We start from the raw sequence: 57,671 nt of genomic DNA on the forward strand, positions 1-57,671 counted from the left end.
CAATTCCAATAATTACCGATTTTAAGGATGCGCCTACAACGCTGTTTTCAATTAAAATACCGCAGATTTTAGACGAACCTGACATTATGTCGTTCGGCCACTTAACAGTAAGCCTTGAAACTTCCAAGGCTCTTAGGGTTTTGAAAACAGCTAATGAAACGGCCATGTTGAGCATAAAATGCTTGTTTAACTTAAATCCGAGATACTTTTTTCAACACACTGAAAGTGAGATTCTTACCAGCTTCCGTTTGCCATTTACCATCCATCTGACCCCTGCCCTTTGTCTGATTTTTAGCCCAAACAACCGTATAATCTTCAACGCTTCCGCTTTTAGCCAATTCCTTTAAAAAAGTATTGGTAGACTCCGTGGCATCAAGTTTGATTATTTGCATGAGTGATTACTTTGAGGCGTTCTTTAATCAATTGTTAAAAACTAAGCCTAAAAGAGCAAAAAAACAATAACTTTGTAAAAACTAAAATTTTTGAATGCAGAAAAGGAAAGCTAGTGCAGATGAGTTAATTGCATTGATTTTACAGGGAATAGAAGAAGTAAAAGGACAAAACATTAATTTACTTGATCTTAGGGAGATTGAAAATACAGTTTGTGACTACTTTATAATATGTAATGGTACTTCTAATACGCATGTAAATGCAATCGTAGGTTCTATCCAAAAAACGGTCAGTAAGGCAAGTAAGGACAAACCTTGGCATGTTGAAGGCACCGATAATGCAGAGTGGGTTCTAATGGACTATGTAAATGTAGTGGTCCATGTTTTCCAAAAGCACATCAGGGAATTTTACGATATTGAGGGCCTATGGGGTGATGCCAAATTCACCACTATAGAAAGTAGCGTTAATAATTAATAAAAAATAATGGCAAAAGAGAATAGTACGAGTCCCAAAAAACCAAAATTCAGTTCTTGGTGGATATATGGATTAGTAGCGGTGTTGCTTATTGGATTTCAATTATTCAGTAGTGATGACTTGGCAAGTACCAAGAAAACAACGACCTCTGAATTACAAGAATATCTAAGAAATGGTGATGTTAAGAAAATATTGATCATTACCAACACCAATCAGGCAAAAGTATTTCTTACCGATGAGGCGATGACCAAGGAAGTCCACAAGGACGTTTCAGAAAAATCCTTTTTGCCAACTTCGGGCAATGTCCCCCAATACACTTTGGATTATGGTGATCTTCAGATTTTCCAAAATGAAATAACAGAAATTAAAAAGGATAATAACCTTGATACCATAATCGAATTTGGAAAGGAATCTACGGCTATATTGGACTTTTTACTTTCATTATTACCCTTTGTCCTAATCATCGGTATTTGGATATACTTGATGAGAAGAATGTCAGGCGGTGGAAGCGGAGGTGCCGGAGGACAAATTTTCAATATTGGAAAATCGAAGGCAAAATTATTTGACGAGAAAACGGACACAAGGACTTCATTTAAAGATGTGGCTGGGTTAGAAGGTGCAAAAGAAGAAGTTGAAGAAATTGTAGAGTTCCTAAGAAATCCGGACAAATACACTTCTCTAGGAGGAAAGATTCCAAAAGGAGCATTACTGGTAGGACCTCCGGGTACAGGTAAAACACTTTTGGCTAAGGCGGTTGCCGGCGAGGCTAAAGTTCCTTTTTTCTCTCTTTCAGGTTCCGATTTTGTGGAAATGTTTGTAGGAGTAGGTGCATCTAGGGTAAGGGATTTATTTAAACAGGCCAAGGACAAATCCCCAGCAATCATTTTTATTGATGAAATAGACGCTATTGGTAGGGCCAGGGGTAAAAATAATTTCACAGGCTCCAATGATGAAAGGGAGAATACCCTGAACCAACTTCTTACTGAGATGGATGGTTTTGGAACCAACACCAATGTAATAGTTTTGGCCGCAACCAACCGTGCAGATGTTCTAGATAAGGCTTTGATGCGTGCTGGTAGATTTGATAGGCAAATTTATGTGGATCTTCCGAGATATCAGGGAAAGAAAGGAAATTTTTGAGGTACACTTAAGACCTATAAAAACAGCCGAAACATTGGATTTAGACTTCCTTGCCGGACAAACCCCTGGGTTCTCTGGTGCCGATATTGCAAATGTTTGTAATGAAGCAGCATTGATTGCTGCAAGAAAAGAGCAAAAGGCAGTTAACAGACAAGACTTTTTGGATGCCGTAGATAGAATAGTAGGTGGTCTAGAAAAGAAAAACAAAATCATAACTCCGGGTGAGAAAGAAACCATTGCCTACCATGAGGCAGGTCACGCCACCGTAAGTTGGATGCTTGAACATGCTGCTCCTTTGGTAAAGGTGACCATCGTCCCAAGGGGACAATCTTTAGGTGCTGCGTGGTATCTACCCGAAGAAAGGCTTATTGTAAGGCCGGACCAAATGTTGGATGAGATGTGCGCCACCATGGGAGGTAGGGCCGCTGAGAAAGTAATATTCGACAAGATTTCAACCGGTGCCCTTAGCGACTTGGAAAAAGTGACAAAACAGGCCAAGGCGATGGTAACTATTTATGGTTTAAACGATACTATAGGAAATCTGACCTACTATGATTCTTCAGGTCAGGATTCTTACGGATTCTCCAAACCTTATAGTGAAGAAACAGCCAAGAAAATTGACGAAGAAATTTCAAAAATCATAGAAGAGCAATATCAAAGAGCAATAAAGGTTTTAACCGAAAATAAGGATAAGCTCACAACATTGGCCAAAAGGCTATTGGAAAAAGAAGTTATCTTTAAAGAGGATTTGGAAAAAATCTTTGGTAAAAGGACTTTTGACAAAGATGTGAAGGAAGAGGAAAAGCAAAAACTGGAAGCCACTGAGTCCAAAAAAGATGCTGAAGAAGACGAGAAAGTAGCTGAAAAAGGCTAAATATGTACTTTGTTCGGCTTTATCGTAAGCACATAAAGAGTATTTTTGGTAGATTAATTTATAAATGGGGCTATTAGACATATTATTTGGTGGAGGAAAAAAGAAAATTTCCAAGGAAACTGCGGAAACACGCGGTGAACACATGCCGGATTTATCGCTCCCAGTAGATGAAAAATTTACTATCCATTTTAAAAAGAATGGTGGAAAATTTATCTATTGCATATCGGATAAAGAAGTTTTAAAAGCCATTTATAATATTATTGAGGAAAATGGATGGGAAGACCACCCGTTCTTTGCCCTGAACCCACAATTGGTCAAGAAATTTTCCAAAGAAAATATCTCATTTACCGAAAAAATAAAGGGGAGCGAAGTCTTTTTAACAACCTGTGAACATTTAATTGCTCAAAATGGCAGTATCCTAGTCTGCTCGAACCAGTTAATGGAAAAGAAGATAAATGAACTCCCCAGTAACGTTATAGTTTATGCTACAACAAGTCAATTGGTAGAATCCATCGGTGAGGGATTAAAAGCAATAAAGAAGAAATATGGCCCCTCTATTCCTGCAAATATTACCACATTAAAACATTTTAAAGCCACAGAAGAAAATTCAGACGACTTTCTAACATATGGAAGTAGTACTAAAAATCTTTATCTTTTATTGCTGGAAGATTTATAGTATGAAAGAGGTTTTAAGAAGGTCACTTACTGGAGCAGTGTATATAATCCTATTATTATCGGCTGTCTTTCTAAGTTCGGATGCCTTCGATTTTCTTTTTATGATATTTGGACTAGCCTGTCTTTATGAATACAAAAGACTCGTTAATCTTAAAGGGTATTATATTTTTTTGGCATATCTAAGTCTTTGGTGGGCCTATATCTATCTCATACATGACCAAATTCTTATAAATATTTTAATGTTCGTAACGATTTTCGTTGATGCATACTTGTTATTTTATCTCTTTTCGAGGAAACAAAAATCCTTTTCTCCATTTTTTAAGTTTTTAATCGGATTATTTTATATAGGTGGTGGATGTATATTTCTTACCATGATACCCTATAAAAATGATGCATTTGCCAAACTTTTAATAATGGGTATTTTTATACTTATATGGGTGAACGATTCATTCGCTTATATTGTTGGGAAAACTATGGGAAGAACAAAATTATTCCCAATAGTTTCTCCAAAAAAAACTGTGGAAGGAACCGTAGGGGGTTATATCTTTGCCTTGGGTGCAGCCTATATTATGGGAACGCAGGAACAAATTATTGGATCCATCCAATGGATGCTCCTAGCAAGTGTCATAGTTGTAATGGGAAGTTTAGGGGATTTAATAGAATCTAAACTTAAAAGATCTGCTGGTGTTAAGGACAGTGGTGCCATACTGCCAGGTCACGGTGGTATGCTGGACAGATTGGACAGTTTGGTTTTTGCCGCTCCTTTTGCATATCTAACTTTAAATATTTTCACCTATGTTTCATAGAGAAGGTCAGAAAATAATTCTAATAACATTTTTCATTACCGCAGTAGCTGTTCTACTTGCCCATTTCTATATCAATACTCCATGGATAAAATTGATTATTCAAATTACGTCACTTGTCATCCTTATTCTAATTCTTCAATTTTTTAGGAATCCGAAAAGAAGGGCCAACAAGACATTTGATGAAATTTTGGCTCCGGTTGATGGCAAAGTTGTTGTTATAGAAGAGGTTGAGGAAACGGAATATTTTAATGGGAAACGAAAGCAGATTTCCATTTTTATGTCACCGGTAAATGTACATGTAACGAGGTATCCGGCCAGTGGAAGGGTAAAATATTCAAAATATCATCCCGGCAAATATTTGGTTGCATGGCATCCAAAATCCAGTGAGGAAAATGAAAGGACAACAGTGGTAATAGGAACCCCAAAATTTGGGGATATCCTGTTCAGGCAAATCGCCGGAGCTATGGCACGCAGAATCGTAAATTACGCCGAAGTGGGTGAAAGTGTACAACAGGGAGACGACTCTGGTTTCATAAAGTTTGGTTCCCGGGTAGACGTCTTTCTGCCATTAAATTGCCAAATAAATGTTACCCTAGGGCAAAAAGTGAAAGGAGCAATAACATGTATTGCCTCTTATGTTAATCCAAATGAACAAGAAGAAGCTACATACTGATTTTCAAGAGGCTGTTGAATTTGTAAATACTTATGAATTTCCAATTCCTGCGGATATTTTACTTAAGCTCTATGCCTATTACAAAGTGGCCAATAAGAATTATAATAACCCAGGAAGTAAAACGCCTTTAATAAATGCTTTTAAGGCAAATGCCCTGATACAAGCTCAAAACATAAGCATTGAAGATGCCATGAAGGCTTATGTAGGGTTGGTCGATAAAGAATTACGGTCCAATTCCTAAATTTAATAACCCTAGTTATTCATATAGGTCGTCCAAATCTGCTTGGCATAAATCGGTAAACAATTCGCTTACTTTTGAACAGACATCAGTAAAAAACTTTCGCCCTTTTTCACTAGTGGCAAATTCCGGGTTACCAGTTCCGGTATCCTCGGTTATTTTGGATCATTCCCTCTCTGCCCATACACCCCCTTCAGAAAATGCCTTAATCTTAAATTTTTTATGATCACCCCTACCCCAGTTTTCCTTTGGCAGCACTAAATCCTCCCTAATGTAAAGCATAAGGCTTGTCTCCATTTCATCGGCATGGTCTCCTTCCTTTTCAAAATACCGATACTTGTCCAACATTTGCGGAAAGAAGCAAAAGCTGATGAACATCTTGGGGAACATCAATCCCAACTCACGTATCATCGGTTTAAAATCGTTACCACCATGACCATTGAATATCAATAGTTTATAAATTCCTTGATTACTTAACACGGTGATTATATCCTTTAATATGGCAAATTGGGTAGTTGGATTTAGATTGATATCCAAATAAATATCCTTTTGACCCGTATTAACCCCAAAAGGAATCGTTGGAAGTACAATTAACTTGCTCCCTTGCTCCCATGCAATTCTCGCCGATTCTGCCACCATGGCCTCCGCTTGGTAGTTATCAGTTGCATATGGTAAATGATAATTGTGTGCCTCGGTAGCACCCCAAGGCAACACGGCCAATTGAAACTGTTCATTCTTTAGGTGATTCCAATTGGTTTCGGCTAAAATATAAGGTCTGATCATGCCAATATTCTTTTCTTTTTAAAAAAATTTGAAAAATAAATACTTCCTGCAATTGTGGATAAAAAGTAAAGGAGTATCACTAATCTACCCATTGGAAAATAAGCGTTTAATCCGAACCAATCATCTGTCCATAGAATTAATATACATCCTATAATTCCTCTAAAAATCTCTATCCACACAGCATACGGGTCACCATCCATTAAAGATGTATATCCATAAATACCCAAAAAGACCAAACCTCCATACCATAATAATTCAGTCCCCGAAAGATTTCCAAAATTACCGAACATGAACAACAATAAAATTAATGACATAACCAATTGAAAAATTATGTAGCCGTTGAAAGCCCTGTTCGTTGGTGTCCTGTAACGTTCAAAACCGTATACATCCATAATTACATCCATTGGATATTTCTCTTTGACATCACGAGGTCTCCATCCAGTAGGCATAAACCAAATCCTAATTTTGTCCCAAAAATTTTTTGTTCGCCAAGCATCTAAGAATAATCTCCAAAGGTGTTGAAAGTTAATACGGATAGGATTCCATGTCTTAGCTGGTTTTAATATACCATATTGCGGTGCAACATGGGCCAATTCTTCTTGAAACGTCCCAAACATACGATCCCAAATGCAAAAAATCTGCCCTAAATTCTTGTCTATATACTCAGGGTTTATGGCATGGTGAACCCTATGTTGAGAAGGGGTTACAATGATATATTCCAACCAACCCATTTTCCCAATATGCTGTGTATGGTACCGAATTGGGCAAATAATTGAATTGGAGCCAGTATTGCAATAACCATGTTTGGGACACCTAAGAGCGCCGCCGGAAGTAAAAGAAATGGGAAATACCCCAATACATTGGAAACGGATTGCCTTAAAGCACAGGCAAGATTGAAATTTTCGCTGCTATGATGAATAACATGTTGGTTCCGGAAAAAATTAACCTTGTGACTTAACCTATGGTTCCAATAGCCGGCGAAATCAATGGCTATAAAACCAATCACCCAGGTTAGCCAAGTAGGTTCAATGCTCGTTAGGGCCAAATGTTCCAACAAAAATGGGTAGGAAATTAGAACTAACACTATCCCAAGGGAGTCCTTAATAATATTCGTTAGCCCGTAACTTATACTGGAAACCGTATCCAAGACCGTATACTTTTGGTCCTTCACAAAATAACCGTAGGCCATTTCTATAACCAAGAGTAAAATAAAAAAAGGTATGGCGTACAGTAAAGCGTTAGCGTAGGTCTCCAAAACTATCTATTTGACATTTAAAAGATACAAACTCCTGTTTTAAATCCGATAGACAAACTATCTTTAAGGTTCATATCGAAGTATATATCCTTTACTGTGAACATTCTCAATCTTAATATTCGGATCTCTTTCCAAAAACTTTCTAAGACGAGTTATGAAAACGTTTAAACTTTTCTTGTTAAAGTAGTCATTTTTGCCCCAAATCTTAATTAAGATATCCTTATGAGGACACAATAGGTTCATTTTTTCTACCAAATATTTCAATAGTTCACTTTCCTTAACAGTAAGATTGATTTTTTGGTCATCGAAAATCAATTCTTGATTTAAGGAATTAAAACGGTACTTACCAATTATAAAGGCGTCCACTTCCTGCTTTTTATTGACAGGAATTTCCAATCTTGACAAAAGGTTTTCAATTCTTATGACCAATTCCTCTTCATCAATAGGTTTTTTTAGATAATCTACTGCACCCAGGTAAAAACCTTTGAGTACATCTACTTTTAAAGATTTTGCCGTTAAAAAAATAAAAGGTAGGTCGGGATAGTCCTTATTAATCTTTTCTGCCAAAGTAAATCCATCCATTTCGGGCATCATTACGTCCAAAACGGCCAAATCAAATTTAGATTGATCCAACTTCACTATTGCATCCTTTCCATGTTTTGCCCATGATACACTAAAACCTTTCATTTGTAAATATTCCGAAAGCAAATAACCAACGGCCTCATCATCCTCTACTAATAATATCTTTTTTCTATTTTCCATCATTTCAAAATTGGAATTGACAAAATCACTCTTGTTCCCTTCATCTCCTCACTCTCAATAAACACCTTACCCCCGTGCTTTTTGATAACTTTTTTTACATAACTAAGACCAAGACCGTATCCCTTTACATTATGCAAATCCCCATCTACCACTCTGTAAAACTTTCTAAACACTCTTTGAGTATCATCTTTAGAAATACCTATACCATTATCGATTACTTCAATATATAGAGAGGAACTATCCTTAAAGGCTTTTAAATGTATTTTAGGGTCATTAGAATATTTCTTGGCATTGTCTAATATATTATTTATTGCATTTTCTAAATGAAAGACTTCCGCCTTAACTAAATATTCATTCCCTTTTAATTCATATTGAAAATCGCCCTTTTCAATGGAAACCAAGGTATTAAATTCGGAACAAAGTGCCTCTAAATTGGGTTTGAAATCTACCTCTGTCAAGGTAATGACACTTTTACCGGATTCGAGACTTGCTAACTCAAGTACCTTTTCAATATGAGCGGATAAACGGTTCACTTGTTGCCTGATTATTCCCAAAACCGGTTTTTGCTTTTCATTCGCTGATTCATCTAAAATCTTGGTAGCCAATCCAATGGAAAATACAGGAGTCTTTAATTCATGTGTGAGATTATTAATGAATTCATTGGTGGTAGTGATAACATTGCTCTGCCAATAGTAGGTACGCAGTACCCAAAAAATTGTAACACAAATACCTATTAGAAATAAAATACTTGGAAATGTAAGCCCGTTTAACTTTGCCAAAAAATAATTGTGAAGGTTTTCAAATTGAAGATCCAAAACAACTGGGCTGTCCAATAAATCGGAAAATATCCGTCCAATTCTATGGGATAAGATTCAATATTGTCGCTATTTTCAAACCTCTTGGATGAATTTAAAACATAACTACTGTCTTTAGTAAATAATGTATAGGCAAAGTCTGATTCTATCCCCTGATTCATTAGTTGTTCGCCCACAAAATCCTCGAGAAACATATTCGCAACATTCTGCAAACTATCTACGCTTACCTTAAAGTAAGAGGTGTCTTTTCGAATGCCCTCACCTACAAGATAGCTCAATTTATTCTCATCCCTCAAGCCTTGCTGAACAATACTACCCACCCTTTCAATTCTTACACCAAATTGAACCTTCGCCAAGTTCAGGCCAATCCGCAAGTATTGATATTGAACAATTGTCAAACCAACTATAGATATTAGAAACAACCCTATGTAGATATATCTCCTATTCAAAACTTTTACGAATTAACCCAAATAAATATGTTTATTAATGAATTTTAATATTCTCTTAAGCCCATTTACCTTTTGTTAAACCTCTTTACCCTATGCTTAAATCAAATGGGTTACCAATTCCTCTAAGTTTGTAATGTTAATAAATTAATCTTGAGTTTAGTTAATGTTTCATAACATAATGTTGTAAAAGCCAACTCATTGTAGCGGGGGTTGGCTTTTTTTCCCACTACGCTTTCCTAACAACCAACTAAAATAATTTCAACCATGTTTAAAAACTTTCATGTACTACTCTTACTCTTTTTATTCTGTTCATTACCTCAACTAAATGCTCAAGGATGTGTGGCTATTCGACATTTTTCATCATGCGTTGGTAATAGTCTAGAGAATAATTTATTAGGCACAGGTGACTTACAAGTAGGAGTGAATTATCGTTATTTCAAATCGTTTAGACATTTTAGAGGTACGGAAGAAGAACCTGATAGATTGGCCAATAATACGGAAGTTATTAACCATTCGCATGCATGGGACTTCTTTGCCACTTATGGAATCAGTGAAAGGGTATACACAAGTATTACAATACCAACTGTAATCAACACAAGATCCTCCCTTTATGAACATGGTAGAAATGAAAGAAATGTTACTTTTTCCGGAGGACTTGCAGATATTAGGTTTGGATTTGGCTATTGGTTATTTGATATGGAAAAATCCCCCAATGGGAATCTTGCGTTAGGGCTTGGCGTAAAATTACCTACGGGAAACTATAATGCTTCGGATATTTTTTATAATGTGGGATCTAACGGAGAACCACAAACGAGACCCGTTGATCAATCCATTCAACCTGGAGATGGAGGATTTGGAGTTACGGTGGACTTCCAATTTTATCAAAAAATAGCCACTGATTTCTTTAGTTATGCCAGCGGATTTTACCTAATTAATCCTAGAGAAACCAATGGGGTTAGAACTTTCAGGGAAACCCTTAGTCCAATCTTGGAAAACGAAGCTATCATGGCGGTTCCAGATCAATATTCGTTTAGAGGTGGTGTAAGCTACAGCATATCCCCAACAATTTCCAGCTCACTTGGAGCAAGGTATGACTGCGTTCCAGTTAAGGATCTGATTGGCGGAAACGAAGGATTTAGAAGGCCAGGAAATGTATTGTCCATTGATCCTGGACTAAGTTATATGAAAAATAATTTTTCTATCAATCTGAATGTACCATTTGCTGTTCGAAGGGAACGTCCTCAAAGTATTACGGACCTTCAAACCGAAGAACTTACAGGAAACCCAAGAAATGGCGATGCGGCCTTCTCAGATTATGTTCTAAATCTTGGTGTATCCTATCGCTTTTCGAACGACAAAGTAAAACTTTCACCGGAGCTAGAAGACACCTTTAAATAATTTCATTAATTAAAAAAATAACCAAATGAATTTTGTAAACCTCAAAAAGCGCTATTTACAAATAGCCATCGGACTCGTATATCTATGGTTCGGGGCTCTTAAATTCTTTCCCAATACTAGTCCTGCAGAGGAACTTGCTACGAACACCATTGGCGAACTTACTTTATCATTGATACCTCCAAGTATTTCAATAATACTATTGGCCCTTTGGGAAGTTTTAGTCGGATTATTTTTTCTTTTTAACCTGCAAAAAAAGATGACCATAAGGGTAGCAGTTGTGCACATGCTCTTAACCTTTACACCACTTTACTTCTTTCCGAGCTTATTTTCAATGAAAATCTGTTGACACTTACATTGCTTGGTCAGTATATCATTAAAAACCTTATCATTCTTGGAGCATTGGGTGTTTTATGGCTGGAAGTTGCACAGGAAAACGCACCTGCCACGAAAATTAAGGAGGTTTTTACTGAACCTGATTTAAATCCTAGAAGAATTTTTAGATTTAGGTAATTAATTGGGTCCTACCATGATATGGGCCCTATGGGTGCCGGGTTCATTAGCCAGGGCATTCCCTTCGCATGTGGCTTATCGGGTAAGCCTGTGGACTCGGTTGTGGCATAAGGAATATAGATTACATATCTAAACTGTCCGTTAGCCAATTCCCCTGTTGAACTATCATAGTCGGCATCGGCACCATAATAAACATACATCATACTAGGTTCCCTTGGCATGTCCAATTTTCCTTCAGATACTTCCTTCCCCCTTATTTCACGAATCTCCATTACATCTTTGCCATCAGCCCTTAGCTCCCTACCCCTTTTCATAAAAGGTTCCAGCTTTTTTGAGTAACAGGAAACACTGATTCCATCCCTATTTGGATCATCGGCAAGACAAATCAAATTACTAGTGCCTTCCCTAAGCACAAGAAAGTCACCATCCTCGCTGTAACCGTACACCATAGTATCCGTGCTACTGCCTTCCGGAACCGGTAATAATGCGGTCTTTATCTGGATTTCTTTTGGTAGAATTCTACCCTTTTCACTTTGGGCAACCAACGCTAAGGTGAAAAAAAGTGCAAACAACAAAAATAAATTCTTCATAATCAACAGGTTTTGAATTAAATATATGAAATAATATATTCATATAATACGCATTCAAGCATACCATGAACAAAAAAGCCAACCCGAAATTAGGGTTGGCTCATTACTATTTTTAATATCAATTTATAGAGGCTTACGGCCGTGAAATAATATTGTAAAGAATTACGATTACGGCAATAACCAATAATATATGGATTAGACTACCCGTTGCCAAACCTGGAACAACGCCTAGCATACCTAACAACCATATAATTATACAAATGACCGCAACCAACCATAATAGACTTTTCATAATTTTTAGTGTTTTTGATTCGTACGAAAATTAATTGATATCAAATCAATTATAGTACTTTAACACTATGATTATTAACCCATTTAATGGTAATTGAACCTTTTACTTAACCCAGATTTGCAAGGCTCTTTTCCAAGGTTTCAATTTTTGCTTCGGCATCGGCCTGTTTTTTACGTTCCATTTCAATAACCTTCTCCGGGGCATTATTTACGAATCGTTCATTGGAAAGCTTTTTTTGGATCGAATTCAAAAATCCTTTGATATATTTTAATTCCTCTTCTATTTTAGATTTTTCTGCCTCAACATCAATAGCTCCACTGATTGGAATAAAATATTCATTGGATTTTACACGAAAAGACAAGGCTCCCTCAACGGTGCTTTCTACATACGATATCGTGGTTAGATTCGTCAATTTACTTACAACACAATCCCAACTAGCTACCATATTCTCCTCATTTAATATCAAGAGTTCCAAAGATTCCTTCATGGGAATATTTTTCTCCTTTCTTATGGTTCTAATTCCCGCTACTACCTCTGTTATAAATTCAAATTGATTTATAAGGGTAACATCTGCAACGAAAGGTTCCGGCCATTGAGATACAATCAAAGCTTCAGTAGGCTCGCGCTCTGAAATATGCTGCCATACCTCCTCCGTTAAAAAGGGCATGAATGGGTGGAGCAATTTTAAGTTCTGCTCAAAAATATTAATGACGTTTTCAAATGACTTCTTGTCAATAGGTTGTTGATAAGCTGGTTTAATGATTTCCAACAACCATGAACTGTAATCATCCCAAACCAATTTATAAATGGCCATGAGAGCATCTGAAATGCGATATTTACCAAAGTGATCTTCAATTTCATTTAGGGTTTGGTTGAACTTCGCTTTGTACCATTCTATACCAATTTTGGAAGCTTCAGGTTGGGGAATGTCAGCCACCTCCCAACTTTTTAATAGTCGAAAACCGTTCCAGATCTTGTTCGCAAAATTCTTTCCTTGCTGGCAAAGATCTTCATCGAACATTAGGTCATTACCTGCCGCGGAACTCAATAATAGGCCTACCCTTACACCATCCGCCCCATATTCATCTATGAGTTTAAGCGCATCCGGCGAGTTACCCAAGGATTTGGACATCTTTCTTCGTTGCTTATCCCTAACCAAACCAGTAAAATAAACATTCTCGAAAGGTCTCTCACCCCTATATTCGTATCCAGCAATGATCATTCTTGCTACCCAAAAGAAAATAATGTCAGGTCCCGTGACCAAATCGTTGGTAGGATAATAATAGTTGACCTCTTCATTATCGGGTTTTAGAATACCATTGAAGACGCTCATTGGCCATAACCATGAAGAAAACCAAGTATCTAAAACATCTTCATCCTGTTTGAGATCAGCAATGGTCAAATTTTGGTTTCCAGATTTTTCCTTTGCACTTGCAAGCGCTTTTTCCTCGTCCATGGCTACCACAAAATCGTCCTGGCCATCACCAAAATAGTAGGCCGGAATTCGTTGACCCCACCAAAGCTGTCTCGGAGATGTTCCAATCCCGAATGTTTTCCATCCAATGTCGATAGGTATTATCAAACCTTTTAGGAAAAAACTTTATATCATCTGATCCCAATACTGCCCTAATGGCAGGTTTTACCAATTCTTCCATCTTCAAAAACCACTGATCGGACAATCGAGGTTCAATTACAGCCTTTGTCCTTTCTGAAGTCCCAACCTTATTCAAATGTTGTTCGGTCTTTACCAAAAAACCTTTTTCCTCTAATTCCTTGGCTATCTCCTTTCTCACCACAAAACGGTCCTTGCCCTCATAATGGAGTCCATAAGAGTTTAAGGTAGCGTCCTCATTGAAAATATCTACAGTTTCCAACTGGTGCTTTTCCCCCAATGCCTTGTCATTAACATCATGGGCAGGCGTAACTTTTAAACAACCGGTTCCAAACTCAATGTCTACATATTCATCCTCGATAATAGGAATTACCCTATTGCAGAGCGGAACAATCGCTTTTTTACCTTTCAAATGGGCGTACCGATTATCATTTGGGTTAATACAAATAGCAGTATCTCCTAAAATGGTTTCAGGTCTCGTTGTTGCAATGGTGACTTTTTCAGTTGAATCTTCTATAGAATACTCCAAATAGTATAACAAGCCTTGCTTCTCTTCATAGATGACCTCTTCATCTGACAAGGTGGTTTTTGCCTCAGGATCCCAATTAACCATTCTGTAACCTCGATAAATAAGCCCCTTATCATATAGGTCAACAAATACCTTTATGACGCTTTCATATCGCTCTTTATCCATGGTAAAGGCCGTTCTGTCCCAATCACAGGAGCAACCAAGTTTTTTGAGCTGTTCTAAAATAACCCCACCATATTCATGTGTCCAATCCCAGGCGTGTGTAAGGAACTCCTCTCTAGAAATCTCACTTTTATGTATTCCTTGTTCCTTTAACTTGGCAACCACCTTTGCTTCGGTGGCAATGGATGCATGGTCCGTACCTGGTACCCAACAGGCATTTTTCCCCTTTAAACGGGCCTTTCTAATAAGTACATCCTGTATGGTATTATTGAGCATATGCCCCATATGCAACACACCAGTTACATTGGGAGGCGGAATAACAATGGTATAGGGTTCTCGTTCATCTCGGAGAGGAATGAAAATAGTTATGCTTCATCCAGTAATCGTACCAGCGATTTTCTACCTGATGTGGCTCATATTTTGACGGAATTTCCATTTTTGGAATAGTTTTTGATATAACAAGTTGGAAAATTGAGATAAAAAACAAAACGGACTAGATATTTCAAATACCCGTACCGTTTTTTTCTCTAATTAAATACGAAACAAAAATAAGTAACGTTAGAGTATAACAAAAGGATTTTGGAGTTGATCTGAAAAGAATTAATTTTGAAATTCATCCTAAACAAAAAATGATGAAAAAAATTGTACTTGTATTGTTTGTCGGATTACTTGGATTAAGCCTAAAAGCCCAAGATAATGCGGCAAAAATTGAGTTTAAGACAGAAACGGTAGATTACGGTGAAATAGAAAAAGGCTCAGACGGTATGCGCGTTTTTGAATTCACCAATACAGGAAGTGCCCCTTTAATAATTAGTGATGTGCGCTCCAGCTGTGGATGTACTATTCCTAAGAAACCGGAAGATCCAATCATGCCAGGGAAAACCGGTGAGATTCAGGTAAAATATGACACCAACCGTGTAGGATCCATAAGAAAAGCAATTACTGTTACTTCCAATGCGGATACACCTACAAAGATTTTAAAAATTAAAGGAGAAGTAAAAGCTCCTAGTGGAACCAAGTAAAGAACGGTTCAATATAATTTTAAAGCCCTCGATTTAGAGGGCTTTTTATTTGAACAAATCTTTCAGTACAAAGCTGAACAACAAACTATTGTTAGATCTTTCAACTAGAACTTTTACCCTTTTACCTTCCTTCTCATTAAGCATTTCCATTATTTCCTGTATTTTATATCGATGGATTCTTTTACCGTTTACTGCCAAAATTATATCCCCTTCCTTCAATCCCGCAGAATGCGCAGGACTACCTGCCCTAATACCGTAAACTACAATTTCAGGAACAAGACTTAATCGGGTAGCTCCTTCTAACAAAATCTGAACGTTACCGTAGGATCTATCACTTTTTTGAACCACTCCATTAAAATTAGCGATCCTTTCTGATACATAGCGTACACCGGCATGCTGTAGGTCGATTCCACTTACATTGTAGTGGAACGGTTGTTTGAATTTGGAATTTTTCCGAAGACTGATTTCTCCATTTGGATAATCAAAAACAATATTGAAACGCTTCAAGATTTCACCTCCTAAACTACCATTTCTGTTACCCAAATCCTTGATGGTATTAAAAGTCAGCATATCAGGAAATGCGGCTTTAGCCTCCGCAAGAATAAAATCCCCTATCTTAATTCCCTCTACCTTGGTCCTTTTCCCATATATATCTCCGGCCAAACCTTTTCCTAAATAATCCTCATAATATTCTTTAGGCAATTTTATGCGTTCATCCTCAAAGAGCCAAATTGCATCACTGCTACCAGTATCCAATAACATTTTCACGGGAATATCTCCCTCTTCTTTCAAGGAAACATGGGCATCCACATATGCCTTTCTATTGAGTACATCCACTTTAAGGGTTTCATAGCGATTTCCTAGGTTTGGTCCCCCTGTTTCCGGATTATAAAACTTTATGGTATTGGAAGCGTAGTTAATATCCACTATGAAATCCCTAAATAAATCATACCCAATAATTCCATGGATGGGGACACCCAAACTTGGGGAAAAATTAATCCCCGCATCCATTACCACATATAGCTTTTGTGAAAAATTTCGGATGTTGCCCAACTTAAAAAAGTTACCCTGAGAGCTAAGAGCACTAATAGGTTCACCTTCGCCTAGCCCATTAATTGTGATTTCAGAAACGTTCCTTAATTCCAAAGAGTCTTGATTGGCTAGGTTGAAAAGTATTGGAGTACTTACCCCGGAGTCCAATACAAATGACAATTTGGTTCCGTTGACATCTATAGGAATAACAATCAAGTTATTTATCAACTCAAACCTTATCTTTTCAAACTTTTGGGTTTCGGAAGGGAGTAGCCTTGCGCTAAACCAAAAATAGGTAGCACAAGAACGAGCATTAGAAAGAATTGCAAGAGTCTTTTAAACATGTTCGTTTCCAATTGATTGACCTTCATCAAGATACGATTTTTTTCTGTGGAATAATATAATTTTAACATTCCTGAAAAAACCCGAAATAAACTGCCCATATATTGTAGATTCCCCAATCATTTACCACTTTTGCGAAAAAGTAATTTTTATGCCTAAGATTTCCGATAAAGGGCGTTCAATGCCTCAATCCCCAATACGTAAATTGGTTCCCTATGCTGAAACTGCTAAGAAAAATGGTACAAAGGTAATCCATCTAAATATTGGGCAACCCGATATTAAAACGCCTCAAATTGCATTAGATGCTGTAAAAAATAATCAGCTTAATGTTTTGGAATATAGTAGAGATCGAAGGCTCGGAAAGTTACAGGGAGAAAATAGCCGCATACTATCATAAGAATCAAATCGAGGTATCGGCCAATGATATCATTGTCACTACTGGTGGTTCCGAAGCGCTTTCTTTTGCAATGGGAACTATTGCGGACACAGATGACGAAATTATTATTCCGGAGCCTTTCTATGCCAACTACAACGGTTTTGCCACAGCAAGTGGAATTAATGTTGTTCCAGTGGTATCAAAAATTGAAAATAACTTTGCATTGCCTCCAATTGAGGATTTTGAGAAATTGATTACATCAAGAACCAGAGCCATATTAATTTGTAATCCAGGGAATCCTACCGGTTATCTATATAGCGAGGAGGAAATAAAAAAACTGGCTAAAATTGTTCTTAAACATGATTTATTTCTTATAGCTGACGAGGTTTACAGGGAATTCGTATATGACGATAGGGAGCATTATTCCATTCTTCAAGAACCATCTCTTGCGAATCATGGGATTATTGTGGATTCTGTTTCCAAAAGATATAGCATGTGCGGAGCCCGTATTGGCTTTTTAGTATCAAAGAATAAGGATGTAATAGCTACTGCAGTCAAATTCGCCCAGGCAAGACTTTCCCCACCCACCTATGCCCAAATTGCAAGTGAAGCTGCATTGGAAACACCACAAAGTTATTTTGACGAAGTAAAGACGGAATATGTGGCCAGGAGGAACCTATTAATTTCTGAATTGGAAAAATTAGACGGAGTCGTAGTGGCTAAACCCCAGGGAGCCTTTTATTGTATTGCTGAGCTACCGATTGAGGATGCTGATGATTTTGCACAATGGTTATTAGAGGATTTTAGGGTAAACAATGAGACGGTAATGGTGGCACCAGCCGGCGGATTTTATGCAACGGAGGGATTGGGCAAGAATCAAATCAGGATTGCTTATGTCTTAGATCAATCAACGCTCAAAAGGGCTGTTCACATCTTAGGGGAAGCATTTAAAACCTATATCGGTTAATGGAAATTCTTAAGAATTATTCCTTAAAGCACCATAACACCTTTGGAATTGATGCAAAGGCTAAATACTTTGTCGAAATAACTTCGGTTCGAGACCTTCAAAGTATTTTGGCCGATAATGACTATCCTGATAAGTTCGTTTTGGGAGGTGGCAGCAATATGCTGATTACAAAGGATATCGATGCGTTGGTTCTACATATCAACATAAAAGGTATTCATATCGAAAAAGAAGATGACGATTCTGTCATATTAAAGGTGATGGCCGGGGAGAATTGGCACGAAATGGTACTCGGGCCCTTGAACATGACTTGGGAGGGCTAGAAAACATGTCTTTGATACCAGGAAATACGGGTACAGCACCTATTCAAAACATAGGTGCCTATGGAGTGGAATTAAAAGATGTCTTCGTGAGCTGTGAGGCCGTTAGCAGGGCTGACCGAGAAGCTAGTGCAGTTTACAAAAGAAGAGTGCCAATTTGGCTACAGGGAATCCATTTTTAAAAATAATGGAAAAGATAAATATGTCATTACTTCGGTAAAGCTAAGGCTCACTAAAAAAAATCACATACTAGATACAAGCTACGGTGCCATAAACGAGGAATTATTAAGGAATAATATCACTGAACCAAGTATAAAGGATGTTTCGAACGCCGTCATAAACATTAGAAACAGCAAATTGCCCAACCCAAAGGAATTGGGAAATAGTGGAAGTTTTTTTAAAAATCCGGTACTATCCAACAAAGTATTTACAAATTTCATTGAAAAAAACCCAGGAGCTCCTTTTTATAAAGTTTCGGAAGAAGAGTATAAAATTCCAGCCGGTTGGCTAATTGAACAAACTGGTTACAAAGGAAAACGTTTTGGCGATGCTGGTGTACATGCCAAACAGGCCTTGGTATTGGTAAATTATGGCAATGCCACTGGAACCGAAATTTTGGACTTGGCCCTCAAAATTATAAAGGAGGTGAAGTCTAAATTCGGAATTACCATCCAGCCTGAAGTCAATCTAATAAAATAACCCCTGAGAAAGACTCCCAGGGGTTATACCAAACCAAACTAACCAAAAACTAAGTAGCAGTTACCAGCTGCTCACTTATAACATAATTTTTTAGATAACGCCGCTTTAGCAATCAATTTTATAAATTAGCGTTTATGGATATACGGATCGACAACCTACTTTGGATCTTACACATCTTAAAAAATTAAAGATCCTCTTCTAGCTATGAGCTCACTACTTGAAAAACACATTGTTGAACTTTTGCAGGAGCGGAATGACAAGGCCATTTCACTTTTGTATGACAACTATGGGGATACACTATTAGGGGTTGCGAACAAGGTTCTAAGAAATGAGGAACTTGCCCAAGATGTACTACAGGAAAGTTTCGTCAAAATATGGAAAAAAGCGGACTCTTATGATCCCACCAAAGCTAAACTTTTTACATGGTTGTTTCGTATAACAAGGAACACCGCCATAGATAAATTGAGAAGTTTAAATACAAAAACGGATAAGGAAATCCAAATTGACGTTTCTGACGTATATAATTTAGGTATTGAAAGTATTAGACCTGAGTTCATGGATGTTCAAGAACATCTCGGATAAGATTGAGGAAAAATATCAAATCGTGTTAGACGCTTTGTTTTTTCAGGGAATGACACAGCAGGAGGCAAGTGAGGAGTTGGATATTCCTTTAGGAACAATCAAATCTAGATTAAAAATTGGACTACGCGAGTTAAGGAAGGTTTACGGATATGCGGTGCTTTTACTACTTCTAAATTTAATATAATGAAATACGCCATTCTAAAATCCGGGATTTTTCCAAATTGATGGTTGGCGAGTTACATCTCAACGCCGAACTATTTGGAAGCATGACAGATGTAAAACAAAAGATAATAAGATGAAAGAAAAAATTAAACAGTTCTTGGATACCGATTTATTGGAGAACTACCTTCTTGGTACCACGACCGAGTTGGAATCACTAAAAGTTGAACAATATATTGCTATGTATCCTGAAGTAAGGGAGGCATACAATGAATTACAGGAAAGCTTGGAAATCTTTGCTAAACTCCACGCCATTAAATCGCCTGAAGGACTAAAAGAGAAAATAACAGCACGCATAAAATCTGAACGGGCCGGAAGAAAAAAATTCTTCAGATTTGCTATCGCAGCAAGTATCGTAGCTATGATTTTCGCGGGTTCCTCCTACTTTTTCTCGTGACCAAAACCGAACTTACAGGAAGAAAATTCGATGGTCAGCAACAAGATAAAATTGTTGGAAGCGGATATGAAACAGCAATTGGAAGATGTTAGAAACCAATTCATAGTTCTAAATAATCCAAGCACTAGAAAATATAATGTAAACGGCAACAAAAAAGCCAAGGAATTAAAGGCCGTAGCCTATATTAATCCTGTTAAAAAGTTGTCCTACATCAATGTGAGCAATTTGCCCAATTTACCTGAAAATCAATGTTTCCGGATGTGGGCAGAGGTTAATGGTGAAATGTTGAACTTGGGCATTATTGAAGAGGCAGGTGACAGTCAAAAACTATTGGCACTTCCTTATGCTGAAAATGCAATGGGTTATATAACCATAGAACCTAAAGGTGGCAATCAAATCCCTACAGTTGACAATATTGTGGCTAATATTGCTTATTAGTCCATAAATTATAAAGTAGTCTTAAAGCCCCAAATTGGGGCTTTATTTTTTTACCTTTGTGTAGAATTTAAATCTAGCTCATAAAACAGTAAAAACCATATCAATGAAACTTATACTTCTTACCGTTGGACTGTTGGCATTGGCCTTTTACGGGATCGCCATAAAAATATGGGCGAAAAAAGATGGAAAATTCGCTGGGACATGTGCTAGTCAAAGTCCATTTCTAAATAAGGATGGACAGGCGTGTGGTATGTGCGGTAAATTACCCGAAGAACAGGACTGCAAAAAGGAAACCATCTCCTAAAAAGGAATAATTAAATTTTCCGAACACTATTGACAGACGAGATAAATGACATTATTATCAGGGCCAAAGAAGGTAATCAGATAGCATTTAGCAGATTACTGGATAGGTTTTGGAACGATGTTTATGGTTTTCAGTTAAAACGTACTGAAAACGAAAATGATGCAGAGGATATCACCATTCAAACCTTTTCTAAGGCTTTTGATAAAATTGAGACTTTCGATGATCGATTTTCATTTAAGACTTGGTTGATTACTATTTCAAAAAACATTCACATTGATTTGGTCAGGAAAAGAAAGAAAAGTCTTTTGGATTCTCAAAGAAACGATGATGCCATCAAAGGAGTTCATGATGATGCACTTTCAATGGAGGACCAACTCATCCAGGAACAGAATTTGGCCGATTTATTACGTGATATAAAAAGTCTGAAACCTCATTATCAAGAAGTAATAAATCTAAGATATTTCAACGAACTAAGCTATGCAGATATCGCTGAAAAACTTAATGAACCTATCAACAATATCAAAGTGAAAATTCTACGGGCAAAAAAGCTTCTCGCAGAAATCATCAGAAACAGAAGATAAACTTATATATAAGAGAAATCGATCCTATTTCATGTTTCTGCTCCCTATTCTACAGTAAGTATTACTCTTTTTACTTTGTATATTTGTAAAAAAATAAGGCATGTCCGTAGCAGTAAAAGAAAATGTAGCACCCCCAAAGGGAAAACCAAAATGGCTAAGGGTTAAACTTCCTACCGGAAAGAAATATACCCAACTACGAGGTTTGGTGGATAAGTATGATTTGCATACGATTTGCACATCCGGGAGCTGTCCAAATATGGGAGAATGTTGGGGTGAAGGAACAGCTACCTTTATGATACTTGGTAATATTTGTACAAGATCTTGTGGGTTCTGCGGAGTTAAAACGGGGCGCCCAAAAAATGTAGACTGGGAAGAGCCTGAAAAAGTAGCCCGTTCAATAAAAATAATGGGGATAAAACATGCCGTAATAACTTCAGTAGACCGTGACGATTTAAAAGATATGGGATCTATAATTTGGGCAGAGACGGTAAAGGCCATTCGGAGAATGAACCCTACTACTACTCTTGAAACCCTGATTCCTGATTTCCAGGGTATAGAAAAGCATTTGGACCGAATCATAGAAGTTTCCCCTGAAGTCGTTTCACACAATATGGAGACTGTTAAAAGGCTCACCAGGGAAGTACGTATTCAGGCAAAATACGAACGTAGCCTAGAAGTTTTAAGATATTTACGTGCCAATGGTGTCAACAGGACAAAGTCGGGTATTATGTTAGGCCTTGGGGAGTTGGAGGAAGAAGTTATTCAAACGATGCAAGATCTAAGGGGCGCCAACGTAGATGTTGTAACTATAGGACAATATTTGCAACCATCAAAAAAACATCTGCCCGTAAAGGAATTCATTACTCCGAACAGTTTAAAAAATATGAGGAGATAGGTCCGGAAATGGGATTTAGACACGTAGAAAGTGGTGCCTTGGTACGATCTTCATATAAGGCACACAAGCATATTGATTAAATCATAATTTCCTTGTATAGATTGAGACACATGAAGGTTTCGATTTAATTACCCCACCGATGGAAAAAATCAGAATTGGAATCAATGGTTTTGGAAGAATTGGTAGAACTTTTTTTAGGCTGGTTCAAAACCATCCCAATTTACAGGTAGTTGCCATAAACGATCTTGCAAATGCCGAAACACTATCACACCTACTTAAGTATGACAGTATTCACGGTATTTTTAATGGTACCGTCGATTATGGAGAAAACCATTTAATTGTAAATGGTAAAATGGTAAAGCTTACTAACCATTTGCAGCCACAAGATATTGATTGGAATGCCAATCAAGTCGATTTGGTTGTTGAAAGTACAGGTAAATTCAAGACAAAGAATATCTTGGAGCATCATATTAAAAATGGTGCCAAGAAGGTAATTCTTTCTGTACCGCCTGTAGACCCGGATATTAAGATGGTCGTTTATGGAATAAACGAGTCCATTTTAAACAATGAGGACTATATTATTTCCAATGCATCCTGCACTACGAACAATGCGGCTCCAATGATTAAGGTAATCAATGACCTTTGTGGTATTGAGCAAGCCTACATTACAACTATCCATTCCTACACTTCGGATCAAAGCTTGCATGACCAACCCCATAAAGACTTAAGGAGGGCCCGAGCTGCAGGGCAATCAATTGTACCAACAACTACGGGAGCGGCAAAAGCCCTAACAAGAATCTTTCCGGATTTAGAAGATGTAATTGGTGGTTGTGGCATTCGTGTACCAGTCCCCAATGGTTCTTTGACAGATATTACCTTCAATGTTGCGAGAAATACCACCATTAAAGAAATTAATGATACTTTTGAAAAGGCGTCCAAAAATGAACTAAAAAATATTCTGTGCTACACAGAAGACCCTATAGTATCCGTGGATATAAACAATAGTTCTTATTCTTGTACGTTTGATTCTCTAATGACCTCGGTCATTGGGAGAATGGTAAAAATAATTGGTTGGTATGATAATGAAACTGGCTATAGCAGTAGAATTATAGACCTTATAAATTTAATGGCAACGAAAAAGTACATTTGAGAAAGACTTACTTTCATAAAAACCTATTAAACTTACTTCCGCTTATTATTTTTCTGCTAGTGGGTATGTCCCTTTATTCCCAAGATTCTGTACCCGTTCGAGATATGCACCCCTATTTTGATGAGGCCCGAAAACTCAGAAACCAGAACAAGATTGACTTGGCCTTAGAAACCTTGGATAAGGCTGCCGAAGAAGCCGAAAAAGATGAAGATATAAAGGGATTAATTGACTGTTATCATGAGCTTGCCCTTCTTTATCTGAAGTTGGACAAAGAAAATGATACCCAATTCTATTGGGACCGTGCTAGTGTATTACTTTCAGATATTGCCTATCCTTATGGTGATGCAATCCATAAATACATTGAGGCCATTCTGCTATACAGGGCAGATCAAAGCTACCAGGCGCTGTTTATGCTCAACGAGGCGAAGCAACTGAACAATGACAGGAATTTTTTCAACAACATACTTCTTACCGAGGCTATGGTCTATTTGAAGCTGGAAAAATATGAAAGTGCTGCCAAGAACCTCAACTCCCTGGTTGTAAATACAGATATTTATGAAAAGGACTACTTAGCGACTCGAGCCTATTTAGGTTTAGCGGAATTAAATTTCAAAACCGAAAATTTTGAGGAAAGCGCCAAAAATGGCGAGGAGGCCTTGACACTTGCAAATAACAATGGGTTTTTTCTCGAAATTAGAAAAGCCAACGACTTTCTCTCAAAGGTCTATAGCCATTTAGGGGCTTATCAAAAAGCTTGGGCCAATAGTCAGAATTTATTGGAAATCCAAGATTCCTTATTTACAATCGATAAAGTAAAGGTAGAAGCCAAAACAGCAGACAAAATAAGGGATGATTACAAAACTGAGTTGATTGCAAGACAGGACGACACCATTCAAGAGTTAAGGGAATCCCAAAATAGATCAGAGTTGACCGCAATTTTGACGGCGGCTTTTTTAATTATTATATCCCTATTGGCAGTTTCTCTGTATAGGAATAATCAAATTAAATTAAAAACGAACGACCTTTTACAAACCAAAAACCGGGAACTTCAAGTTTCTAGGGATGCGGCCGTTCAGGCAATGGAAGCAAAAACCAACTTTCTATCTACGGTGAGTCATGAGCTAAGAACCCCTTTGTATGCAGTTACTGGGCTTACGCACCTCCTTCGGAAGAAAACCCTGCCGATCATCAAAAAGATCATTTAAAAGCCTTAAAATTTTCTCGGAGACTATTTGTTGAACTTTATAAACGATATTCTTCATATCAATAAAATTGATGCCAATAAGCTAGAACCCTTACATATGGAGTTCAACCTTAAAAAGGTCATCAATGAGGTAATGGACTCCTTACAGCAAAGTGCCAAGGAAAATAAGACCGAATTAACTTTGGATTATGATGTCAATATACCAAATCATTTAATGAGTGACCCATTAAAACTATCCCAAGTTTTTATGAACCTTATTGGCAATGCCATAAAGTTTACACGCGGAGGTCTTGTAGAGGTCATTTGCAAACTCAAGGAAAAAACCGGAGAGGATGTTACCATTTATTTTGAGGTAAAGGACAATGGAATTGGTATTTCAAAGGAAAAACAACAAAGTATTTTTGATGGCTTTGAACAGGGATCTATTCAAATCAATCGGGAATATGGAGGAACAGGACTAGGGCTTACCATTGTGAAAAGTCTTTTAGGGTTGTTCGACAGTAAGATTGAGCTTAATAGTACCCTAGGGAAGGGTAGTTCCTTTAGTTTCGAAATTGATATGAAGAGCAAGGACGAACTTATGGATGAGATACCGTTTGAAATAACCTCGGGCGAATACAATTTTAAAGGACTCCATATTTTGGTTGTTGAGGACAATAAGATCAATCAGGTGATTACCAAGAAAATGCTCAATAAAAAGGATATTTCCTGTGATATTGCAAGTAGTGGTGAAGAGGCTGTTACTTTGGCCCAGGAAAATGTATATGACGCCATCTTAATGGATATACATATGCCAGGTATTAGCGGAGAGGAGGCAACTATACAAATAAGGAAGTTTGACCAGACAACTCCTATTATTGCGCTAACCGCCATATCATTGGATGATAGTGTTGAAAGCTTCTATGCTGCCGGTTGTAATGATGTTGTTACAAAACCATTTAAGCCAGAGATTTTCTATCAAAAAATAGGGGAAAATATCTTTGACAAAAGGATTAGGACCTCTCTTTCATAAGCTCATTCAACCTATAAAAAATTACCTCTTTTCCTTTATTCATAAACTTATGCCTAATGGGCAAATAATAAAGGTTGGAAAGATGATGTCTCAATCTTACGAAGTCCTTTTCTGTGGTTAGTATTAATTCCTTTGTTCTGAGAGTATCTATTTCTTTATCAGTAAAAAAATGGTGGTCTTTAAATTCCTTATGGTCAAAAGACAGCCCAATGGATTTTAGATGGTTCACAAAAGGGGTTGCATTTGCAATTCCGGTAACCAATGTGATATTTTTTTCCAAAAGGATATCCAATTCTAATTTCTTTTCCTGGCCATAAACACTGCTCTCATACTCCAAAAAGCTAAAAAGTACTATTTGATGGGCCTTGGGCCTTAGTTTGTTAATTATTTTATTCTGTCCTTCGGGGTTCATGGTTGGTGGACATTTGGTTACTATTATTAGTTCCGCCCTATGGGCGGCTGATTTGCAATCCCTTAAATTACCAGTTGGTAAATACCAGTCATCTACATATAAATCTCCATAGGATGTCAATAAAATACATATATCAGGTTTCACCTTCCTATGTTGATAGGCATCATCCAGTAATATCAGTTCCGGTTGTAGCTTTGTGGTTAATATTTGAATACCTTCCCTCCTATCCACATCAACGGCAACTGTTACTTCGAAATTTATGATGAATCTGATAGGGTTCGTCGCCTAGTTCTTCCACTGAAGTATTTTCATCAGCCATTAAAAATCCGAGAAGATTTTCGCTTGTAGCCCCTACTCAGTACTGCTATTTTATAATGTGGTTTTAATAATTCAATCAGGAACTCCGTCATTGGTGTCTTTCCAGTACCACCAACACTCAAGTTACCAATGCAGACAATAGGCACATCAAACTTTTGAGAGGATAAAACACTTATATCAAAAAGGAAATTCCGCAGATAAACTACAAGCGCATAAATCAAAGAAAATGGAAACAGAAGTTTTCTCAAGAGTTGCATTAGAGCGAAATTATAATATTTTATCTTTGAAAACCTTAATAATTTATTGAAAATGACGGTTAAAACGGTTACCCAAATCCTAGAAGAACTTGCCCCTTTGGACCAAGCAGAAGATTTTGACAATGTAGGTCTTTTGGTTGGAGACAATTCTATGGAGGTAAATGGAGTTCGGTGACTTTGGATACCATCGAATGTGTTGTGGACGAAGCAATTGCAAACCAATGCAATCTCATCGTAAGTTTTCATCCCATTATATTTAGCGGTTTAAAAAAGATTACAGGAAGAAATTACGTTGAACGGATCGTTCTAAAGGCAATTCAAAACAACATTGCCATCTATGCCATTCACACGGCCCTTGATAATTCATCTAATGGTGTAAACGCCAAGATTTGCGAGGTATTGGGTCTTGGTAATACGCGCATTCTAATTCCTAAAAAAGATACTATAAGAAAGTTGACTACCTACGTTCCCGTGTCAGATGCCGATAGGCTAAAAGAAAAGCTTTTTGAAGCAGGAGCAGGAAATATAGGTAATTATAGTAATTGTAGCTTTACACTTGAAGGAACGGGGAGTTACAAAGCGGGCGACAACAGTGACCCTACCATTGGTGAAATAGGGAAAACACATTATGAAAAGGAAACAATGATTCATGTTACCTATCTTAAATCTTCCGAAAAAGAAGTCTTGGACGCGCTAATGAAAAACCATCCTTACGAAGAAGTTGCCTATGAAGTCTCTTCTCTAGAAAATTCGAACCAAAATATAGGTATGGGCATGATTGGGGAATTTGAAGAGACTATGCCGTAAAAAATTTTCCTAAAACACCTTAAAGAGGCAATGAATGCCCTAGTTGTTAGGCATTCCGAATTACGAAACAAACCTGTAAAAAAGGTTGCTGTTTTAGGAGGAAGCGGAGCATTTGCTATTGGAGCCGCAAAAGCCGCAGGTGCGGATGTTTTTGTGACGGCAGACGTTAAATACCATCAATTTTACGAGGCTGAAAACAAAATGGTCATTGCCGATATCGGACACTTTGAAACTGAGCAGTTTACAAAAAACTTATTAGTTGATTATCTTACAAAAAAAATTCCTAATTTTGCAATCCGTTTATCGGAAAGTATAACAAATCCTATCAAGTATTTTTAAATATGGCAAAAAAAGAAGAATCGTCTGTAGAAGCTAAATTAAGGGCATTGTATGACCTTCAATTAATCGATTCCGAGTAGATGAAATAAGAAATGTTAGAGGAGAACTACCTTTGGAAGTGGAAGATTTAGAGGATGATGTGCTTGGTCTAAAAACGAGATTGGATAAGCTTAAAACCGATTTGGAAACCATAAATTACGAAATCGGAGCCAAGAAAAACCTAATTGAGGAAGCAAAGGCATTAATAAAAAAATATACCGAACAACAAAAAAATGTTAGGAATAGCCGTGAATTTAATTCCATAAGCAAGGAATTGGAATTTCAGGAATTGGAGATTCAACTTGCCGAAAAAAATATAAAGGAGTTCAAGGCACAAATAGAGCAGAAGAAAGAAGTCATTGCCGAAACGAAGGAAAAACTAACAGAACGCGAAACACACCTTAAGCACAAAAAAGGTGAATTGGATGCAATTTTGGCCGAGACCGAAAAAGAAGAAAAAGCACTATTGGAGGAGTCCTTGAAATATCAGGATAAAATAGAAGAAAGGTTGGTAAAGGCCTATGCCCGTATAAGAAACAATGTTAAAAATGGACTTGCGGTAGTTCCTATTGAAAGGGGTGCTTCCGGTGGTTCCTTCTTCACTATACCACCCCAGGTACAGGTGGAAATTGCTTCCGAGAAAAAAGATTATTACCGACGAGCATAGCGGTAGGATTCCGGTTGACCCCCTACTTGCGGATGAGGAGCAAGAAAAAATGGATAAACTCTTCGCTAAATTATAAGAGAAAAGAACACTGAAACTTAAAAGGCCATCTTTTGAAGATGGCCTTTTTTTATTTACCTTATTGAAAGATGAACAAAATAGTTATAATAACAATAATCACAGTCATTATGACCTTTCAGATAGCATATTCCCAAAACCTATCCGACTATAAATGGAAGAACAGGATACTCATCCTTTCTGATATTAATATCAATAGCACCAATTCAAACTCCGCCTACAAACTTTTAGATAAAGAAATAGAGGCTTGGATAGAAAGAGAGGTCATCTTCTTGTTTCTTAACAACTGAAAGCTCATATCAACGGACGGTAAGAGAATAAAATACGACATAGAACTTCCAAAAAGACTTCACGGCTACTTGTTAATTGGCAAAGATGGAGGAATTAAAATGATAGAAAACTATCCTTTAGTTTCACAAAAGGTGTTTGACAGAATCGATAGTATGCCCATGAGAAGGGCTGAAATGAAGGACAATAATCAATGAATTGAATTATTCAGTGTATTCAATATCTTATCCTCAATTTCTTGACTTTCCCATATAGCCTCTATATTGGGTATGGCCATGACTTGTTTCATAATGTTCTCTTGAAAATCCCCTTCCGCCAGTGCCTCAGCATAAGGGCGGTCCGAAAAGGTAACTCTGCTATAAGCGGGAATCCATTTCTCAGGATACTTGGCAGCGAATCTTTTCTCAATCTTTTTCTGCAATAAAAACATCGGGTCGGCTGTTTTGCTGCTCATCTCCACAAAATTTCGATAGCTCAATTCCGCAATGGCATCGGCATTAGGTTTTCGCATTTCTTGATAGTTCTTGAATATGGTCTCCCAATCGTCTCCATACCTACCAATCAATTCATTTAAAACGTAAATATCCTCAAAACCAGCATTCATGCCCTGTCCATAAAATGGGACTATCGCATGTGCAGAATCACCCACAAGGGCTACTTTATCCCAATAGGTCCAGGGATAGCATTTCATAGTTACCATGGCGCTTGTAGGATTCTTGAAAAAATCCTGGGTCAAGTTTTCAATGTCGTTTTTAACGTTTGGAAAATAAGTATTGAAAAAGTGGATGGCATCTTCCTTGGTCTTAATACTTTCAAAGGAGACTTCACCCTCAAAAGGCATGAACAAGGTACAAGTAAAACTACCATCCAAATTGGGCATGGCTATGAACATAAATTGACCCCTGGGCCATATATGAAACGAATTCCGGTCTAATTTATGAGTACCATCCTCATTAGGAGGAATGGTAAGTTCCTTATAACCAACGTCGATAAAGTCTTGCGAATAATCGAATCGGCTCCTTCTTTGCATTTTGTGTCGAACCCTAGAAAATGCACCGTCACAACCAAATACTAGATCAAAGTCATAAGTTTTCCACTCCCCTTTTTCTGTTTCGCCAGTAAAAACTTGGGCCTTTGGCAAATCTACGTCCCAAACCTTTTCCTCAAACCTAAATTCAACACCGGCCCGTTCTGCCAAGTCTATCATCTTTTTATTGAGTACCCCTCTAGAAATTGACCAAATCGCCTCTCCGTCCTTTCCATATTTTTGATAATATTGAGGCTTCCCAATAACGTGCATCGCCCTTTTGTCCAAGGGAATACCGATTTCCCTTATTTCTTCATCAATCCCGACTTCCTTTAGTGCCTTCCATCCCCTATTGCTCATAGCGAGATTAATGGAACGACCGGAAAATTCCACCTCCCGGATATCAGGTCTCCGGTCAAAAACAGTAATCGAATGCCCGTACTTCTTTAGATAAATGGCCAGCAAAGAACCTACAAGTCCTGAGCCAATAATTGCGATATTCTTTTTTGTATAGGTCATTTACGGGATGCTTGGTTGAATTTTATTATTTATGAGAGGGCAAAATAGAAATTAAAAAAGGTTTAGTTTATAATTAACTCTTTTTGTTTAACAAATAATTAATTTTATTAAACATATAAAAACCGTTTAATGCATTTTAATCTTTCGGATCTAACAAACCTCCCCAATAGATATAGGGCAAATTTAATCAATAGTTCTACAGGGTACAGACCAAGTAATCTTTTAGGCACAAAATCCCCTCGGGGCGTTACAAATTTGGGCATTTTTAACTCCATAACGCATATTGGAAGCAACCCTGCTCTAGTTGGTTTTGTTCTTAGACCTTTGACGGTTCGTAGGGATACATATAACAATATAAAAGCTTCTCGCCACTTTACCATAAACCATGTAAACAGTTCGATGCTATCACAAAGTCATAAAACATCCGCCAAATATGACGAAGATGAATCGGAATTTGAAAAAACAGGGTTGACCGAAGAGTACCTTGACGGATTCCAAGCTCCATACGTGAAGGAAAGTCAAATAAAATTAGGCTGTTCCTACGTAAACGAATACCCTATAAAGGAAAATGGCTGCATCTTAATCATTGGTGCTATTGAACATTTGTACGTACCCGACACTGCCCTTTTTAAAGATGGAAGCATAGATTTGGAAAATGTTCAAAGTATTGCAAACATCGGCTTGGATGGATATGCCCTGCCCAAAATTTTAAAAAGGTTCGCCTACGCAAGACCAAACGAGACAACAGAAGAAAAATAAATGACCCATAAAAAGCAGCATTTACCTTCTAAGATTTGCCCCGTTTGCGGACTGACTTTTGTATGGAGAAAAAAATGGGAAAGAAATTGGGAAGTGGTAAAATATTGCAGTGAAAAGTGCAGAAGAAATAAAAAATGTTACGCATGAATAATCTAGTTTGGTTCAGGAATGATTTAAGAGTACAGGACAATATCTCATTGGCCAAAGCCAGTTTGGGTGAAAAAGTAATCGGCGTGTATTGTTTTGATCCTTTATACTTTAAACCAGGTGATTTTGGGTTTAAAAAAACTGAGCGATACAGGGCCAAGTTCCTCATAGAATCGGTTATGGAGTTAAGGGACAACCTTAGAAAGCATAATATTCCTTTATTCGTGTATGTAGGAAAATCATCTGTATGTATCGCAGAGTTAATAAAAGAGCAAAAAATTAATGATGTATATCTGCAAAAAGAATGGACACGAGATGAGACTTCCATCTTGGATTCCGTAAAAAAAAACGTAAGTGAAAATGTGAATTTTCATGAGTCCTATGACCAATTTCTATTTCATCCTGAGGATATACCCTATCGTTCTTACGATGACATTCCCAAAGTATTTACCGATTTCAGGAAAAAGTGTGAAAAATTTTGCAACGTGCGAACCGAAGAAAAATTTGAAAAGATTTTCCCTGAAACTAATTTTTTGGAAAACCAAACAATAATACCCACACTGACCAATCTAGGATTAGTGGAGCCTATGGAAGATTCCAGATCTGCATTTCCATTTAATGGAGGAGAAACAATGGCTTTACAAAGAATAAAGCATTATTTCGGGAAACTAAAAAACTCGCGTATTATAAAAAAACAAGAAATGGCCTAGTGGGTATGGATTACAGCTCCAAACTTTCGGCGTGGTTGGCCAATGGCAGTATATCTGCTCGCACCATTTATTGGGAGGTAAAAAAGTTTGAGAAGGAAATCACAGAGAACCAGGATACTTACTGGTTGATTTTTGAATTGATATGGCGTGATTTCTTCAAATATGTTTCCCTTAAGCATGGCTCAAAAATCTTCCAAATCAAGGGTATTTTAAACAATAAGTACGATTGGAAGTTTGACAAGCAGAAATTAAACCAATGGTGCTCAGGAACTACAGCAGATTCTTTTGTCAATGCCAATATGAAGGAGCTAGAAAAAACGGGTTGGATGAGCAATCGAGGGCGACAAAATGTAGCCAGCTATTGGGCCAAGGAACTGGAGCAGGATTGGCGTTACGGTGCCGCATATTTTGAAAGTATGTTGATCGATTATGATGTACATAGCAACTGGGGCAATTGGATGTACAATAGTGGGGTAGGAAACGACCCAAGAGACCGAAAGTTTAATACCAAACTGCAGGCCGAACGCTATGACCCCAATGGAAAGTTCCAAAAGTTATGGCTTCAGGAAGCCCTATTTTAAAACACGCTAAAAATGAAAATCTTACGATTGATATTAGGAGACCAGTTGAACCAAAAACATAGTTGGTTCGATTCAGTTGATGAAGATGTCACGTATCTCATGGCAGAAATGCGACAGGAAACGGACTATGTAAAGCACCATATACAAAAGGTAACCGCATTCTTTTTGGCCATGAGTGACTTTAAGGAGGAACTTTCGGGTAAAGGTCACCAATTCATCTACTTAAAAATTGGAGATACCCGTAATCCGCAGGACCTAGCAAATATTGTTGAAAAATATTGCCATGCTACCAATGCAAAAAGATTTGAATACCAATTCCCGGATGAATATCGATTGGATAAACAATTGAAACAAATTGCGAAATCCTTGGACATCGAAACCAAAGCCGTTGATACGGAACACTTTTACACGGATAGATATGAACTAAAGAACTTCTTTTCGGGTAAAAAACAGCTTTTGATGGAATCTTTCTACCGCATGATGCGCAAGAAACATGGTATAATGGTCGAAAACGGACAACCCGAAGGCGGAAAATGGAACTATGATCAAAGTAACCGTAAAAAGTGGAAGGGAGAACCCGAAATACCACACGAAAGAGGGTTTAGAAAGGATGTGACCCAGTTGGTCGAAGAAATCAAAAAAGCGGGAGTTGTAACTTTTGGCCAAGTTGACCCTGAGCATTTTAGCTGGCCCGTGAATAGGACAGATTGCCTATCCGTACTCAATTACTTTTGCAAAGAGCTCTTGACCCATTTTGGGGATTACCAGGATGCCATGCATACCAAAGAGAAATTCCTCTTCCATTCTCGCCTATCCTTTGCCATGAATTCTAAAATTTTGGGTCCAAAAGAGGTAATAGATAAAGTATTGGAGCATTATCATGAAAAAAAAGAAGAAATCCACATTTCGCAAGTGGAGGGTTTCATCCGTCAAATATTGGGTTGGCGAGAGTATATGAGAGGTATTTACTGGAAGGAAATGCCGAAATACGCCCAACTGAACAAGCTAGATAACAAGAACCCACTTCCGGACTTCTTCCGACTGGAGATACCAAAATGAACTGCCTAAAACATGCCATAGGGCAAAGCCTTTCGGATGCCTATACCCATCATATACAGCGTCTTATGATTATTGGCAATTTCGCACTTCTTACCCAATTAGACCCTAACGAGGTAGACCAATGGTATTTGGGCGTATATATTGATGCTATTGAATGGGTCGAAATTACCAATACTCGAGGAATGAGCCAATTCGCGGATGGCGGCATCGTGGCGACCAAGCCTTATGTCAGCAGTGCCAACTACATTAACAAAATGAGTAACTATTGTGGTTCATGCGCCTATAAGCATACTCTTAAAAAGGGGGACAAGGCATGCCCGTTCAACATTCTATATTGGAACTTTCTCGGATGCTAAACAAGAACATTTCAAGGATAACCAGCGCATGGGTATGATGATGAATCTGCTTAAAAAAAAGAATGCTGAAGAAATGGAATATATTAGAAAACGTTCCACAGAAATTATTGACAACCTAAATGAATTTTAACATAACATTTCAAGGATTATGGCAACCAAAATTGTAACTTCAAACGTATATAAATAGACTATTCCGCGAGAGCGTCTATATATATCCAAAAAGGTCCTTCACAATCATCTTGTGAAGGATCTTTTTTTTATTCGGTTTTGTCCTTTATTATTCGAAAATACCATCTACGATACCATATTCAATGGATTCCTCGGCGTTCATCCAATAATCCCTATCAAAATCCTTCAAAACCTTTTCAAAGGACTGTCCACAGTTGTCCGCCAATATTTTGGCACTCAACTCCTTTGTCTTGATAATTTCCTTGGCCTGTATTTCAATATTGGAAGCCTGCCCCCTTGCTCCTCCACTGGGCTGATGAATCATCACTTGTGCATGTGGCTGAATAAATCGTCTTCCTTTTTTTCCAACAGATAACAAGATTGAACCCATTGAGGCGGCCAAACCGGTACAAATGGTAGAAACCGGACTCTTTAAGGACTTTATGGTATCATACATAGCAAATCCTGAGGTTACATACCCTCCAGGACTGTTTATGAACAATTGAATTTCTTTATGGTTTTGCATGTCTAAATACAGAAGTCTATCAATGACATGCTTAGCAGAATCATCATCTACCTGTCCCCAGGAGAAAGACCTTTCTTTCGGACAACATTTTCTCATCAATAACTTCCTGTATTTTTCCTTTTTTTGAACTCATGTAATTTTGTTTTTTACAAAATCAAAAGTAAGGAAATTATCAATTATTTATGCCCTTCAACTTAAAAAGCGAAATGTGATTATTTCAATCGTACTTTAAAAAAATAAGGATTGGAAAATTTTAATGTACTTTCAAAATAGGGACATATCTGTGCTGCTACCTGAAGTCCATCAATATTTTCCTTTCTAATAAGAAAGTTATTGAATTCAAAGTTGACGACCATCCTTAAATTGTTGACTTTCAATGGCACGATCCCAAATGCCACCAAATTTTCATTGATGGTTTTTATTTGATCTATATTTTCAAAGGGCGTCAGACCCATCGAATCTGTGGTTTTTGAAATAGGTCTTATGTCTAGAAGAAATAAATAAATCTGTAACCTTGATGCCATATCTACTTCTTCATGCGTGAATCTTAAACCGATATTTGCAACTATATCCTTAAATAAGCTTAAATCACTGGTGTCTTCTGCTAAGGAAAGTTTGACCTCTTCAATCGTTGCCATGTAGATTTTTTTGGGTGATGAACAATTTTATCCAAAATCAGGTAGATTATTGAAAAAGAGCGGGATTTACTATCAACCCCACTCTTCTTGGTTACAACAACTAACTAATCTTTGATAATCACCCTATTTTCAACAATCTCGTGGATGGGAACAATAACCTTTCCCTGATTGGTCTTTACAGTTACACATATATTGTCTATAGATTCGATAACTCCCTCTATATCGTTCAATTTTATTTTATCGCCGGCAACATATTTCTTTCTTGCATAAAATGCTTTTAACAATGCCGATATTACCTCTTTGGATCCTAAACCAAAACCAATAGCCAAAGCCAAAAGAAAAGCTCCTACTATTAAAGTAATATTACTGGTTATAATGGTGGTATCAACTCCGGCCTGGTTTAATGCCGTTATTCCAATAAAAATGGTGATAAGATAAAAAACAATGGTGCTGATGATTTTGGAGCCACTCAATTCGAATGATTCGAAAAGTCCCTTTACCGCCTTTTTAATATATGTAGCCACATAAATCCCTATCATAAAAAGTGCAATCGCACTAAATAATTTTGGCAGGTACCTCAGTAAATTACCAATCTCGGTAGAGATAATGGTCCAATTCAAAATGTCCGCGGCTACGATAAGGAACACCAAGTACATAAGCCACTTTACAAACCCAAGAATGACTTTAGACACATCAACGGTAATGTCACTCTCACCAAAAAGATCTGCCTCGTTGATCTTTTCTGTAAGTCTATCCACTTTGGAAACTTTTAACAGTTTGCCCGGAACCACGAGGATAATCTTTGTAATGAGCCAACCGATAATAATAATCACTAAGGCACCTACAATCTTTGGAAGGGTGCCACCTATATTTTCGCCCATAGCAGAAAGGGACTGAACCGTTAAATTTTTCCACTCATTTAATGTCTCCATAGTATGTTGATTTTGGTTGTTTGCGAACGCTTTAATTTACTAATCTTTCTTATTTCCTTTTTTCCTTTTAAGGGTACGCGACAAAGCTGACGGATAATTGTCCGCTACCAATAAAGTAAGGTCCAAGGCCAATTTTGCCATGGCCACATCGTTCATGACTTTCTGTCTCATTTCCGGGGGAACAGTTCTCAGCGAGCTTTCCAGTTCCTTAAACGGATTGTTACTTTTTGCGGACATCTATCTTACTTTATGGTAGGCTTCAATTATTCTGTTCTTTGCTCTTTTTAACCGCATTTTTACGGCACTTTCCCCTATATCCAAAAGAACCATAAGCTCCTTAATAGGTATATCGTCCTGATATTTAAGCAATATCAGGGATTTATCTTCAGGGGGAATCATTTCCAAGGCCTGCTTTAATTTATCCAACCGAAGTTGAAAAAGGGTTTCGTCCGGTACATTGACCATTAGTCTATCCTCATCTTCACTCAAGCTTTTTGCCTTATCCGATATTTTTCTCTCTTTGTTTCTATTTACATGGTTTACGCAAAAATTGTAAGTAAAAGAATATAACCAAGTTCTGAACTTTGATTGCCCTTTAAAACTTCTCAACTTTATAAAGAGTTTTAAAAAAACATCTTGGGTAAGGTCTTTGGCCTCGTCTTCTGATTTTGCAAAACCATAACACTTGTTGTAAACAATCTGATCGTACCTATCATATAACCTACCGAATAAATCCGGGTCGTTGTTCTTTACAATCTTGGCCACCAATTCTTCATCAGAAAGGGCATCTAATACATCTTCGTCGCTCAAGGTTATTTAGATAATTGGTCTTTTAAAGGGTTAGACCCCCTAATTTTTAATAAGTCACTTTGTTTTTATTATTTATTTCAAAAACGTACCTTGGGAAGACACTAAAATAAAAGGCTATGAAAGTATATCAATTTTGTGCTGTTTTGGCAGTTTTCACCTCAATAATTGCATGCAAAGAACAACAAAAAGATACAAAAGGCACCATCCAAGAAACAGAGGTCGCAGAGAGTAACAATATATTGGATAGAATTGCCCATGCCAACGGTTATGAAAATTGGAAAAATATCAATAGTATCAAGTTTACCTTTAATGTAGACCGGGATTCTTCCCATTTTGAGCGTACCTGGCAATGGATGCCAAAAACAAACGACGTTGTCTTTATGACCCATGAAGATACGCTTAGTTACAACCGAAAGGAAATGGATAGCATCATTGCCAAAACGGATGCAGGTTTCATAAATGACAAATATTGGATGTTAGCCCCTTATCAACTTGTTTGGGACCAAAACAGCTTCATCTATACACACAAGGAAGCTGTTGAAGCCCCTATGAGTAAGGATACCCTGCAACAGGTTACCATTGTTTACGGGAACGAAGGAGGATATACCCCAGGTGATGCCTATGATTTTTATTTTGGTGACGATTACGTCATTAAAGAATGGGTGTTTAGGAGAGGAAATCAAGAGGAACCCAATATGATAACCAGTTGGGAAGACTACAAGAATTTTGATGGTCCGGATATCGCTACCATGCACAAAATGGGCGAGGGTAATTTTCAATTGTATTTTACTGGAATCGAGGTAGAATAGGAATTACTTCGTACTATCTAACTTCCCCTCTTCTTTAGAATTGCCGTGGCTCCCAAGATAAACAAGGCCACCCCCAACAGCACTATAAAACTTGTTTTGAGGGAATAATTATCGGCCGAGAAAACCCAAAATAGGTGGGGCACAAAGGAAACCGGAATACCCTGCCCCAGCAATAAAGGATACCCCTTTGGAGGATTCCACACCTTTTACATTACCGCCTATTCTAAAAAGTTCCGGTACCATGGCAGAAAAGCCCGGACCACAAATGGCAAACCCCGCAATGGCCAAATACGTGGAGGTAGTCAATACCATTACATACCCAATAATACTTAGCAAGGTACCCAAGGCCACCATTTTTACAGACCCTATACTCGCACTTACACCATCTCCCGTAAACCGACCTAAGGTCATGGTCACCTGAAAGCCCAAAAATCCGGCTCCCCACAAGGCTTCGGGAGCCAAACTTACTTCCTTAAGATATAAGCCGCTCCAATCTACAATGGCCCCTTCGCTTCCCATGGCAATAAAGGAAATAAGCCCCAACAATAATAATGGTTTAAAAAGTTTTAGGCTAAAGGTTTCCTTTTCAATGGTAGCCGCTATTTCGTTTACAAAATTTTTGTGGAAGATGAAATTAACGATGAAAACAAGTGCAATGGCCATTCCCATATGCAGCAAAGGATTGTCAAGGGGGCCTATCAAAAAACTTCCCAGGCCTGCTAAAATGCCCCCGAGACTAAAGAATCCATGGGAGGCCGACATAAATTTGGTACCATCCTTTTTTTCCAATTCAGTCACTAAGGTATTCATGGAAATATCCGTAAATCCATTGGAAGCCCCGAACAAAAATAGACTGCCCATCAAGATGTAATAACTAGGGCTCAAAATAGGTAGGATAGCGGTGCAACAACTAATCAGTACACCATACCAAGTCGCCTTGCCTACCCCAATCCGATTAATAATAGACGAGGCAAAAGGAAATACGACAAATACCCCTAAGGACAAGCAAAAGATTGCAATTCCCAACTGAGACTTATCTATGCCCAAATTCTCCTTAACGGTTGGAATATAAATGGCCCAAGTACCAAAAAGTATATTGATACTCGCAAAAACCCATGACGGTGCGAAATACCTAGCATTCGAAAAAATCAATCCGAGTGATTTCATCTAGTTTGTTATTCGTTATGTAATATACCCTCTCTTAATATCTGTCCGAAACGATACATATCTTCAAAAGAACAATAAAAAGGTGCTGGTGCCAAGCGAATCACATTAGGTTCGCGCCAATCTACAATCACTCCATGTTCCATTAGGTAATTGAACAACGCTCGTCCTTGACCATGTAAAAAAACAGAAAGTTGACAGCCTCGCTCCTTTGGAGTAATGATTTCGAAACTACTGTCCACTTCCTTATCAATTTCATTTAAAATAAATTCCAAATATGACGTTAGGGATTTTTGTTTTTTAAGAAGGGCAGGCATACCCACTTCTTCAAAAAGTTCTAAAGAAGCTAAATAAGGAGCCATGGACAAAACAGGTGGGTTGCTAATTTGCCATGCATCCGCATTTGGCATGGGTTCAAAATGTGGCTTCATTAAAAATCGTTCTTCCTTTTTGGTGCCCCACCAGCCCTCGAACCTAGGAACATCCTTTTTATCAAGATGTTTTTCATGAATAAAAACCCCCGACGCATTTCCGGGCCCACTATTCATGTATTTGTAACTACACCATGCAGCAAAATCGGCATTCCAATCATGCAATTTGAGTTCCACATTGCCAACGGCATGGGCCAAATCCCAACCGACATTCGCACCTACCGACTTAGCAGATTTGGTAATCGTTTCCATGTCCATCACCTGGCCATTGTAGTAGTTTACACCACCAATTAGAACGAGTGCAAGCTCATCCCCTACCTCGTTTATTTTAGAGAGAAAATCCTTTGTTCGCCAAAAATGCTCACCATCCCTTTTCTTTACTTCCACTATGGCCTCTTCAGGATTAAACCCATGAAAACGAACTTGGCTTTGCAACATATACTGGTCACTTGGAAAGGCCTTTTCTTCACATATAATTTTAAATCGATTTGATTTTGGCGTATAAAACGAGACCATTAACAAGTGTAGATTCACACTTAACGTATTCATCACGGTAACCTCTCCCGGTTTTGCACCTACTACTTTCGCCAATGGAGGTATCAATCGTTCATGATAATCCCACCAAGGCTTATCGGCATAAAAATGTCCCTCGACACCCAATTCCGCCCAATCGGTCATGATATCATCTACAAAGGCCTTGGCGCGTTTTGGCTGAAGTCCCAAGGAATTTCCCGTAAAGTAAATCACTTCTTTACCCTTGACTTTAGGAAACACAAACTCATCCCTGTAATTGACCAAAGGATCCTTCGTATCCATTTCTTGGGCAAACTCCAATGTATTCCTAAACTCCATGCACCTAACAATTTTTGGGTCTGCAAATTTTTACAAAACCGGTGACATTTGTATCATCTCCAAGAGAGGCAACAAATTGTTTCAAAATTCTAAATATCGGATAAAAATAGACATATGTGGGCAAATGAAAATCATGATTCCTAGAAGAATTACTTTTCATCATCAGGAGCAAACCGCATTTCGATTATATGTCTTTTAAACCCCACCTTTTCATAAGCTTTCAATGCCGATTCGTTATCGCTATACACCGTAAGTCGAATTTCATTAAGGTTTTTGGATCAGACCCATTTTTTAAGCCCCTCAATTATCTTACCGTTAATACCCAATCCCCTAAACTCCGGAAGAGTGTACATAAATCCTAAATATCCATACCGACTGTGGTCAAGATAATGACGAGCCTCCTTGATCAGGGCATATCCGCTAGCGATTACTTGTGGTCCCGAACAGGCAACGAGCACTTGTGCCTCGTCAGAGGTTATCAATTTCCCTAGATCGTAATAGTGGACTTTGTCCTTTCTAATTGTTGGATCCATGGGACGTTCCGCCGTAATAATTTCCTGTTCGAATTTTAATAGTGTTTGTAGGTCATTGATTTCCGCCTCCCGAATAGTGATCATGCAATCTCTTTTAGCTTTTCCAATTACCTAAAAATAATGCTTAAAAAGTTATTTTTGTAAAAAGAAATTCATGCATTTTCTATCTCAGGTACTTGAGGACTATTTAGTGAGTCATTCCCAAGAAGAGCCCAAAATTTTGGAAGAACTTACCAGGGAAACCCACCTCAAGGTCATTCAGCCAAGAATGCTTACGGGGCAATTTCAGGGACGAGTATTGAGTTTACTTTCCAAAATTATCAATCCTCGATATATTTTAGAAATTGGTACGTATACGGGCTATTCGGCCATTTGCCTCTCAGAGGGATTGCAAAGCAACGGCCAATTGCATACCATTGACATAAACCCTGAGCTCTTTGATATGCAGCGAGCTTATTTCGATAAAAGTGGTTTTGGGGAACAAATACATCAACATGTAGGAGATGCTTTGGACATCATCCCATCTTTGGATCATACGTTTGATCTAGTCTTTATAGATGCAGAAAAAAAGAAGTATGACAACTACTTGGAAGCCGTACTTCCAAAAACTAAATCTGGTAGCGTTATTTTATCGGATAATGTGCTGCAGTCGCGGTAAAGTAGTGGAACCATTGAAAAAGTGGGACAAAGCCACAAAAGTATTATTGGACTACAATAAGAAACTTAGCAATCACCCAAAATTGGATACTGTGCTACTGCCCATTAGGGATGGCTTAACGTTAAGTAGGGTAAAATAAGGTTGGTATATAGCTTATAGAAAATCCAAGCTGAAAGTACCCCAACAAGGGCTCCCACAATGACATCGGAAGGATAGTGTACCCCCGGATATATTCGGCTCATAATAAACAGAAAGGGCCAAATATAAAATAAATAGGTCCACCTGAAACGCTTTCTTACAAAAAAATAAACGAAAGTGGTAATTGAGAAGGACATGCAAGCATGACCGGAATAAAAGCTATAGCTCGAGGGGTTTCTAAGAACCCGAATGAACATTCTTATTTCATCATCATTATTGGGCCTCAGTCTTTCAACGACCAATTTGGTTAGATTGGTGAGTGTTTCCACGAACAAAATCATGGTACTAAGAACTACCAGGATTCCGAGTGCCTGTCTCCAATGGACTGCCCTAAAAATTAAAACAAAAAAAATAATGAAAAGTGGTATCCAGGGGGGATACTTTGTAATGGTTTCCCAAAAAGCATCGAACCGTTCAACGCCCAAATTGTTTAGAAAAATCAATGTTTCCCAGTCCCATTCCAAAAGCCGATCAAACATAACCGCTTTCTTTACTTTCTCTTAATTGAGCCGGAAACGTCCCCTATTTTTTTTCCAACTTCACCAAACTCCTTTTTAATATCCTTAGTGATGCCTGTATCTATACTTTTTTTAACATCATCGATATCTTTCTGAATATCTGTTATGACGCTGGTGTCTATACCTTGTTTATCGGCACTACGTTGAATTTCCCTTTTGATATCATCCGTGGCGTCCCTCAATTGCCTCATACCCTTTCCCAAGCCCTTTGCTATCCCAGGAATTTTATCCGCTCCAAAAACCATCACCACAATGAACATGATGAAAAATATTTCGGCACCACTAATGAATAAAAAATGTGTTGAAATCATGGTACAAATATAATCAAGTTTAGACGTGCAATAAAAAAGCCCTGTTAAAGAACAGGGCTTTTTTACAAAAATTTATTGATTATTTTCCTTTTATATTTTCCTTGAATTGATCAAATTCATTTTGCTCCTCCTCTTTGGGCCAAGCATTATTGGTGGTATCAATATCCGCCGTTTCCATTTTGGGATCTACAACAACACCGGTCAGTTCGCTTCGGAAGAAATTACAATGCTCACCTCATCATCGTTCTTCCTCCAAATTTCCGCGGGATAGGTAATATTTTTAGTAGTACCATCTGCATAGGTATATTCCACTATCAAAGGCATAGGAATTCCCCCTGGCTTGTCATAGGTAATCTCATAAAAATATTTTGGCTCTTTTACAGCTGCCCTTTCCTCTGCGGTCATATTGTCCATCATAAACTCCTTAAGGGTCTGTGAACTTTCAGAAGGAGATTTTCCTTTTAGATTAGGATCAAAATCTTCGCTATCCTCTTCGGCCAAATATACCAACGGAGGCAAGTCTGCTTCGGTCATATTTCTTGCTGCCATATATTCCTGCATCTTTTTGGTAGGTTTATCCGTTACGTAGTATTTCTTGATACCCTTTACTCCAATATCTACGTAATCCGTAGTATAGAACCAACCCCTCCAATAATAATCCAAATCAACGGCGGAGGCATCCTCCATGGTTCTAAAGAAATCCTCCGGAGTTGGATGTTTGAACATCCATCTCCGGGCATACGTCTTGAAAGCATGGTCAAAAAGCTCTCTACCCATAACGGTTTCTCGCAAAATATTCAATGCTGTAGCGGGTTTACCATAGGCATTATAGTCCTAATTGATACACGTTCTCTGGATTGGACATAATAGGAGAAATGGTACTTTGATCTCCGCTCATGTAAGGAACGATTTTCGCTGGGTCTCCCCTTCTAGAAGGATACTTATCATTTGGCGCGATAGCTTCGGGATATTTTTCCCCAAATTCCTGTTCCGCCATATATTGCATAAAGGTATCCAAGCCTTCGTCCATCCAACCCCACTGACGCTCATCGGAGTTTACGATCATAGGAAAGAAGTTATGGCCAACCTCGTGAATGATTACACTGATCATTCCATACTTTACCCTATCAGAATAGGTGCCATCCTCATTAGGCCTACCATAGTTCCAACAAATCATGGGATATTCCATACCCTGATTTTTGGCATGAACTGAAATCGCTTTTGGATACGGATAGTCGAATGTATGTGAAGAATAGGATCTTAACGTATGTGCTACTGCCTTGGTGGAATACTCCTCCCATAAAGGGTTTCCTTCTTTCGGATACATAGAAACGGCCATAATGTCCCTATCTCCCATTTTTACGGCTTGCATATCCCGGATAAATTTTCCGGAGGTAGCAAAACCAAAATCACGTACATTTTCTGCCTTTAACTTCCAAGTCTTCGTCTTATCAGAAAAACCTTTTTCTGCAGCTTCCGCTTCCTCCTGCGTTACGATAACTACCGGCTTGTCATACGATTTTTTGGCCTGCTCATAACGTCGCATCATTTCCTTGGAATACACTTCCTTTCTATTTTGAAGCACTCCGGTACCATCCGAACATGGTCTGCCGGTACGGTTATATTCACTTCATAATTCCCAAAGGTCAATGCAAATTCTCCACTCCCCCGGAACTGATGGTTTTGCCATCCCTCTACGTCACTGTAAACGGCCATTCTTGGAAAAAACTGGGCTATCACATAGGCACGGTTTCCATCTTTTGGAAAATACTCATAACCAGATCTTGCGCGGTTTACGGTATGATCGGGAATATTGTAGTTCCATTTAACCGAAAAAGTATATTGCTCGCCACTCTTTAAAGGAGTTGGGATGTCTACCCTCATCATAGTGAAGTTAATGGTATAGGGTAACGCTTTTCCGAGAGGCATCTTTTACAAAGTCAATATTAAAACCTCCATCAAAAGGTTCTCCCATATATTTTGCAGCGAAACCGTCCGGCTGTTCGGCCAAAGGAACCCCACCTCCGTTTCTTAAGGGAGCCTTGGAATCTTTGGCTCGTACATTTTGATCCAACTGTAACCAAAGGTATTCCAAATCATCGCGGGAGTTATTGGTATAGGTTATGGTCTCCTCACCATAGATTTTGGCATTCTTATCGTCCAAAGTAATATCCATCTTGTAATCCGCCTGTTGCTGATAATAGTCAGGAGCCGGTGCTCCCGATGCGGAACGATAGGTATTTGGGGTAGCAAATTCCTCATATAACTGTTTGAATTTGCTTTGGTTGTAGTGCCCCGGTTCCTTCTGCTTGGGCTCTTCATCCTGTGCAAAGGAAACAGCCGCAAATAGAAACAAAAGAGAGGCAAAAGTGTACTTAATTGTTCTCATTATTTGTGTTAATTTTTATCCGCGGGAAATTAAAGTTTTTTAAAGAATTTCTTAACATACGTTATAAATTTAACATTCCTTTAGTATCGCTCTTGACAAGGACGTAGCTCTTTTTTTGACCTTTCACTTTAAAATGGACTACATTCTGTTGATCATAGTACATATCCGTAAGCAACTCATTGGTGATGGCTATGGTTGAAACCCCTAAAAGGTTTATTTTAGGTACTTCCGGATAGCATATCACCATATCGGTGTCATACTTCTTCCCTAAAAATGTATAGGGTACTGTTTTTCCGTCTATTTCTACAGTAAATTTAGAGCGTAGGTACTTTTCAAAATACTCGCGATTCAATTCGGATTCTGCCTTGATTCCCAATTTTGGCTGAATACCGTAGCGTTCCTTCAAAACGGCATTCATATCGTCCAAAAAAAGTCTAGAAGTAATTTGCAGGGCGTCATCTTTTTCAGAATAATTGACATTGGTAACGCTAATGTAAAACTTATGGGCTGCAGTAAAAGCCAATAATGGTAATATAAAAAGGAACACTCCCTTTTTTAAATTTTTCATTTGTTCTTATTTAATCAGTTCTACGCAAACGATATGCCAAATTCTCTAGTCCAATTCATTGTTCTTTCTGTATACTAAACTTCTTTTTTCAAGATATTCCCATATTTGAATCAGGTCATGGGTATCTACAACCTTTTGAAAAAGGGAGTCTACCTCGCAAAAATAAAAAAAGTCATCCGTCCTCTCTTGGGGAATCTTTAGCTCAGTTTGGTATAGGGAATCCGCATAAAACTCTCGTACACGCTCAGTTCTACTGTAAAGATTATTTCGGGCAATCCGCTGCTTCAGCATTTTTGTCCTACCTGAAATGCCGTTCAAAATTGGATTAAGGGGAATAATCCCAGCGCCTGTGGTCGCTTCGAACAATTCCCGCTCCGCTTTGGTAGGTAACCTAACGTAGGCGTTGGGCAAATCCAAGGTGGAAGCCGTGACCACTGGTTCTATATCCAGTGTTTGTAGATCTTTCGTAATATCCCCGGAAAGATTGTAGGGGGTAACCACCACCTCGTCCAACTCCTCTAAAGCCTCTTCCAATGGAACTACGAGGTTTGTACTCTTAAAAATGGAAGGTGTTACCACAATTTGCTTCTTCTTGAACTGTACAGCGGAAAAAACCAAGGTGTCGTTCTCCCTGACCTGAATACTGAAATAACCATTGAGATCCGTAATACCGGCTCTTTGGGTGGTAACGTTCAAAACGTGGGTGGCGGCCACGTCACCGTCTTTACTGGTAACCCGCCCCTCTAAATTTTTGGTTTCCCTGGATTGTGCCAAAACTAGTACAGGGAAAAATAAACATAAAAGGAACTTACTCCTCATTCAATGTTTCTCGGAAAGATTTACTTAGATTCACCAGGGAATCGATCAACTGAAATTCATTTTCCTTTCGTAATAGGGACCTAGCAGGTAAGTTTTGGTCGCAATAGGTCAAAAAGGCCTCTATTTCACTTTGGGGAAGTTGTAGATCTTCCACAAAGAATCGGTCATCATAGACCCTACGGAGCACCTCACTCACCTGTAATTTAGGACCTTCTTCAGGGGCCCCTTCCTTGGACTTAAAAATGGCCTTAAAAATGTTGACGAAATTAAGGCCATCCTGCATCCCTCGTTCTGTACGCGAAAGGGCAATATTTTCTACCTCGGTGGTCCTATCTATTTCATATTCCACTTCTTTAAATTCCTCGTTCTTCAATTGAAGAAAGCGCTCCTCATTTTCAGGGGTAACCACCACCTCGTCCAACTCGGTAACTTTTTCGTCAACACTCACTATGATTCTATTTTTTTCCAGGATTTCAGGAGTAATTTCAAGCACCTGATATTGATAATTTACAGCGGTAAAGACCAGTTCATCACCTTCTTTAACACGTATGGCAAATTCACCGTCCTCGTCCGTCACCGTGGCCTCCTCGCTAGTAGAATTGATAACATATTCATTGGCTACATCTACATTTTTATAAAGTACGTGTCCCAATATCAATCTTCTTCCATCGTCCTGACTAAAGGAAAAGGAGATGTGAAAAAGTAAAAACAAGGCAAGTAAATTTTTGGTCATATAGTATTTGTAAGGAGCTGTCAAAGGTTGCAGGCCCCAATTATCAAACCATAAATTACGGACATGTACCGATTTTAAAAAAAATACGGCAAATAAACTTTTGTTAATTTCTCATACCCACACCAAAACGTCCCAATTGGACAGTGCGGGTACAGGAACTAAAACATTCACTTTAACCGATTTAGCATACATTTTGTCCTAAAGAGTCATCTTTTTAACCATAAAAAAAGGTTTGGCATAGAGATAATCCTATTTTTGTTTTCCCACTAGTTTTAAGTCAAATAACACTATATGAAGCGTTTATTTATACTATCCATTTTTACGTCTTTGGTACATATATCCATCTCCGCTCAGATAAAGATTGGCGACAATCCCCGGACCATTGACCCCTCCTCCTTGTTGGAGCTGGAGAGTAATTCCAGGGTGCTAGTGATTACCAGGGTTTCCACGGCACAAATGGAGTCGATTGTACCACAACGTGGAGGTATGGTGTATAATACGGACAGGGAATGTATTCATTATTATGATGGTTCCCAATGGATCAATCTTTGTGATGCCGTTAGTTTTAGCATCACCAATGATCCCATAGAAAACCTTAGAAGTACCATAGCGATTACCCAAACCCCTAACAGCTACAATCGGAAGTGGCCCCCAATAGCATTCGCAGTGAACAAATTGTGGACGAAAGCATTAATGGGGTCGATTTGCAGGACAATTCCATTGGCAGGGACAAATTGGGAGATGCTGCCGTTGGGCCTAATGAACTGGCCACAGAATCCGTAGATTCCGATGCCATCATAGATTTTACCATCCAACCACGCGATATTGCATTGGCAGGCCCCAATCAGGTCCTTGCAACTACTGTAAATGGGCTGGTTGAATGGCAGGACCAAATCGGTCTTTTTGAACTGGATTTTGACAAGGATACCAATACCCTATCCATTGTTCCTGCGACCGGTGTAGGGAGCAATAGTATCAATTTGGAAGCTTTGGTAGGGTCTGATGATCAAGCCATTGAGGTGTTCTCATTTGATGAGGTAAACAACATTATAAGCTTAACTCTCGAAAATGGAGGGTCCGAAACAATTAATCTTAGTAATTTAAGCAATTCCGGAACAGACGAGCAAGATTTAGGCTTGGCTACATTAGTTAATGAAGAACTGACCATTAATATAGAAAATGGAAATCCCACTACAGCTGATCTCAGTGATTTTGCTACGGATGTTAGTTTAAATTCAAGTTTAGCCCTAAAAGAAGATGTAATAAATAAATCAAATGATACCGCACTTGGAAATTCGGCAATATTATATCCAACTCAGAATGCGGTAAAAGTGTATGTTGATACTGAAATTGCAGACATTGTCACTTCCGGAGGAAGTGATCCAATAAACGAACAAAACCAAACTTTCGAAGTTGCAGGGGGAGAACTTAGAATAACCGACATATCAGGAACACTGGCCGTTCCATTAACAGATATAGATACAAATACCCAATTGACCGATGCCGAAATAACGGCCTTAGGATATATAAAAACAGATTTAGATGAACAAAATTTGGCACAAGTCTTAGCACAAGGTCAAGACGCGAACGCTTTACAAATTAAAAATCTACTGGACCCTACCGATCCACAGGATGCCGCCACTAGAGCATATGTGGATGCCAACGTAGGTGGCACTCAAAACCTTGCTCAAGTTTTAGCAGTAGGTACCGATGCCAATGCGTTACAAATCAAAAATTTATTAGACCCTACAGATCCCCAGGATGCCGCAACCAGAGCTTATGTGGATGCTAATTCAGGAGGAACTCAGAATTTAGCACAGGTTTTAGCAGAAGGAACTGACGCCAACACGTTACAAATTAAAAATTTACTGGACCCAACTGATCCACAAGATGCGGCTACTCAGAATTACGTAGAAACTCGTATTGCAACAATTTTAGGAGCAGGAGGAGCCGACGGTGTTGTATCAAATATTACTCCAACGGCAACAGGATTTGACGTCACGGGGACAAATGGAGGGTTTAATGGAAGTATTGATCTTGATGCAACTTTTGCAACCGATATAGAGTTATCCGGAATTAATATAGTAAGTTCCGATACACCAAACTCCATCACGACCGGAGTGGACGGTGGCGCCCTCTACGACGATACCGCCCTCTCGAATGCAATAATTGCGAACACGATTGCCATCGCTGCTAAGGAGGACACGGCAAACAAATCAAACGACCCAACGCTCGCCGACAATTCCGTAACCGATTTCCCAACCGAACAGGCAGTAAAAACGTATGTGGACAACCGGATTTCAACTGTAACAGCAGGAAATAATTTAAGCAACTCAAATCTGACTCAAGCCGGAGAAGACAGAACCTATGACCTTAATAATCAAAATTTAGTTTTTACAGGACTGGGTAGTGTTGGCATAGGTAATGGAGCCAATCCACCTCAAAATAAATTTCATGTTGCTGGAGAAATAAGGGTAGAGGGAGTTAATTCGGCAGATGGTACTCTTGCAAATCCAGCTTATACATTTTCAGGAGACACCAATAACGATACTGGCATGTATAGACCTGCCGCAGATGAAATTGGTTTTTCAGTCGGTGGGCAAGAAGCTTTAAGAATGGAAGAGGACGGAGGTACTACCAACGTTACAATTTTTCAAAGCTTAACACTCGAAAACGTATTATTGGACAAGGATGGAGATGCTGGAGCAGCGGGTCAAATATTATCTTCTACTGGTACTCAAACCGATTGGATTGACGCCCCTACTACAGGAGCGGTCGACTGGTCCGCCTTAACTGGTATACCAGCAGGGTTCAACGACAATATCGACAACGTGCTTGACGAGGCCACTGTGGACGGCTTCGTGGCAAACAACGGATACCTCACAGCCGAAGTGGACGGAAGTATAACCAATGAAATCCAAATCCTTTCCATTCTAGGAAACGACCTGACCCTATCCAACGGAGGGGGGACTGTTACCATTCCAAGTGCAGGGGCCGCAGACTGGTCCACCCTAACCGGTATACCAGCAGGATTCAACGACAATATCGACAATGTCCTTGACGAGGCCACTGTGGACGGCTTCGTGGCAAACAACGGATACCTCACGGCCGAAGTGGACGGAAGTATAACCAATGAAATCCAAATCCTTTCCATTCTAGGAAACGACCTGACCCTATCCAACGGAGGGGGAACTGTCACTATTCCCTCCGCAGGTGCGGCCGATTGGTCAACGCTTACGGGCATACCAGCAGGGTTCAACGACAATATAGACGACAATTCGACCAACGTAAGTTTGAATGTATTTAGTCCAGGACCTTGTTTTGACAGATAGTAACGGCTTCACTGTATCAGTACCGATGGCAGATATCGACAGTAATTCGACCAACGTAAGTTTGGCTGTATTTAGTCCGAGACCTTGTTTTGACAGATAGTAACGGCTTCACTGTATCAGTACCGATGGCCGACATTGACAGTAATTCGACCAACGTAAGTTTAACCGTTGCTGGATCGGAACTGATTTTGTTTGACAGTGACGGCAACGACGTAAGAGTTCCCATAGCGGATATTTCTGCACAATATACTCCTGGCGCAGGAATAGCCATATCAACTGCAAATGTAATTAGTGTAGATGGTGGGTCTATAGCGGCGGGAAGCATACCGGGTTTAGCTGTTGTACCTAATTTCGGAGCACAAGACATTATTACCACAGGTAATATTACAGCACAAGATGCAACATTCAATGGCGACGTTAACGTTACCGGCACTCATACGCCGGTTCCCGATTATGTCTTTCAAAAATATTTTACTGGAACATCTTCTTTAAACGAAGGTTATACATTTAAGACCCTTAGCGAAATTGAAAAATTTGTAAGGAAAAACAATCACTTACCGGGAATTCAATCTGCCCAAGAAATTAAAGCGCAAGGATTTTGGAATTTAGGAGAGGCATCCAGAATCAATTTAGAAAAAATAGAGGAACTCTTCCTTCATACCATAGAGCAAGAGAAAAAAATTGAATCTTTACAAAAAGAAAACACCCAACTTGCCAAGGAGTTGGAGGCCTTAAAAAGTCAGGTAGAAACTATTCAAAAAATGTTGGCCAAAGACAATGAATAGGTATCTTAACATAATTACGTTCTTTTCGCTGGTTTCTGCATTGGCGCAAACGGCGCTTTATAACAATGGTACTATTCGCATTCATGATGGTGGTACCCTAGGCTTTCATACAGACCTTATAAACGACTCCCCCTTTGACGAAAATCGTGGGCTCGTGGGGTTTTATGGTGAAAATGCCACTGTTTTTGGTACCGTGGTTCCCTTGTTCTATGATGTAGAGGTCGCCGTTGAAAACGATTTGATCCTCACCCTTGGTTTGGATACCCGTAATAATACCAATTTCATCATCGGAGATATTTATACCCCTAAAACCAATGGTGCCGTTTATTATAACTTTTTGAGCGATGCGTTCTACAACGGGGAAGGGAACCTCAGAAAAATAAATGGCTATGCCGCGATTACCAACAAACTGGATTTTATGTTCCCCGTAGGGAGCAATGAGGCCCTACGGCCACTAACTTTAAATTCGGAGCGTGTTAATTTATTCGCCAAGTGTGCCTATTTCTTTCAGAATCCGAGATACCCAGTCGGTACTGCCCGGCAATTTTAGCATAGACGACTTGGATGTGGACATTGCCGCCGTATCCAATTGGGAATTTTGGCGATTGGAAGGCAGTGTGCCCTCCACGATTTCCCTCTCGTGGAACGGGGAAAGCAATCTAGCCAATCTCACCGATGATCCTACCACCATTATTCCCGTTGGATGGAGTAAAATTTCGCAACGATGGATCAATTTGGAGGCTTCCATGGTCACCGGAGACTTGGAACAAGGATTTGTATCCTCAGAAACCTTTATCCCGGACGACTACGAAATCATTACTCTAGGAGTATCACAAATTCCTTTTCAACCTTTGGCAAAGGACGTGCTCACCTTGGACAACTTTTTTGTTTCTCCCAATGGGGATGGCATCAATGACCGATTTTATGTGGAGGAATTGGAGCAATCCCCAAATAACATGGTGAGAATCTATGACCGATTTGGTCTCAAGGTCTTTGAACAGGCAAACTATGTGGACGAATTTGCCGGTTTTTCCAACGTTGACAACTTTGTCATCTCCAGGGAGGACGGTCTTCCCGTGGGCGTATACTTCTATACCATTGAGATGTTGGATTTGGGCTTAAAATACCAGGGATTTCTTTATCTCGCTAGGTAGTTTTTCTTGTTTACAGTTTATCGATTTAAATAGTGGATAAGGCGTGAGTGTCATAACTCCATTTTATCGACGAAAAACCAATAAATACTTTGTTTGAAAGCCCTTTTAGTTTTTACAACAAGTATGCTTCACTTCACAACAAAATATATATACCCGGAAGTTTGTAGAATACCTTTATTGTGATAATTGATATTCTGAACTACAAATGTTTATAAAAAGATTTCTACCGCTCTTGCTAGTTTTTATTGCCCATTATTCCATCGGGCAGGTAAAAATAGGACAAAATCCCAATAGCATTAATGCAGCTTCTATTGTCGAGTTAGAAAGTACAAACAAGGCATTTGTTCTAACCCGACTGACTACAGCACAAATGCAATCCATTTCACCTCTAAAGGGTGCCATTGTCTATAATATAGATACAAACTGTGTTTATCATTTTAATGGCAATCAATGGAACAATTTATGCAATTCGACCCAAGTAGGAACATTCTCCTTTGTAGATAATTACGATGGAACTTTTACTATTAACTATAGTGATGGTACCTCTTTTACATCCTCAGACTTAACAGGTGCACAAGGTGCACAAGGAGAAAAAGGAGATTCAGGGGATGTTGGGGATAAAGGACCAACCGGAGATAAGGGTGAAACTGGGGACAAAGGTGAAACCGGTGACAAGGGTCTGACCGGTGACAAAGGTGAGACCGGGGACAAAGGTGAAACTGGGGACAAGGGCGAAAAGGGAGATGTTGGCGACAAGGGTCAGACCGGTGATAAAGGCGAGACCGGTGACAAGGGTCTGACCGGCGACAAAGGTGAGACCGGTGATAAAGGCGAGACCGGTGATAAAGGCGAAACCGGGGACAAGGGTGAAAAAGGCGATGTAGGCGACAAGGGCGAGACCGGTGACAAGGGCGAAAAGGGAGATGTTGGTGACAAAGGCGAGACCGGTGATAAAGGCGACAAGGGTGAAACTGGTGACAAGGGCGAAAAGGGAGATGTTGGTGACAAAGGTGAGACCGGTGACAAAGGTGAGACCGGTGATAAAGGTGAAACTGGGGATAGAGGTGAAACCGGTGACAAGGGTGAAAAGGGAGATGTTGGTGACAAAGGCGAGACCGGTGACAAAGGTCTGACCGGTGATAAAGGCGAGACCGGGGACAAAGGTGAGACCGGTGATAAAGGAGAGACAGGAGACAAGGGTGAAAAAGGCGATGTAGGTGACAAGGGTCTGACCGGCGACAAAGGTGGGACCGGTGACAAAGGTGAGACCGGTGATAAAGGAGAGACAGGAGACAAGGGTGAAAAAGGCGATGTAGGTGACAAGGGTCTGACCGGCGACAAAGGTGAGACCGGTGACAAGGGTGAGACCGGAGATAAAGGCGAGACCGGCGACAAAGGCGAGACTGGTGATAAAGGTGAGACCGGTGACAAGGGTGAAAAAGGCGATGTTGGCGACAAGGGCCGGACCGGGGATAAAGGTGAAACCGGTGACAAGGGTCTGACCGGTGACAAAGGTGAGACCGGGGACAAAGGTGAAACTGGGGACAAAGGTGAAAAAGGCGATGTCGGCGACAAAGGTGAAACTGGGGACAAGGGCGAAAAGGGAGATGTTGGCGACAAGGGCGAGACCGGGGATAAAGGCGAGACCGGGGATAAAGGTGAGACCGGTGACAAGGGTCTGACCGGTGACAAGGGTCTGACCGGTGACAAAGGTGAGACCGGGGACAAGGGTCTGACCGGTGACCAAGGTGAGACCGGGGATAAAGGCGAGACCGGGGATAAAGGTGAGACCGGAGATAAAGGCGAGACCGGTGATAAAGGCGAGACCGGGGACAAGGGTCTGACCGGTGACAAAGGTGAGACCGGGGACAAAGGTGAAACTGGGGATAAAGGTGAGACCGGTGATAAAGGCGAGACCGGTGATAAAGGCGAGACCGGGGACAAGGGTGAGACAGGAGACAAGGGTGAAAAGGGAGATGTTGGCGACAAGGGCGAGACCGGGGACAAGGGTGAGACCGGTGACAAGGGTCTGACCGGTGACAAAGGTGAGACCGGGGACAAAGGTGAAACTGGGGATAAAGGTGAGACCGGAGATAAAGGCGAGACCGGTGATAAAGGCGAGACCGGGGACAAGGGTGAGACAGGAGACAAGGGTGAAACTGGTGACAAGGGCGAAAAGGGAGATGTTGGCGACAAGGGCGAGACCGGGGACAAGGGTGAGACCGGTGACAAGGGTCTGACCGGTGACAAAGGTGAGACCGGGGACAAAGGTGAGACCGGAGATAAGGGTCCTACAGGCGATCCAGGTTTGGAGGATCAAACCCTAGAAGAGGTGTTGACTGAAGGCAATTCAGCTAACAACACGAAAATTATTGATCCGGGAAATCCAACGAATGACCAAGATGCAACAACGAAGAGCTATGTTGATAACCTACCTAGAGTTTATGTAGGAACCTTTAGAATAACCTCCACAGGTAATATCACAATTAGTGGATTGCCCTTTAAGCCCTCTTCAATAACGTTTACGGCATACGCAAACGTTGAAAATTTTGATATGGACACCGATAATGGAGTCGGCAACAATAATTCCGGAATAGCAAACTCGTTTGGTAATATGAGAGGGTTTGCAAGAAATGATAGCGGAACTATCTCAGAACAAGTAATTTATATTGGTGGTAGTGGTAATTCTATCAATGATATTTCCGAGATATGCTTCCAGTTCACATTCTATTGGGCTTAGATATTCCAATCAAAATGGTGATAAGTTTGGACTTACAACGGCAAGGGTAACAAGCTTTAATACAAATGGATTTACTTTGAACACTGATAATTTTACAGACGGTATTGTTGTCATTTTTGAAGCCTATAGATAATGTGGAATTCATTTAAACATATAATCTGCAGCTTGGGGTTCTTTTCAGGTTTTATGGTTTTGGGACAACAGGCTCTTCATAATTACGGAACCATAAAAATCCACGATACAGGTGTTGTTGGTTTCCATATGGATGTCATCAATGATGGGGCCTTTAATCAGAACATGGGTTTGGTAGGCTTCTATAATCAAAATAAGGAATTGGTACTTTCAGGAAATTCCAATCCGGTTTTCTTTGATGTTGAAGTAGCGGTTGACCATGGGTTTTATCTAGAAAACACAATGGGTGTTTTGAACAATCTAAACCTAATTACGGGAAATTTATTTACTTCCCGTTCACAATCAGAAATCAACATAAGTTTCTTGAACGATTCGTTTTATGTGGGTGAAGGGAATCAGAACCACGTAGATGGATATGCCTCAATTCAAGGAAAGGAAAGTTTTACTTTTCCAATTGGCGACGGTCAAAAACTTCGTCCTTTGACTTTGACTTCAAATACGATTAACGATTATGCAAAAAGTGCTTATTATTATGAGAATCCAAATAGTCCAAGTGTTTTTGGAGAATCTTTTGATACCAAAAAGTTAGAAACCGAATTCCTTTCCGTCAGCAACTTTGAATTCCGGCATTTAGAAGGAGAGAAACCATCCTATGTAGACTTATCATGGAACGGCGAAAGCAACATTGGAATTCTAGTCGACGACATTTCAGAACTTCGGGTAGTAGGTTGGAACAGTAAGAATAGGAAATGGGAGGATTTAGGAAATTCGGCTTCGAAGGTAATATGAGCCAAGGCAAGGTTACCTCGAACACTTTTACACCCAATGATTATAAAATTATTACCCTTGGCGGGAACAAAGGTATGCTACAAAGCTTATCTTCTATAGACCTCGACAATTATTACATGACTCCTAATGGTGATGGAATAAACGATAGATTGGTTATTGATGGCATTGAAAATTCACCAAACAATTCCTTGCAGATTTATGACCGGTATGGAATATTAGTCTATTCAAAGGCAAATTACAACAATGAGTTCGAGGGAATTTCAAACAGGGAGTCAGCAATTGCCGGAAATTCGGGCTTGGCATCAGGAATTTACTTTTATGTTATCAGTTTAAACGACCTTAACATAAAACATCAAGGATATTTATATTTAACCGCCTATAAATAATAGGCCTTGGAAGTTTTACCAGTATGTTAACCGAATATAATTAATTAAGTAATTTTAAGTTATATAATTATAGATACCATACTATGAAACGAAGATCCTTTATCCAAAAAAGTAGTGGTGCCGCAATCGGCCTAAGCTTGTTTCCCAATCTACTAATACAGGAAGCGGACTACTCCATTGCAGAATTGATGGGGAAGGCACCTATTGAACTCGTTGGAAAGGACATCAACCTAAGGAAAGAGGCCCATGATGCTTTTTTGGAAATGAAAAAGGCCGCCTATTCTGATGGTATCGATTTAAAGATCGTTTCCAGCTTTAGGGATTTTAGTAGACAGGAAGGCATTTTTGAGCGCAAGTTCATTACCTATACCGATGAAGGCATGGAACCCATGGCCGCCATTGAAAAAATAATTGAATACTCTACCATTCCAGGGACCAGCAGACACCATTGGGGCACAGATGCCGATATTATAGACGGATACAGGAACGTTGAAGGTGATGTGCTAGATCCTGAAAAGTATGGCAATGGAGGTCCTTTGAGGACTTTAAGTTATGGATGGACGAGAATTCCGAAACTTATGGTTATCACCTTGTCTATACGGATGACCCAAAAAGAAGAGGGTTTAAATATGAACCATGGCACTATAGCTACGCCCCATTGTCCATTCCTATGTTGGAAGCCTATAGGGGAATCAACGTGGTTGCCCTTTTAGAGAAGGAGGAATTTTATGGTGCGGAACATTTTACCAGGGCATTTTTAAGGAGTTATATCCGAGAACAATATTTTAGATATTAATAGATCTCTTATTTAATGGTTTTGTATATTAGGTTCTACTAAGAACACTAACACCATGAGAAGAGGAAGTTGGAAAATCCGAATATTTATCGGTTTGGCCATTGTGGCTTTTGCCTTTATCCAGAAATGTAATAATAAGGAAGAAAACCCTTATACAGGCCGCACTCAGACTATCA

Annotated in this window: 56 protein-coding genes and 16 pseudogenes (2 of these 72 cut by a window edge); 43 read left to right on the forward strand and 29 right to left on the reverse strand. The window is 39.0% G+C overall.

Going from position 1 to position 57,671, the window contains the following annotated elements; translation table 11 throughout:
* Together NYZ99_RS13845 and NYZ99_RS13850 are read right to left on the reverse strand one after the other, a co-directional pair.
* On the reverse strand, positions 1-175 hold the beginning of the coding sequence (locus tag NYZ99_RS13845) for a biotin--[acetyl-CoA-carboxylase] ligase (protein ID WP_260571751.1). It extends 341 nt beyond the left edge of the window; the window shows 175 of its 516 coding nt (coding positions 1-175); its start codon is at positions 173-175; its stop codon lies beyond the left edge, outside the window.
* A 16-nt stretch (positions 176-191) separates the two neighbouring features.
* A complete protein-coding gene (locus NYZ99_RS13850) occupies positions 192-392 on the reverse strand; it encodes a hypothetical protein (RefSeq protein ID WP_260571752.1) in 201 nt (66 codons plus the stop codon).
* Positions 393-486: 94 nt separating this feature from the next.
* Here NYZ99_RS13850 and rsfS point away from each other — a divergent pair, with 94 nt between their 5' ends.
* The 6 genes and pseudogenes from rsfS (at position 487) to NYZ99_RS13880 (ending at position 5,273) form a co-directional block, all read left to right on the forward strand.
* On the forward strand, positions 487-864 hold the full coding sequence (gene rsfS, locus NYZ99_RS13855) for a ribosome silencing factor (protein ID WP_260571755.1): 378 nt from the start codon (positions 487-489) through the stop codon (positions 862-864).
* 9 nt (positions 865-873) lie between these two features.
* Positions 874-2,878: pseudogene (ftsH, locus tag NYZ99_RS13860) on the forward strand (ATP-dependent zinc metalloprotease FtsH).
* Positions 2,879-2,942: 64 nt separating this feature from the next.
* The gene (locus NYZ99_RS13865; RefSeq protein ID WP_260571758.1) at positions 2,943-3,554 is read left to right on the forward strand and encodes a lactate utilization protein; all 612 of its coding nucleotides are present in this window, start codon (positions 2,943-2,945) and stop codon (positions 3,552-3,554) included.
* Between the two features lies 1 nt (position 3,555).
* Entirely contained in the window at positions 3,556-4,359 is an 804-nt protein-coding gene (locus NYZ99_RS13870) for a phosphatidate cytidylyltransferase (protein WP_260571759.1), read from the forward strand.
* The gene (locus NYZ99_RS13875) at positions 4,349-5,032 is read left to right on the forward strand and encodes a phosphatidylserine decarboxylase family protein (RefSeq protein WP_260571760.1); all 684 of its coding nucleotides are present in this window, start codon (positions 4,349-4,351) and stop codon (positions 5,030-5,032) included. Before NYZ99_RS13870 ends, NYZ99_RS13875 begins: the two co-directional genes overlap by 11 nt.
* Complete coding sequence (locus tag NYZ99_RS13880; RefSeq protein ID WP_260571762.1) at positions 5,007-5,273, forward strand: acyl-CoA-binding protein; 267 nt, start codon at positions 5,007-5,009, stop codon at positions 5,271-5,273. Before NYZ99_RS13875 ends, NYZ99_RS13880 begins: the two co-directional genes overlap by 26 nt.
* Before the next feature lie 162 nt (positions 5,274-5,435).
* Here the strand turns inward: NYZ99_RS13880 and NYZ99_RS13885 are convergent, their stop codons facing one another.
* The 6 genes from NYZ99_RS13885 to NYZ99_RS13905 all read right to left on the reverse strand — a co-directional run bounded on the left by NYZ99_RS13885 (position 5,436) and on the right by NYZ99_RS13905 (position 9,259).
* Positions 5,436-6,053, reverse strand: coding sequence for a creatininase family protein (locus NYZ99_RS13885; RefSeq protein WP_260571763.1), 618 nt, complete (start codon positions 6,051-6,053; stop codon positions 5,436-5,438).
* Entirely contained in the window at positions 6,050-6,775 is a 726-nt protein-coding gene (locus tag NYZ99_RS22040) for a sterol desaturase family protein (protein ID WP_338039023.1), read from the reverse strand. The genes NYZ99_RS13885 and NYZ99_RS22040 overlap by 4 nt, the downstream gene beginning before the upstream one ends.
* Complete coding sequence (locus NYZ99_RS22045; RefSeq protein ID WP_338039024.1) at positions 6,757-7,308, reverse strand: sterol desaturase family protein; 552 nt, start codon at positions 7,306-7,308, stop codon at positions 6,757-6,759. Before NYZ99_RS22045 ends, NYZ99_RS22040 begins: the two co-directional genes overlap by 19 nt.
* A 63-nt stretch (positions 7,309-7,371) precedes the next feature.
* Positions 7,372-8,073 (reverse strand): response regulator transcription factor, encoded by a 702-nt coding sequence (locus NYZ99_RS13895; protein ID WP_260571764.1) that lies wholly within the window; start codon positions 8,071-8,073, stop codon positions 7,372-7,374.
* Positions 8,070-8,849, reverse strand: coding sequence for a sensor histidine kinase (locus NYZ99_RS13900; RefSeq protein ID WP_260571766.1), 780 nt, complete (start codon positions 8,847-8,849; stop codon positions 8,070-8,072). The genes NYZ99_RS13895 and NYZ99_RS13900 overlap by 4 nt, the downstream gene beginning before the upstream one ends.
* A complete protein-coding gene (locus tag NYZ99_RS13905; protein WP_260571768.1) occupies positions 8,837-9,259 on the reverse strand; it encodes a hypothetical protein in 423 nt (140 codons plus the stop codon). Before NYZ99_RS13905 ends, NYZ99_RS13900 begins: the two co-directional genes overlap by 13 nt.
* Positions 9,260-9,673: 414 nt before the next feature.
* Between NYZ99_RS13905 and NYZ99_RS13910 the strand changes: the two genes are divergently transcribed.
* The 3 genes from NYZ99_RS13910 to NYZ99_RS13920 are packed head-to-tail and all read left to right on the forward strand — an operon-like array spanning position 9,674 to position 11,242.
* The gene (locus tag NYZ99_RS13910) at positions 9,674-10,732 is read left to right on the forward strand and encodes a transporter (RefSeq protein ID WP_260571770.1); all 1,059 of its coding nucleotides are present in this window, start codon (positions 9,674-9,676) and stop codon (positions 10,730-10,732) included.
* Between the two features lie 25 nt (positions 10,733-10,757).
* Positions 10,758-11,078, forward strand: a complete 321-nt coding sequence (locus NYZ99_RS13915) for a hypothetical protein (protein ID WP_260571772.1) — start codon at positions 10,758-10,760, stop codon at positions 11,076-11,078.
* Positions 11,075-11,242 carry a hypothetical protein gene (locus tag NYZ99_RS13920; RefSeq protein ID WP_260571773.1) on the forward strand — a complete coding sequence of 56 codons (168 nt, stop codon included), beginning with the start codon at positions 11,075-11,077 and terminating at the stop codon, positions 11,240-11,242. Before NYZ99_RS13915 ends, NYZ99_RS13920 begins: the two co-directional genes overlap by 4 nt.
* Before the next feature lie 11 nt (positions 11,243-11,253).
* On the opposite strand, the gene NYZ99_RS13925 is transcribed toward NYZ99_RS13920, so the two are convergent.
* The 3 genes and pseudogenes from NYZ99_RS13925 to NYZ99_RS13935 all read right to left on the reverse strand — a co-directional run bounded on the left by NYZ99_RS13925 (position 11,254) and on the right by NYZ99_RS13935 (position 14,863).
* Positions 11,254-11,832: a hypothetical protein gene (locus NYZ99_RS13925; RefSeq protein WP_260571774.1), complete on the reverse strand. Its 579-nt coding sequence runs from the start codon at positions 11,830-11,832 to the stop codon at positions 11,254-11,256.
* A gap of 123 nt (positions 11,833-11,955) precedes the next feature.
* Positions 11,956-12,124 (reverse strand): annotated as a pseudogene (locus NYZ99_RS13930) (lmo0937 family membrane protein).
* A 106-nt stretch (positions 12,125-12,230) separates the two neighbouring features.
* Positions 12,231-14,863 (reverse strand): annotated as a pseudogene (locus tag NYZ99_RS13935) (valine--tRNA ligase).
* A 193-nt stretch (positions 14,864-15,056) separates the two neighbouring features.
* Between NYZ99_RS13935 and NYZ99_RS13940 the strand changes: the two are divergent.
* Complete coding sequence (locus tag NYZ99_RS13940; protein ID WP_260571777.1) at positions 15,057-15,449, forward strand: DUF1573 domain-containing protein; 393 nt, start codon at positions 15,057-15,059, stop codon at positions 15,447-15,449.
* Between the two features lie 45 nt (positions 15,450-15,494).
* Here NYZ99_RS13940 and NYZ99_RS13945 read toward each other — a convergent pair whose 3' ends face one another.
* Positions 15,495-16,697, reverse strand: a complete 1,203-nt coding sequence (locus NYZ99_RS13945; RefSeq protein ID WP_260571778.1) for an aspartyl protease family protein — start codon at positions 16,695-16,697, stop codon at positions 15,495-15,497.
* Positions 16,698-16,974: 277 nt separating this feature from the next.
* Between NYZ99_RS13945 and NYZ99_RS13950 the strand changes: the two are divergent.
* The 11 genes and pseudogenes from NYZ99_RS13950 to NYZ99_RS13995 all read left to right on the forward strand — a co-directional run bounded on the left by NYZ99_RS13950 (position 16,975) and on the right by NYZ99_RS13995 (position 25,964).
* Positions 16,975-18,166 (forward strand): annotated as a pseudogene (locus tag NYZ99_RS13950) (pyridoxal phosphate-dependent aminotransferase).
* Positions 18,166-19,182: pseudogene (gene murB / locus NYZ99_RS13955) on the forward strand (UDP-N-acetylmuramate dehydrogenase). Before NYZ99_RS13950 ends, murB begins: the two co-directional pseudogenes overlap by 1 nt.
* 204 nt (positions 19,183-19,386) lie before the next feature.
* Positions 19,387-19,948 (forward strand): annotated as a pseudogene (locus NYZ99_RS13960) (RNA polymerase sigma factor).
* 111 nt (positions 19,949-20,059) lie between these two features.
* Positions 20,060-20,380 carry a hypothetical protein gene (locus tag NYZ99_RS22050; RefSeq protein WP_338039025.1) on the forward strand — a complete coding sequence of 107 codons (321 nt, stop codon included), beginning with the start codon at positions 20,060-20,062 and terminating at the stop codon, positions 20,378-20,380.
* A 30-nt stretch (positions 20,381-20,410) separates the two neighbouring features.
* The gene (locus NYZ99_RS22055; RefSeq protein WP_338039026.1) at positions 20,411-20,818 is read left to right on the forward strand and encodes an anti-sigma factor; all 408 of its coding nucleotides are present in this window, start codon (positions 20,411-20,413) and stop codon (positions 20,816-20,818) included.
* Between the two features lie 103 nt (positions 20,819-20,921).
* Positions 20,922-21,122, forward strand: coding sequence for a membrane or secreted protein (locus NYZ99_RS13970; RefSeq protein WP_260571779.1), 201 nt, complete (start codon positions 20,922-20,924; stop codon positions 21,120-21,122).
* Positions 21,123-21,151: 29 nt separating this feature from the next.
* Positions 21,152-21,703, forward strand: coding sequence for an RNA polymerase sigma factor (locus NYZ99_RS13975; protein ID WP_260571782.1), 552 nt, complete (start codon positions 21,152-21,154; stop codon positions 21,701-21,703).
* Between the two features lie 100 nt (positions 21,704-21,803).
* A pseudogene (lipA, locus tag NYZ99_RS13980) lies at positions 21,804-22,678 on the forward strand (lipoyl synthase).
* 59 nt (positions 22,679-22,737) lie between these two features.
* The gene (gap, locus tag NYZ99_RS13985; RefSeq protein ID WP_260571783.1) at positions 22,738-23,748 is read left to right on the forward strand and encodes a type I glyceraldehyde-3-phosphate dehydrogenase; all 1,011 of its coding nucleotides are present in this window, start codon (positions 22,738-22,740) and stop codon (positions 23,746-23,748) included.
* Positions 23,745-24,953 (forward strand): tetratricopeptide repeat protein, encoded by a 1,209-nt coding sequence (locus NYZ99_RS13990; protein WP_260571785.1) that lies wholly within the window; start codon positions 23,745-23,747, stop codon positions 24,951-24,953. The genes gap and NYZ99_RS13990 overlap by 4 nt, the downstream gene beginning before the upstream one ends.
* Positions 24,954-24,983: 30 nt before the next feature.
* Positions 24,984-25,964 carry a response regulator gene (locus tag NYZ99_RS13995; RefSeq protein WP_260571786.1) on the forward strand — a complete coding sequence of 327 codons (981 nt, stop codon included), beginning with the start codon at positions 24,984-24,986 and terminating at the stop codon, positions 25,962-25,964.
* Here NYZ99_RS13995 and NYZ99_RS14000 read toward each other — a convergent pair.
* Together NYZ99_RS14000 and NYZ99_RS22060 are read right to left on the reverse strand one after the other, a co-directional pair.
* Positions 25,945-26,607, reverse strand: coding sequence for a tetraacyldisaccharide 4'-kinase (locus NYZ99_RS14000; protein WP_338039027.1), 663 nt, complete (start codon positions 26,605-26,607; stop codon positions 25,945-25,947). The genes NYZ99_RS13995 and NYZ99_RS14000 overlap by 20 nt on opposite strands.
* Before the next feature lie 80 nt (positions 26,608-26,687).
* Positions 26,688-26,951 carry a tetraacyldisaccharide 4'-kinase gene (locus tag NYZ99_RS22060; RefSeq protein WP_338039028.1) on the reverse strand — a complete coding sequence of 88 codons (264 nt, stop codon included), beginning with the start codon at positions 26,949-26,951 and terminating at the stop codon, positions 26,688-26,690.
* Between the two features lie 52 nt (positions 26,952-27,003).
* On the opposite strand from NYZ99_RS22060, the pseudogene NYZ99_RS14005 reads away from it, so the two are divergent.
* The 4 genes and pseudogenes from NYZ99_RS14005 (at position 27,004) to NYZ99_RS14020 (ending at position 29,363) form a co-directional block, all read left to right on the forward strand.
* Positions 27,004-28,097 (forward strand): annotated as a pseudogene (locus NYZ99_RS14005) (Nif3-like dinuclear metal center hexameric protein).
* Between the two features lie 2 nt (positions 28,098-28,099).
* Positions 28,100-28,879, forward strand: a pseudogene (locus NYZ99_RS14010) (zinc ribbon domain-containing protein).
* Positions 28,880-28,988: 109 nt separating this feature from the next.
* Positions 28,989-29,168: a hypothetical protein gene (locus NYZ99_RS14015; protein WP_260571787.1), complete on the forward strand. Its 180-nt coding sequence runs from the start codon at positions 28,989-28,991 to the stop codon at positions 29,166-29,168.
* A gap of 69 nt (positions 29,169-29,237) precedes the next feature.
* Positions 29,238-29,363 carry a DUF4174 domain-containing protein gene (locus tag NYZ99_RS14020; RefSeq protein WP_420845130.1) on the forward strand — a complete coding sequence of 42 codons (126 nt, stop codon included), beginning with the start codon at positions 29,238-29,240 and terminating at the stop codon, positions 29,361-29,363.
* Here the strand turns inward: NYZ99_RS14020 and NYZ99_RS14025 are convergent.
* Entirely contained in the window at positions 29,357-30,712 is a 1,356-nt protein-coding gene (locus NYZ99_RS14025) for an FAD-dependent oxidoreductase (RefSeq protein ID WP_260571788.1), read from the reverse strand. The genes NYZ99_RS14020 and NYZ99_RS14025 overlap by 7 nt on opposite strands.
* Before the next feature lie 129 nt (positions 30,713-30,841).
* Between NYZ99_RS14025 and NYZ99_RS14030 the strand changes: the two genes are divergently transcribed.
* From NYZ99_RS14030 to NYZ99_RS14045, 5 genes and pseudogenes are all read left to right on the forward strand, one after another.
* A complete protein-coding gene (locus tag NYZ99_RS14030; RefSeq protein ID WP_260571789.1) occupies positions 30,842-31,471 on the forward strand; it encodes a flavin reductase family protein in 630 nt (209 codons plus the stop codon).
* Positions 31,472-31,618 (forward strand): DUF2256 domain-containing protein, encoded by a 147-nt coding sequence (locus NYZ99_RS14035; protein WP_260571791.1) that lies wholly within the window; start codon positions 31,472-31,474, stop codon positions 31,616-31,618.
* Positions 31,615-32,328, forward strand: coding sequence for a deoxyribodipyrimidine photo-lyase (locus tag NYZ99_RS22065; protein ID WP_338039029.1), 714 nt, complete (start codon positions 31,615-31,617; stop codon positions 32,326-32,328). The genes NYZ99_RS14035 and NYZ99_RS22065 overlap by 4 nt, the downstream gene beginning before the upstream one ends.
* Positions 32,310-32,909: pseudogene (locus tag NYZ99_RS22070) on the forward strand (FAD-binding domain-containing protein); the annotation flags it as partial. The gene NYZ99_RS22065 and the pseudogene NYZ99_RS22070, both read left to right, overlap by 19 nt.
* A 12-nt stretch (positions 32,910-32,921) precedes the next feature.
* Positions 32,922-34,454: pseudogene (locus NYZ99_RS14045) on the forward strand (cryptochrome/photolyase family protein).
* Positions 34,455-34,601: 147 nt separating this feature from the next.
* On the opposite strand, the pseudogene NYZ99_RS14050 reads toward NYZ99_RS14045, so the two are convergent.
* The 5 genes and pseudogenes from NYZ99_RS14050 to NYZ99_RS14070 form a co-directional block, all read right to left on the reverse strand.
* Positions 34,602-35,151 (reverse strand): annotated as a pseudogene (locus NYZ99_RS14050) (ClpP family protease).
* Positions 35,152-35,230: 79 nt separating this feature from the next.
* A complete protein-coding gene (locus tag NYZ99_RS14055; protein ID WP_260571794.1) occupies positions 35,231-35,656 on the reverse strand; it encodes a hypothetical protein in 426 nt (141 codons plus the stop codon).
* A 104-nt stretch (positions 35,657-35,760) separates the two neighbouring features.
* Positions 35,761-36,588: a mechanosensitive ion channel family protein gene (locus tag NYZ99_RS14060; RefSeq protein WP_260571796.1), complete on the reverse strand. Its 828-nt coding sequence runs from the start codon at positions 36,586-36,588 to the stop codon at positions 35,761-35,763.
* Between the two features lie 39 nt (positions 36,589-36,627).
* A complete protein-coding gene (locus NYZ99_RS14065) occupies positions 36,628-36,825 on the reverse strand; it encodes a hypothetical protein (protein WP_260571797.1) in 198 nt (65 codons plus the stop codon).
* The gene (locus NYZ99_RS14070; RefSeq protein WP_260571799.1) at positions 36,826-37,398 is read right to left on the reverse strand and encodes an RNA polymerase sigma factor; all 573 of its coding nucleotides are present in this window, start codon (positions 37,396-37,398) and stop codon (positions 36,826-36,828) included. It lies immediately after the preceding gene.
* Between the two features lie 116 nt (positions 37,399-37,514).
* Here NYZ99_RS14070 and NYZ99_RS14075 point away from each other — a divergent pair, with 116 nt between their 5' ends.
* Positions 37,515-38,207 carry a hypothetical protein gene (locus NYZ99_RS14075; RefSeq protein ID WP_260571801.1) on the forward strand — a complete coding sequence of 231 codons (693 nt, stop codon included), beginning with the start codon at positions 37,515-37,517 and terminating at the stop codon, positions 38,205-38,207.
* Positions 38,208-38,315: 108 nt separating this feature from the next.
* Here the strand turns inward: NYZ99_RS14075 and NYZ99_RS14080 are convergent, their stop codons facing one another.
* The 3 genes from NYZ99_RS14080 to NYZ99_RS14090 all read right to left on the reverse strand — a co-directional run bounded on the left by NYZ99_RS14080 (position 38,316) and on the right by NYZ99_RS14090 (position 41,271).
* A complete protein-coding gene (locus NYZ99_RS14080) occupies positions 38,316-39,374 on the reverse strand; it encodes an MFS transporter (RefSeq protein ID WP_260571803.1) in 1,059 nt (352 codons plus the stop codon).
* 8 nt (positions 39,375-39,382) lie between these two features.
* The gene (kynU, locus tag NYZ99_RS14085) at positions 39,383-40,654 is read right to left on the reverse strand and encodes a kynureninase (protein ID WP_260571805.1); all 1,272 of its coding nucleotides are present in this window, start codon (positions 40,652-40,654) and stop codon (positions 39,383-39,385) included.
* Positions 40,655-40,932: 278 nt separating this feature from the next.
* Complete coding sequence (locus NYZ99_RS14090) at positions 40,933-41,271, reverse strand: GNAT family N-acetyltransferase (RefSeq protein ID WP_338039030.1); 339 nt, start codon at positions 41,269-41,271, stop codon at positions 40,933-40,935.
* A gap of 70 nt (positions 41,272-41,341) precedes the next feature.
* On the opposite strand from NYZ99_RS14090, the pseudogene NYZ99_RS14095 reads away from it, so the two are divergent.
* A pseudogene (locus NYZ99_RS14095) lies at positions 41,342-41,984 on the forward strand (O-methyltransferase).
* Here the strand turns inward: NYZ99_RS14095 and NYZ99_RS14100 are convergent.
* The 6 genes and pseudogenes from NYZ99_RS14100 to NYZ99_RS14125 all read right to left on the reverse strand — a co-directional run bounded on the left by NYZ99_RS14100 (position 41,950) and on the right by NYZ99_RS14125 (position 47,381).
* On the reverse strand, positions 41,950-42,522 hold the full coding sequence (locus NYZ99_RS14100) for a phosphatase PAP2 family protein (protein WP_260571806.1): 573 nt from the start codon (positions 42,520-42,522) through the stop codon (positions 41,950-41,952). The pseudogene NYZ99_RS14095 and the gene NYZ99_RS14100 sit on opposite strands and share 35 nt — an antisense overlap.
* An 11-nt stretch (positions 42,523-42,533) precedes the next feature.
* Entirely contained in the window at positions 42,534-42,872 is a 339-nt protein-coding gene (locus tag NYZ99_RS14105) for a Sec-independent protein translocase subunit TatA/TatB (protein WP_260571808.1), read from the reverse strand.
* 79 nt (positions 42,873-42,951) lie between these two features.
* Positions 42,952-45,261, reverse strand: a pseudogene (locus NYZ99_RS14110) (M1 family metallopeptidase).
* Between the two features lie 61 nt (positions 45,262-45,322).
* Positions 45,323-45,829 (reverse strand): DUF6702 family protein, encoded by a 507-nt coding sequence (locus NYZ99_RS14115; protein ID WP_260571809.1) that lies wholly within the window; start codon positions 45,827-45,829, stop codon positions 45,323-45,325.
* A 45-nt stretch (positions 45,830-45,874) separates the two neighbouring features.
* Entirely contained in the window at positions 45,875-46,648 is a 774-nt protein-coding gene (locus tag NYZ99_RS14120; protein WP_260571812.1) for a carboxypeptidase-like regulatory domain-containing protein, read from the reverse strand.
* Entirely contained in the window at positions 46,638-47,381 is a 744-nt protein-coding gene (locus tag NYZ99_RS14125; protein WP_260571815.1) for a carboxypeptidase-like regulatory domain-containing protein, read from the reverse strand. The genes NYZ99_RS14120 and NYZ99_RS14125 overlap by 11 nt, the downstream gene beginning before the upstream one ends.
* Positions 47,382-47,672: 291 nt before the next feature.
* On the opposite strand from NYZ99_RS14125, the gene NYZ99_RS14130 reads away from it, so the two are divergent.
* From NYZ99_RS14130 to NYZ99_RS14175, 11 genes and pseudogenes are all read left to right on the forward strand, one after another.
* Positions 47,673-48,164: a hypothetical protein gene (locus NYZ99_RS14130; protein WP_260571817.1), complete on the forward strand. Its 492-nt coding sequence runs from the start codon at positions 47,673-47,675 to the stop codon at positions 48,162-48,164.
* Positions 48,059-50,713 carry a beta strand repeat-containing protein gene (locus tag NYZ99_RS14135; protein WP_260571820.1) on the forward strand — a complete coding sequence of 885 codons (2,655 nt, stop codon included), beginning with the start codon at positions 48,059-48,061 and terminating at the stop codon, positions 50,711-50,713. The genes NYZ99_RS14130 and NYZ99_RS14135 overlap by 106 nt, the downstream gene beginning before the upstream one ends.
* A 125-nt stretch (positions 50,714-50,838) precedes the next feature.
* Entirely contained in the window at positions 50,839-51,498 is a 660-nt protein-coding gene (locus tag NYZ99_RS14140) for a bZIP transcription factor (RefSeq protein WP_260571822.1), read from the forward strand.
* Positions 51,491-52,048: a hypothetical protein gene (locus NYZ99_RS14145; RefSeq protein WP_260571824.1), complete on the forward strand. Its 558-nt coding sequence runs from the start codon at positions 51,491-51,493 to the stop codon at positions 52,046-52,048. Before NYZ99_RS14140 ends, NYZ99_RS14145 begins: the two co-directional genes overlap by 8 nt.
* Complete coding sequence (locus tag NYZ99_RS14150; RefSeq protein WP_260571826.1) at positions 51,972-52,652, forward strand: T9SS type B sorting domain-containing protein; 681 nt, start codon at positions 51,972-51,974, stop codon at positions 52,650-52,652. The genes NYZ99_RS14145 and NYZ99_RS14150 overlap by 77 nt, the downstream gene beginning before the upstream one ends.
* A gap of 232 nt (positions 52,653-52,884) precedes the next feature.
* On the forward strand, positions 52,885-55,392 hold the full coding sequence (locus NYZ99_RS14155) for a hypothetical protein (protein ID WP_260571829.1): 2,508 nt from the start codon (positions 52,885-52,887) through the stop codon (positions 55,390-55,392).
* A 132-nt stretch (positions 55,393-55,524) separates the two neighbouring features.
* Positions 55,525-56,313 carry a hypothetical protein gene (locus tag NYZ99_RS14160; protein WP_260571831.1) on the forward strand — a complete coding sequence of 263 codons (789 nt, stop codon included), beginning with the start codon at positions 55,525-55,527 and terminating at the stop codon, positions 56,311-56,313.
* Positions 56,310-56,699, forward strand: a complete 390-nt coding sequence (locus tag NYZ99_RS14165) for a T9SS type B sorting domain-containing protein (RefSeq protein WP_260571834.1) — start codon at positions 56,310-56,312, stop codon at positions 56,697-56,699. The genes NYZ99_RS14160 and NYZ99_RS14165 overlap by 4 nt, the downstream gene beginning before the upstream one ends.
* A 263-nt stretch (positions 56,700-56,962) precedes the next feature.
* Positions 56,963-57,121 (forward strand): annotated as a pseudogene (locus tag NYZ99_RS22980) (D-alanyl-D-alanine carboxypeptidase family protein); the annotation flags it as partial.
* Between the two features lie 134 nt (positions 57,122-57,255).
* The gene (locus NYZ99_RS22080) at positions 57,256-57,495 is read left to right on the forward strand and encodes a D-alanyl-D-alanine carboxypeptidase family protein (protein WP_338039031.1); all 240 of its coding nucleotides are present in this window, start codon (positions 57,256-57,258) and stop codon (positions 57,493-57,495) included.
* 55 nt (positions 57,496-57,550) lie between these two features.
* Positions 57,551-57,671: pseudogene (locus tag NYZ99_RS14175) on the forward strand (M48 family metalloprotease) (it continues 646 nt past the right edge of the window).

It is taken from the genome of Maribacter litopenaei (assembly GCF_025244665.1).
GTDB classification, from domain to species: domain Bacteria; phylum Bacteroidota; class Bacteroidia; order Flavobacteriales; family Flavobacteriaceae; genus Maribacter; species Maribacter litopenaei.

Bases quoted from the DNA above. Each gene is read 5' to 3' on its own strand.
- NYZ99_RS13850 (WP_260571752.1), bottom strand. From the start codon at position 392: ATGCAAATAATCAAACTTGATGCCACGGAGTCTACCAATACTTTTTTA.
- rsfS (WP_260571755.1), top strand. From the start codon at position 487: ATGCAGAAAAGGAAAGCTAGTGCAGATGAGTTAATTGCATTGATTTTA.
- NYZ99_RS13865 (WP_260571758.1), top strand. From the start codon at position 2,943: ATGGGGCTATTAGACATATTATTTGGTGGAGGAAAAAAGAAAATTTCC.
- NYZ99_RS13870 (WP_260571759.1), top strand. From the start codon at position 3,556: ATGAAAGAGGTTTTAAGAAGGTCACTTACTGGAGCAGTGTATATAATC.
- NYZ99_RS13875 (WP_260571760.1), top strand. From the start codon at position 4,349: ATGTTTCATAGAGAAGGTCAGAAAATAATTCTAATAACATTTTTCATT.
- NYZ99_RS13880 (WP_260571762.1), top strand. From the start codon at position 5,007: ATGAACAAGAAGAAGCTACATACTGATTTTCAAGAGGCTGTTGAATTT.
- NYZ99_RS13885 (WP_260571763.1), bottom strand. From the start codon at position 6,053: ATGATCAGACCTTATATTTTAGCCGAAACCAATTGGAATCACCTAAAG.
- NYZ99_RS13895 (WP_260571764.1), bottom strand. From the start codon at position 8,073: ATGATGGAAAATAGAAAAAAGATATTATTAGTAGAGGATGATGAGGCC.
- NYZ99_RS13915 (WP_260571772.1), top strand. From the start codon at position 10,758: ATGAATTTTGTAAACCTCAAAAAGCGCTATTTACAAATAGCCATCGGA.
- NYZ99_RS13925 (WP_260571774.1), bottom strand. From the start codon at position 11,832: ATGAAGAATTTATTTTTGTTGTTTGCACTTTTTTTCACCTTAGCGTTG.
- NYZ99_RS13940 (WP_260571777.1), top strand. From the start codon at position 15,057: ATGATGAAAAAAATTGTACTTGTATTGTTTGTCGGATTACTTGGATTA.
- NYZ99_RS22050 (WP_338039025.1), top strand. From the start codon at position 20,060: ATGAAAGAAAAAATTAAACAGTTCTTGGATACCGATTTATTGGAGAAC.
- NYZ99_RS22055 (WP_338039026.1), top strand. From the start codon at position 20,411: ATGGTCAGCAACAAGATAAAATTGTTGGAAGCGGATATGAAACAGCAA.
- NYZ99_RS13970 (WP_260571779.1), top strand. From the start codon at position 20,922: ATGAAACTTATACTTCTTACCGTTGGACTGTTGGCATTGGCCTTTTAC.
- gap (WP_260571783.1), top strand. From the start codon at position 22,738: ATGGAAAAAATCAGAATTGGAATCAATGGTTTTGGAAGAATTGGTAGA.
- NYZ99_RS22060 (WP_338039028.1), bottom strand. From the start codon at position 26,951: ATGCAACTCTTGAGAAAACTTCTGTTTCCATTTTCTTTGATTTATGCG.
- NYZ99_RS14015 (WP_260571787.1), top strand. From the start codon at position 28,989: ATGACCTTTCAGATAGCATATTCCCAAAACCTATCCGACTATAAATGG.
- NYZ99_RS14025 (WP_260571788.1), bottom strand. From the start codon at position 30,712: ATGACCTATACAAAAAAGAATATCGCAATTATTGGCTCAGGACTTGTA.
- NYZ99_RS14030 (WP_260571789.1), top strand. From the start codon at position 30,842: ATGCATTTTAATCTTTCGGATCTAACAAACCTCCCCAATAGATATAGG.
- NYZ99_RS14035 (WP_260571791.1), top strand. From the start codon at position 31,472: ATGACCCATAAAAAGCAGCATTTACCTTCTAAGATTTGCCCCGTTTGC.
- NYZ99_RS22065 (WP_338039029.1), top strand. From the start codon at position 31,615: ATGAATAATCTAGTTTGGTTCAGGAATGATTTAAGAGTACAGGACAAT.
- NYZ99_RS14055 (WP_260571794.1), bottom strand. From the start codon at position 35,656: ATGGCAACGATTGAAGAGGTCAAACTTTCCTTAGCAGAAGACACCAGT.
- NYZ99_RS14060 (WP_260571796.1), bottom strand. From the start codon at position 36,588: ATGGAGACATTAAATGAGTGGAAAAATTTAACGGTTCAGTCCCTTTCT.
- NYZ99_RS14065 (WP_260571797.1), bottom strand. From the start codon at position 36,825: ATGTCCGCAAAAAGTAACAATCCGTTTAAGGAACTGGAAAGCTCGCTG.
- NYZ99_RS14075 (WP_260571801.1), top strand. From the start codon at position 37,515: ATGAAAGTATATCAATTTTGTGCTGTTTTGGCAGTTTTCACCTCAATA.
- NYZ99_RS14080 (WP_260571803.1), bottom strand. From the start codon at position 39,374: ATGAAATCACTCGGATTGATTTTTTCGAATGCTAGGTATTTCGCACCG.
- kynU (WP_260571805.1), bottom strand. From the start codon at position 40,654: ATGGAGTTTAGGAATACATTGGAGTTTGCCCAAGAAATGGATACGAAG.
- NYZ99_RS14090 (WP_338039030.1), bottom strand. From the start codon at position 41,271: ATGATCACTATTCGGGAGGCGGAAATCAATGACCTACAAACACTATTA.
- NYZ99_RS14100 (WP_260571806.1), bottom strand. From the start codon at position 42,522: ATGTTTGATCGGCTTTTGGAATGGGACTGGGAAACATTGATTTTTCTA.
- NYZ99_RS14105 (WP_260571808.1), bottom strand. From the start codon at position 42,872: ATGATTTCAACACATTTTTTATTCATTAGTGGTGCCGAAATATTTTTC.
- NYZ99_RS14115 (WP_260571809.1), bottom strand. From the start codon at position 45,829: ATGAAAAATTTAAAAAAGGGAGTGTTCCTTTTTATATTACCATTATTG.
- NYZ99_RS14120 (WP_260571812.1), bottom strand. From the start codon at position 46,648: ATGAGGAGTAAGTTCCTTTTATGTTTATTTTTCCCTGTACTAGTTTTG.
- NYZ99_RS14125 (WP_260571815.1), bottom strand. From the start codon at position 47,381: ATGACCAAAAATTTACTTGCCTTGTTTTTACTTTTTCACATCTCCTTT.
- NYZ99_RS14130 (WP_260571817.1), top strand. From the start codon at position 47,673: ATGAAGCGTTTATTTATACTATCCATTTTTACGTCTTTGGTACATATA.
- NYZ99_RS14140 (WP_260571822.1), top strand. From the start codon at position 50,839: ATGGCCGACATTGACAGTAATTCGACCAACGTAAGTTTAACCGTTGCT.
- NYZ99_RS14145 (WP_260571824.1), top strand. From the start codon at position 51,491: ATGAATAGGTATCTTAACATAATTACGTTCTTTTCGCTGGTTTCTGCA.
- NYZ99_RS14160 (WP_260571831.1), top strand. From the start codon at position 55,525: ATGTGGAATTCATTTAAACATATAATCTGCAGCTTGGGGTTCTTTTCA.
- NYZ99_RS14165 (WP_260571834.1), top strand. From the start codon at position 56,310: ATGAGCCAAGGCAAGGTTACCTCGAACACTTTTACACCCAATGATTAT.
- NYZ99_RS22080 (WP_338039031.1), top strand. From the start codon at position 57,256: ATGGACGAGAATTCCGAAACTTATGGTTATCACCTTGTCTATACGGAT.